This is a genomic window from Accumulibacter sp. (genome assembly GCF_023806635.1).
In the GTDB taxonomy this organism is placed as follows: domain Bacteria; phylum Pseudomonadota; class Gammaproteobacteria; order Burkholderiales; family Rhodocyclaceae; genus Accumulibacter.
In genome coordinates this window covers 1-55,663 of record NZ_JAMTDQ010000029.1, presented here as the reverse complement: position 1 = coordinate 55,663, position 55,663 = coordinate 1, and the positions used below count along the sequence as shown (strand labels likewise).

Annotated in this window: 58 protein-coding genes (1 of these 58 cut by a window edge); 24 read left to right on the top strand and 34 right to left on the bottom strand. The window is 64.9% G+C overall.

The features are described 5' to 3' along the window. The 6 genes in view from NFW30_RS05080 to NFW30_RS05055 are tightly spaced (at most 39 nt apart) and all read left to right on the top strand, a layout consistent with a single transcriptional unit that may run on beyond the window. Positions 1–420, top strand: the 3' portion of a protein-coding gene (locus NFW30_RS05080; RefSeq protein WP_295352662.1) for an RnfABCDGE type electron transport complex subunit B. Its footprint begins 126 nt before the window's first position; only the last 420 of its 546 coding nucleotides appear in the window; its start codon lies beyond the left edge, outside the window; its stop codon occupies positions 418–420. Positions 421–459: 39 nt separating this feature from the next. Beyond that, positions 460–1,989: an electron transport complex subunit RsxC gene (gene rsxC, locus NFW30_RS05075; protein ID WP_295352660.1), complete on the top strand. Its 1,530-nt coding sequence runs from the start codon at positions 460–462 to the stop codon at positions 1,987–1,989. Continuing rightward, entirely contained in the window at positions 1,986–3,068 is a 1,083-nt protein-coding gene (locus tag NFW30_RS05070) for an RnfABCDGE type electron transport complex subunit D (RefSeq protein ID WP_295352658.1), read from the top strand. Before rsxC ends, NFW30_RS05070 begins: the two co-directional genes overlap by 4 nt. Continuing rightward, positions 3,065–3,694 carry an electron transport complex subunit RsxG gene (gene rsxG, locus NFW30_RS05065; protein ID WP_295352656.1) on the top strand — a complete coding sequence of 210 codons (630 nt, stop codon included), beginning with the start codon at positions 3,065–3,067 and terminating at the stop codon, positions 3,692–3,694. Before NFW30_RS05070 ends, rsxG begins: the two co-directional genes overlap by 4 nt. Beyond that, the gene (locus NFW30_RS05060; RefSeq protein WP_295352653.1) at positions 3,691–4,365 is read left to right on the top strand and encodes an electron transport complex subunit E; all 675 of its coding nucleotides are present in this window, start codon (positions 3,691–3,693) and stop codon (positions 4,363–4,365) included. Before rsxG ends, NFW30_RS05060 begins: the two co-directional genes overlap by 4 nt. Positions 4,366–4,396: 31 nt before the next feature. Further along, the gene (locus NFW30_RS05055; RefSeq protein WP_295352651.1) at positions 4,397–4,675 is read left to right on the top strand and encodes an RnfH family protein; all 279 of its coding nucleotides are present in this window, start codon (positions 4,397–4,399) and stop codon (positions 4,673–4,675) included. An 83-nt stretch (positions 4,676–4,758) separates the two neighbouring features. Here NFW30_RS05055 and NFW30_RS05050 read toward each other — a convergent pair whose 3' ends face one another. The 15 genes from NFW30_RS05050 to NFW30_RS04980 form a co-directional block, all read right to left on the bottom strand. Next, entirely contained in the window at positions 4,759–7,443 is a 2,685-nt protein-coding gene (locus NFW30_RS05050) for a DEAD/DEAH box helicase family protein (protein ID WP_295352648.1), read from the bottom strand. Continuing rightward, positions 7,440–8,645, bottom strand: coding sequence for a PDDEXK nuclease domain-containing protein (locus NFW30_RS05045; protein ID WP_295352645.1), 1,206 nt, complete (start codon positions 8,643–8,645; stop codon positions 7,440–7,442). Before NFW30_RS05045 ends, NFW30_RS05050 begins: the two co-directional genes overlap by 4 nt. Before the next feature lie 3 nt (positions 8,646–8,648). After that, positions 8,649–10,277, bottom strand: a complete 1,629-nt coding sequence (locus NFW30_RS05040) for a site-specific DNA-methyltransferase (protein WP_295352642.1) — start codon at positions 10,275–10,277, stop codon at positions 8,649–8,651. Beyond that, on the bottom strand, positions 10,278–12,092 hold the full coding sequence (locus NFW30_RS05035) for an AIPR family protein (protein ID WP_295352639.1): 1,815 nt from the start codon (positions 12,090–12,092) through the stop codon (positions 10,278–10,280). Positions 12,093–12,096: 4 nt separating this feature from the next. Further along, positions 12,097–14,958 carry an SNF2-related protein gene (locus tag NFW30_RS05030; RefSeq protein WP_295352636.1) on the bottom strand — a complete coding sequence of 954 codons (2,862 nt, stop codon included), beginning with the start codon at positions 14,956–14,958 and terminating at the stop codon, positions 12,097–12,099. Positions 14,959–15,001: 43 nt separating this feature from the next. Continuing rightward, a complete protein-coding gene (locus NFW30_RS05025) occupies positions 15,002–15,181 on the bottom strand; it encodes a hypothetical protein (protein ID WP_295352884.1) in 180 nt (59 codons plus the stop codon). Between the two features lie 188 nt (positions 15,182–15,369). Further along, positions 15,370–16,239, bottom strand: coding sequence for a nitrogen fixation protein NifM (gene nifM / locus NFW30_RS05020; protein WP_295352634.1), 870 nt, complete (start codon positions 16,237–16,239; stop codon positions 15,370–15,372). Then, positions 16,232–16,693: a nitrogen fixation protein NifZ gene (locus NFW30_RS05015; RefSeq protein ID WP_295352632.1), complete on the bottom strand. Its 462-nt coding sequence runs from the start codon at positions 16,691–16,693 to the stop codon at positions 16,232–16,234. The genes nifM and NFW30_RS05015 overlap by 8 nt, the downstream gene beginning before the upstream one ends. A gap of 4 nt (positions 16,694–16,697) precedes the next feature. Then, a complete protein-coding gene (locus tag NFW30_RS05010; RefSeq protein WP_295352629.1) occupies positions 16,698–17,012 on the bottom strand; it encodes a nitrogenase-stabilizing/protective protein NifW in 315 nt (104 codons plus the stop codon). A gap of 14 nt (positions 17,013–17,026) precedes the next feature. Beyond that, positions 17,027–17,554: a hypothetical protein gene (locus NFW30_RS05005; protein ID WP_295352627.1), complete on the bottom strand. Its 528-nt coding sequence runs from the start codon at positions 17,552–17,554 to the stop codon at positions 17,027–17,029. Positions 17,555–17,577: 23 nt separating this feature from the next. Beyond that, a complete protein-coding gene (gene nifV, locus NFW30_RS05000; RefSeq protein ID WP_295352624.1) occupies positions 17,578–18,702 on the bottom strand; it encodes a homocitrate synthase in 1,125 nt (374 codons plus the stop codon). 143 nt (positions 18,703–18,845) lie between these two features. Beyond that, positions 18,846–19,916, bottom strand: a complete 1,071-nt coding sequence (modC, locus tag NFW30_RS04995) for a molybdenum ABC transporter ATP-binding protein (RefSeq protein ID WP_295352621.1) — start codon at positions 19,914–19,916, stop codon at positions 18,846–18,848. Beyond that, a complete protein-coding gene (gene modB, locus NFW30_RS04990) occupies positions 19,913–20,584 on the bottom strand; it encodes a molybdate ABC transporter permease subunit (protein WP_295371815.1) in 672 nt (223 codons plus the stop codon). The genes modC and modB overlap by 4 nt, the downstream gene beginning before the upstream one ends. A 91-nt stretch (positions 20,585–20,675) precedes the next feature. Then, positions 20,676–21,419, bottom strand: coding sequence for a molybdate ABC transporter substrate-binding protein (gene modA / locus NFW30_RS04985; RefSeq protein ID WP_295352615.1), 744 nt, complete (start codon positions 21,417–21,419; stop codon positions 20,676–20,678). Positions 21,420–21,495: 76 nt separating this feature from the next. After that, positions 21,496–22,044 (bottom strand): nitrogen fixation protein NifQ, encoded by a 549-nt coding sequence (locus NFW30_RS04980; protein ID WP_295352613.1) that lies wholly within the window; start codon positions 22,042–22,044, stop codon positions 21,496–21,498. A gap of 260 nt (positions 22,045–22,304) precedes the next feature. Here NFW30_RS04980 and nifE point away from each other — a divergent pair, with 260 nt between their 5' ends. From nifE to nifS, 10 genes are all read left to right on the top strand, one after another. Beyond that, positions 22,305–23,729, top strand: coding sequence for a nitrogenase iron-molybdenum cofactor biosynthesis protein NifE (gene nifE / locus NFW30_RS04975; protein WP_295352611.1), 1,425 nt, complete (start codon positions 22,305–22,307; stop codon positions 23,727–23,729). Beyond that, entirely contained in the window at positions 23,722–25,125 is a 1,404-nt protein-coding gene (gene nifN, locus NFW30_RS04970) for a nitrogenase iron-molybdenum cofactor biosynthesis protein NifN (RefSeq protein WP_295352608.1), read from the top strand. The genes nifE and nifN overlap by 8 nt, the downstream gene beginning before the upstream one ends. 13 nt (positions 25,126–25,138) lie before the next feature. Continuing rightward, a complete protein-coding gene (locus NFW30_RS04965) occupies positions 25,139–25,558 on the top strand; it encodes a NifB/NifX family molybdenum-iron cluster-binding protein (RefSeq protein ID WP_295352605.1) in 420 nt (139 codons plus the stop codon). After that, a complete protein-coding gene (locus tag NFW30_RS04960; RefSeq protein ID WP_295352603.1) occupies positions 25,558–25,992 on the top strand; it encodes a SoxR reducing system RseC family protein in 435 nt (144 codons plus the stop codon). The genes NFW30_RS04965 and NFW30_RS04960 overlap by 1 nt, the downstream gene beginning before the upstream one ends. Next, positions 25,989–26,474 carry a NifX-associated nitrogen fixation protein gene (locus NFW30_RS04955; protein WP_295352600.1) on the top strand — a complete coding sequence of 162 codons (486 nt, stop codon included), beginning with the start codon at positions 25,989–25,991 and terminating at the stop codon, positions 26,472–26,474. The genes NFW30_RS04960 and NFW30_RS04955 overlap by 4 nt, the downstream gene beginning before the upstream one ends. Positions 26,475–26,484: 10 nt before the next feature. Then, positions 26,485–26,694, top strand: a complete 210-nt coding sequence (locus tag NFW30_RS04950) for a CCE_0567 family metalloprotein (RefSeq protein WP_295352597.1) — start codon at positions 26,485–26,487, stop codon at positions 26,692–26,694. A gap of 4 nt (positions 26,695–26,698) precedes the next feature. After that, positions 26,699–26,995, top strand: coding sequence for a ferredoxin III, nif-specific (gene fdxB, locus NFW30_RS04945; RefSeq protein WP_295352594.1), 297 nt, complete (start codon positions 26,699–26,701; stop codon positions 26,993–26,995). Between the two features lie 195 nt (positions 26,996–27,190). Continuing rightward, complete coding sequence (locus NFW30_RS04940) at positions 27,191–27,517, top strand: iron-sulfur cluster assembly accessory protein (protein ID WP_295352591.1); 327 nt, start codon at positions 27,191–27,193, stop codon at positions 27,515–27,517. Positions 27,518–27,527: 10 nt separating this feature from the next. Then, complete coding sequence (gene nifU, locus NFW30_RS04935) at positions 27,528–28,412, top strand: Fe-S cluster assembly protein NifU (protein WP_295352588.1); 885 nt, start codon at positions 27,528–27,530, stop codon at positions 28,410–28,412. 24 nt (positions 28,413–28,436) lie between these two features. After that, a complete protein-coding gene (gene nifS, locus NFW30_RS04930) occupies positions 28,437–29,645 on the top strand; it encodes a cysteine desulfurase NifS (protein ID WP_295352585.1) in 1,209 nt (402 codons plus the stop codon). A 102-nt stretch (positions 29,646–29,747) separates the two neighbouring features. Here the strand turns inward: nifS and NFW30_RS04925 are convergent, their stop codons facing one another. The 16 genes from NFW30_RS04925 to rpsB all read right to left on the bottom strand — a co-directional run bounded on the left by NFW30_RS04925 (position 29,748) and on the right by rpsB (position 44,737). Continuing rightward, complete coding sequence (locus NFW30_RS04925; protein WP_295352582.1) at positions 29,748–30,548, bottom strand: RNA methyltransferase; 801 nt, start codon at positions 30,546–30,548, stop codon at positions 29,748–29,750. Continuing rightward, positions 30,545–31,144 carry a ribonuclease HII gene (gene rnhB, locus NFW30_RS04920; RefSeq protein WP_295352578.1) on the bottom strand — a complete coding sequence of 200 codons (600 nt, stop codon included), beginning with the start codon at positions 31,142–31,144 and terminating at the stop codon, positions 30,545–30,547. Before rnhB ends, NFW30_RS04925 begins: the two co-directional genes overlap by 4 nt. Continuing rightward, on the bottom strand, positions 31,122–32,309 hold the full coding sequence (lpxB, locus tag NFW30_RS04915; RefSeq protein WP_295352576.1) for a lipid-A-disaccharide synthase: 1,188 nt from the start codon (positions 32,307–32,309) through the stop codon (positions 31,122–31,124). Before lpxB ends, rnhB begins: the two co-directional genes overlap by 23 nt. Beyond that, the gene (gene lpxA, locus NFW30_RS04910) at positions 32,306–33,076 is read right to left on the bottom strand and encodes an acyl-ACP--UDP-N-acetylglucosamine O-acyltransferase (protein ID WP_295352573.1); all 771 of its coding nucleotides are present in this window, start codon (positions 33,074–33,076) and stop codon (positions 32,306–32,308) included. The genes lpxB and lpxA overlap by 4 nt, the downstream gene beginning before the upstream one ends. Before the next feature lie 19 nt (positions 33,077–33,095). Continuing rightward, positions 33,096–33,533, bottom strand: a complete 438-nt coding sequence (fabZ, locus tag NFW30_RS04905) for a 3-hydroxyacyl-ACP dehydratase FabZ (RefSeq protein WP_295352874.1) — start codon at positions 33,531–33,533, stop codon at positions 33,096–33,098. A 5-nt stretch (positions 33,534–33,538) separates the two neighbouring features. After that, positions 33,539–34,570: a UDP-3-O-(3-hydroxymyristoyl)glucosamine N-acyltransferase gene (gene lpxD, locus NFW30_RS04900; protein WP_295352570.1), complete on the bottom strand. Its 1,032-nt coding sequence runs from the start codon at positions 34,568–34,570 to the stop codon at positions 33,539–33,541. Between the two features lie 18 nt (positions 34,571–34,588). Beyond that, positions 34,589–35,056: an OmpH family outer membrane protein gene (locus tag NFW30_RS04895; RefSeq protein ID WP_295352871.1), complete on the bottom strand. Its 468-nt coding sequence runs from the start codon at positions 35,054–35,056 to the stop codon at positions 34,589–34,591. Positions 35,057–35,122: 66 nt separating this feature from the next. Then, positions 35,123–37,408 (bottom strand): outer membrane protein assembly factor BamA, encoded by a 2,286-nt coding sequence (gene bamA, locus NFW30_RS04890; protein WP_295352567.1) that lies wholly within the window; start codon positions 37,406–37,408, stop codon positions 35,123–35,125. 4 nt (positions 37,409–37,412) lie between these two features. Beyond that, complete coding sequence (gene rseP, locus NFW30_RS04885) at positions 37,413–38,780, bottom strand: RIP metalloprotease RseP (RefSeq protein ID WP_295352564.1); 1,368 nt, start codon at positions 38,778–38,780, stop codon at positions 37,413–37,415. Further along, positions 38,777–39,964, bottom strand: coding sequence for a 1-deoxy-D-xylulose-5-phosphate reductoisomerase (gene ispC / locus NFW30_RS04880; RefSeq protein WP_295352869.1), 1,188 nt, complete (start codon positions 39,962–39,964; stop codon positions 38,777–38,779). Before ispC ends, rseP begins: the two co-directional genes overlap by 4 nt. A 17-nt stretch (positions 39,965–39,981) precedes the next feature. Continuing rightward, on the bottom strand, positions 39,982–40,818 hold the full coding sequence (locus NFW30_RS04875) for a phosphatidate cytidylyltransferase (protein ID WP_295352561.1): 837 nt from the start codon (positions 40,816–40,818) through the stop codon (positions 39,982–39,984). Next, the gene (gene uppS / locus NFW30_RS04870; RefSeq protein ID WP_295352558.1) at positions 40,811–41,605 is read right to left on the bottom strand and encodes a polyprenyl diphosphate synthase; all 795 of its coding nucleotides are present in this window, start codon (positions 41,603–41,605) and stop codon (positions 40,811–40,813) included. The genes NFW30_RS04875 and uppS overlap by 8 nt, the downstream gene beginning before the upstream one ends. A gap of 23 nt (positions 41,606–41,628) precedes the next feature. Next, positions 41,629–42,189: a ribosome recycling factor gene (gene frr / locus NFW30_RS04865; protein WP_295352555.1), complete on the bottom strand. Its 561-nt coding sequence runs from the start codon at positions 42,187–42,189 to the stop codon at positions 41,629–41,631. Positions 42,190–42,201: 12 nt separating this feature from the next. Continuing rightward, on the bottom strand, positions 42,202–42,924 hold the full coding sequence (gene pyrH, locus NFW30_RS04860; RefSeq protein WP_295352552.1) for a UMP kinase: 723 nt from the start codon (positions 42,922–42,924) through the stop codon (positions 42,202–42,204). 27 nt (positions 42,925–42,951) lie between these two features. Further along, positions 42,952–43,848 (bottom strand): translation elongation factor Ts, encoded by an 897-nt coding sequence (tsf, locus tag NFW30_RS04855; RefSeq protein ID WP_295352549.1) that lies wholly within the window; start codon positions 43,846–43,848, stop codon positions 42,952–42,954. Between the two features lie 145 nt (positions 43,849–43,993). Continuing rightward, on the bottom strand, positions 43,994–44,737 hold the full coding sequence (gene rpsB / locus NFW30_RS04850) for a 30S ribosomal protein S2 (protein WP_295352546.1): 744 nt from the start codon (positions 44,735–44,737) through the stop codon (positions 43,994–43,996). Positions 44,738–45,085: 348 nt separating this feature from the next. On the opposite strand from rpsB, the gene map reads away from it, so the two are divergent. The 8 genes from map (at position 45,086) to NFW30_RS04810 (ending at position 53,463) form a co-directional block, all read left to right on the top strand. Continuing rightward, entirely contained in the window at positions 45,086–45,895 is an 810-nt protein-coding gene (gene map / locus NFW30_RS04845; RefSeq protein WP_295352543.1) for a type I methionyl aminopeptidase, read from the top strand. Next, positions 45,892–48,474 carry a [protein-PII] uridylyltransferase gene (locus NFW30_RS04840; RefSeq protein ID WP_295352541.1) on the top strand — a complete coding sequence of 861 codons (2,583 nt, stop codon included), beginning with the start codon at positions 45,892–45,894 and terminating at the stop codon, positions 48,472–48,474. The genes map and NFW30_RS04840 overlap by 4 nt, the downstream gene beginning before the upstream one ends. Before the next feature lie 402 nt (positions 48,475–48,876). Continuing rightward, on the top strand, positions 48,877–49,260 hold the full coding sequence (locus NFW30_RS04835; RefSeq protein ID WP_295352538.1) for a hypothetical protein: 384 nt from the start codon (positions 48,877–48,879) through the stop codon (positions 49,258–49,260). A gap of 49 nt (positions 49,261–49,309) precedes the next feature. Continuing rightward, complete coding sequence (locus tag NFW30_RS04830) at positions 49,310–49,561, top strand: HPr-rel-A system PqqD family peptide chaperone (protein WP_295352534.1); 252 nt, start codon at positions 49,310–49,312, stop codon at positions 49,559–49,561. Then, the gene (locus tag NFW30_RS04825) at positions 49,558–50,502 is read left to right on the top strand and encodes an HprK-related kinase A (RefSeq protein ID WP_295352531.1); all 945 of its coding nucleotides are present in this window, start codon (positions 49,558–49,560) and stop codon (positions 50,500–50,502) included. The genes NFW30_RS04830 and NFW30_RS04825 overlap by 4 nt, the downstream gene beginning before the upstream one ends. Further along, positions 50,499–51,605, top strand: coding sequence for a nucleotidyltransferase family protein (locus tag NFW30_RS04820; RefSeq protein WP_295352528.1), 1,107 nt, complete (start codon positions 50,499–50,501; stop codon positions 51,603–51,605). The genes NFW30_RS04825 and NFW30_RS04820 overlap by 4 nt, the downstream gene beginning before the upstream one ends. Positions 51,606–52,037: 432 nt before the next feature. After that, positions 52,038–52,634, top strand: coding sequence for a hypothetical protein (locus tag NFW30_RS04815; RefSeq protein WP_295352526.1), 597 nt, complete (start codon positions 52,038–52,040; stop codon positions 52,632–52,634). A gap of 79 nt (positions 52,635–52,713) precedes the next feature. Next, positions 52,714–53,463, top strand: a complete 750-nt coding sequence (locus tag NFW30_RS04810) for an ankyrin repeat domain-containing protein (protein ID WP_295352523.1) — start codon at positions 52,714–52,716, stop codon at positions 53,461–53,463. Between the two features lie 759 nt (positions 53,464–54,222). On the opposite strand, the gene NFW30_RS04805 is transcribed toward NFW30_RS04810, so the two are convergent. The 3 genes from NFW30_RS04805 to NFW30_RS04795 all read right to left on the bottom strand — a co-directional run bounded on the left by NFW30_RS04805 (position 54,223) and on the right by NFW30_RS04795 (position 55,585). After that, complete coding sequence (locus tag NFW30_RS04805; RefSeq protein ID WP_295371812.1) at positions 54,223–54,471, bottom strand: hypothetical protein; 249 nt, start codon at positions 54,469–54,471, stop codon at positions 54,223–54,225. Next, on the bottom strand, positions 54,458–54,730 hold the full coding sequence (locus NFW30_RS04800) for a BrnT family toxin (RefSeq protein ID WP_295352517.1): 273 nt from the start codon (positions 54,728–54,730) through the stop codon (positions 54,458–54,460). The genes NFW30_RS04805 and NFW30_RS04800 overlap by 14 nt, the downstream gene beginning before the upstream one ends. A 159-nt stretch (positions 54,731–54,889) precedes the next feature. After that, positions 54,890–55,585, bottom strand: coding sequence for a hypothetical protein (locus NFW30_RS04795; protein ID WP_295352514.1), 696 nt, complete (start codon positions 55,583–55,585; stop codon positions 54,890–54,892). Positions 55,586–55,663: the final 78 nt, after the last annotated feature.

The window sequence follows — 55,663 nt, the reverse complement described above, 5'->3', positions numbered from 1 at the left end:
GGTTCGAACTGTGGTCAGTGCGGCTTTGCCGGCTGCCCGCGCGCGGCGGCCGCGATCGCCGAGGGAAGCGCACCAGTGACGCTCTGCCCACCCGGGGGCAGGGCGCTGGCACAGGCGCTGGCGGCGAAGCTCGGGATCCGCATCGACCTCGATGCCGTCGTCGACCACGGACCGCAGATTGCCAATGTCGCCGAAGACATCTGCATCGGCTGCTGCCGCTGCAGCAAGGTCTGTCCGACGGATGCCATCCTCGGCGCGGCGAAGCAGATCCACAACGTGATCCGCGAAGCCTGCACCGGCTGCGGCAACTGCATCGACCGCTGCCCGACCGAGGCGCTGCTGCTGCAGACGCTGCCGGTCACGGTGCAGCACTGGGTCTGGCCGAAGCCGGCAACGACGCCAGCGGCGTTCGCTGCGTAGCCGGCAATCGACTGTCACCGACCGACAACGAGGCTCGACGTGGGCATCCTGGAAAAGATTCTCGGCCGCCACCCGCATTGGGGTGTCCATCCGGACGACCACAAGCGGCCTGCGGCAGACGCGCCGCTGCGCTCGCTGCCGTTGCCGGAGGTGCTCCGCGTGCCGCTGCAGCAGCACGTGGGAAGTCCCGCGCGGCCGGTGGTGCTGGTCGGCGAGCGTGTCTTGAAGGGCGACCTGATTGCCGAACCGAACGGCAACATCTCGGCGCCGGTGCATGCGCCCACCTCGGGCCGGATCAGCGCGATCGGCGAGATCACCGCACCCCATCCTTCCGGCCTGCCGCAACTGGCGATCACGATCACCGCCGACGGCGCCGACACCTGGTGCGAACGCCAGCCGGTGGCCGACCCGCTCGCGCTGGCACCCGAGGAAATCTCCCGGCGAACGGCGGCAGCCGGTGTCGTCGGACTCGGTGGCGCCACCTTCCCGGCGGCGGTCAAGTTCAACCTCGGCCGCCGCCTGCGGGTCGGCACGCTGATCGTCAACGGCGGCGAATGCGAGCCTTACCTGTCAGCGGACGATCGCATCATGCGCGACCGTGCCACCGAAGTGGTCGACGGTCTGCGCATCGTCATGCACGCCATCGGCGCCCGCGAAGCGCTGGTTGGCATCGAGGACAACAAGCCGCAGGCGATCACCGCCATGCGGGCGGCGGCCGCCGCTTTCGGCCACGTGCAGGTGCGGGTGGTGCCAGCGCGCTATCCGATGGGATCGGACAAGCAATTGATCCAGACCCTGACCGGCAAGGAGGTCCCGGCCGATGCGCGTGCCGCCGAGGTGGGCGTGCTGGTGCACAACGTGTCGACCTGTGCCGCGGTGCACCGCGCGCTGCGCCACGGCGAGCCGCTCGTCGAGCGCATCGTCACGCTGAACGGCGGCGCCCTGACGCGACCCGGCAATGTGCTGGCACCGATCGGCACGCCGGTGGTCGATCTCCTGCGCTTTGCCGGCATCCGCGAGCGGCCGGCGCGGCTGATACTGGGCGGACCGATGATGGGCATCGTCCTGCCGCACGCCCGGGTACCCATCGTCAAGGGGGCGTCGGGCGTCCTCGCCTTCGACGCCGCCGAAGCGCGGACGCCGGCTGCCGGACCCTGCATCCGTTGCGGCAGTTGCACGCGGGCGTGCCCGATGGGCCTCCTGCCGCTGGAGATGGCCAGTCGCATCGACGCCGACGATCTCGACGGCGCAGCGGGCCTCGCTCTGTCCGACTGCATCGGCTGCGGCTGCTGTACCTACGTCTGTCCCTCGCACATTCCACTGGTGCAGTATTTCAGCTACGCCAAGGGCGAATTGTCGACGCGCGAGCGGAACAGGCTGCGCGAGGCCGCGACGCGCCGTCTTGCCGAAGAGCGTGCCGCGCGGCTGCAGCGCGAGGCGCGCGAGAAGGCAGTTGCCGCCGCCAGACGCAAGGCGGAGCGAGCCGCCACCAAGGCCGCCGCCGGTGCCGGAGTGCCGCCGCTGCGGGAACGCGTCGTCGTCACGCCCACCAGCGAGACAGCGACATGATCACGCCGCGCCACGTCGCTCCGGTCGCGGCGCCGCATGCCGCTGGCGCCAACAGCGTCGCCCGGGTCATGTTGTGGGTCGCTGCCGCCCTGCTCCCGGCGACGCTCTTCGGTTTCTGGCTGTACGGCTGGCCTGCCCTGCACCTGTGGTGGATCACCACCGCTTCGGCGATCCTCGGTGAGGCGTTATGCCTGCGCCTGCGACGGCAACCGGTCCGGGCGTCACTGCGTGATGCTTCGGCCCTGCTCACCGGCTGGTTGCTGGCGCTCTCGCTGCCACCCTGGGCGCCATGGTGGATCGGCGTCGTCGGCGGGCTGTTCGCCACCGTGATCGGCAAGCAGGTCTTTGGCGGCCTCGGGCAGAACCTCTTCAATCCGGCGATGGTGGCGCGGGTGATGCTCCTGATCTCCTTCCCGGTGCCGATGACCCTGTGGACGGCGCCGATCCCGCTGCTCTCGGCGAACGCCCCGGGATTCGTCGATGGCCTGCGGATCACCTTCGGCACCCTGCCGGCAGCGCTCGACGCGATGAGCAGCGCGACCCTCTTTGGCTACGCCCGCAGCGAACTGTCGCGTGGCGTCGATCTGTTGCAGTCGCTGGCGGCGACGCAGGCACCGCCGCTCAGCCTCGTCGGCGAGCGCGCCGGCAGCATGGGCGAGACGGCGTCGCTGCTGCTTGCTGCCGGCGGCCTGCTGTTGCTCGGCTTGCGCCTCATCACCTGGCACATCCCGTTCGCCATGCTGGCGACGCTTGCCCTGCTCGCCTCGCTGATGCACGGCAGCGACCCGGCTCGCTACCTGTCGGCCGGCACCCACCTGCTGTCCGGCGGAGCCATGCTGGGCGCCTTCTTCATTGCCACCGACTACGTGACATCGCCCAACACGTCACTTGGCCAGTTCATCTTCGGTGCCGGCGTCGGCTTCCTGACCTACGTCATTCGTACCTGGGGCGGCTACCCGGAAGGCGTCGCCTTCGCCGTGCTGCTGATGAACGCGCTGACACCGGTGATCGACCGCTATGTCAAGCCGCGTATCTATGGTCGCGACCGCCACGGCAGACCGCTGGAGATCGAGTCGTGAAGCTTGCCATAGCCGCGCTGCGCGACCGCCTGGCCTATCAGGGGATTTCGCTCGGGGTGATCGCGCTGCTCGCCAGCGCAGCCCTGGCCTTCGCCGTCAGCGCGACGCAGGAGCGGATCGTCGCCGCCGAGGCGAGAGATCTACAGGCGTCCCTGGCGCAGGTTCTGCCGGAGCGATTCGCCGACAATGACCTGCTGGCAGACACGCTGGAGATCGGCAACGGCGACGGGACCAGCAAGCGGGTTTACCTCGCACGCCGCCAGGGCGAGGTCGCCGCGGCCATCTTCCAGACCTCGGCGCGCGGCTACGCCGGCGATGTGCTGGTGCTGGTCGGCATCGACCGCACTGGCATGCTGCTCGGCGCACGTGTCCTCAAGCACAACGAAACCCCCGGTCTGGGCGACAAGATCGATCTCGCGAAGTCACCGTGGATCCTGTCGTTCAACGGCCTGTCGCTGGCGACGCTGCCGGCAGCGCAGTGGGCGGTGAAGAAGGATGGCGGCGTCTTCGACCAGATGGCCGGCGCCACCATCACGCCGCGCGCCGTCGTCAAGGCGGTCAAGGAAGGACTGGATTTCTTCGCCGCGCACCGCGCGGAAATCCTGCGTGGAGGCAGGACCCCATGAAGCGACTCGTTCAGACCCTGAAGGAGGGCCTCTGGTGGCAGAACGTCGTCTTCGCCCAGATGCTCGCCCTCTGCCCGGCGATGGCCGTCACCACCAGCGGCACCAACGGCCTCGGCATGGGGCTGGCGACGACCGCGGTGCTGATCACGTCCAATGTTCTGGTGGCATCGATCCGCTCGCTGGTGAGCCCACAGGTACGCATCCCGATCTTCGTCGTCCTGATCGCGACGCTGGTGACCCTCGTCGATCTCGGGCTCAATGCCTGGCTGCACGACCTGTACAAGGTGCTTGGCCTGTTCATCGCGCTGATCGTGGTGAACTGCGCCATCCTCGGCCGCGCCGAAGCCTATGCCTCGAAGAACGGCGTCGCCGCATCGGCCGCCGACGGTCTGGCCATGGGTCTCGGCTTCACGGCCGCCCTGACGTTGATCGGCCTGATCCGCGAGTTGCTCGGAAACGGCACACTGTTCGCACAGGCGAGCCTGCTGCTGGGACCCACGTTCCGCGCCATCGAACTGACGGTGATCCCCGGCTATGGCGGCTTCCTGCTGATGATCCTGCCGCCGGGCGGCTTTCTCGTCCTCGGCCTGTTGCTTGCCGGCAAGCGGGCGTTCGAGTTGCGCGCGCGAGCGGAGAAGGGTGCCGTGGTGCCGGCTTCGGCGCTCACCTGAGCCTGTTGCCGGCAGCGAAAGGAGTGTTCTCATGCAGGTAGGCGTCGCTTACTCCGCGGTTGGGCAGCAGATCTGGATGACGATCGAGGTGCCTGACGAATCTACCGTTCGTCAGGCGATCGACCGCTCCGGGATCCTCCGGTCCTTTCCCACGATTGACCTGCAAACCCAGAAGGTGGGCATTTTCGGCCGCCTGGTGAAGCTCGACACGACCCTTCGGCCGGGCGACCGGGTCGAGATCTACCGCGCCATCACCTGCGACCCCCAAACGGTCCCGCGCCGCGATGGCGATGGCGATGACGACGAGTAGGCTGGCTCGCCCCGCTGCGCAATCTTGCGCCCTTGCGCGGCCGTATCTCGCGCGGCGACCATTGCAGGAACACCGGGACAGACTCAACCAAACCGTGCCGCAAACCCCTCAAGCGTCATGTTCTCAGCGATCGCATCGTGCGGGATCAGCACGTAACGCCAAGGCTTGCCACCGCAACTTCCCGCATGGTCTGAGGCATTCGCGCACCACTTGGCGGCGGCTTCCTTCTTGGCAATGACAATCAGGTCTTCAAGCTCCGTGCGCTTCTTAGCTTCCAGCATGTAGATCGTTGCAGCCGCTTCAGCAACGAAGTCTGGCTGATACTCCAGATGATCTGCGCCATTCTGGTAATAAATGTGAAACTGGCCCTTGGCAGGCTTGAACCACTTGCTGGACTCGCGCTCCAGAATCACCGCCAGCTTACGCTCCGCGTCTGAATCAAACTTCTGCACTGGATAAAGACAACGGTGGAAGCCGCCGAATAGGTACTTCGCCATCTTGCTCTTGTCCGCCGGCTCCACGCGGTAGTTGGCGGGCGGTTCATGCACGGAATGGGTGTAGGCGCTCTGCTTCAACTCCGAAAAGCCCTTGCTGATTCTTACCTCGTAGCCGGCCACGTCCTCCCAGTAATGCGCCTGCATCTGGATATGAATGAACCGCGCGATGTCGCGCTGGTAACAGCGCAGTACCTTGCGGGTGTCCTCATCGGACAGGTAGCCCTTGAAATGCTGCACTGTCTGGGCAGCCAGGTCGTAGAGCAGATCGGCGTTTTCGTCGTAGGAAACGTCGTCGAAATCGACCAAGCCGCTGACCACGTAGTCTTCCAGCCGTGCTTCCTCGATGCCACCGTGGCCCAGCGACACCACTTCCAGTTGATTGGTGCGCAGGTGCTGAATCCAAAGCTCGTCGGATACGGCCGGGTACTTGAGCGTGGAGAGATCGAGTGTGAACGGTTTGAAGCCGGATTTCACTTCGCCCTTGGGCACCACCAGAATACGCGGAATGTCGATGGTCTGTTGCGTGACCAACTCGATGGTTTTCGCCACCACAGCGACGAAGTCCGGCTTCTTCGTCACCCCGTCCAGTTCCAGTTGGGTTGGCCGGTGCTGCTCCTCGACCGCCCTGACGATGGCAGCCTGGATCTCCGGTTTCTTCAGGTACTCGATAGTGGGCAGCGTCTGGGGCTGATTTTCCAGCTTGCGGATGACCTCGTAAGTGATCTGCGCGACGTTCTGCTCTTCCACTTTGGTAAAGACAGGCGCCTGATCCTGCCCAGCTACCGTCGTGCTACTTGTTGCGTGGGCAGGCGTCAAACCCAGCTTGGTGGCCAGTTGCGACTGCGACACCACCGTAGTCGTCTTCTGCCCGAGGGCATCCGCATCCAGCACGAGGGTCTGCAAGTGGATCGCCGACTCCGGCTTGTTGGCCTCGGCGATGATTTCCTGAAACCTGTCATGGGCAACGATGTTCAGCCGATCCACGGCCGTGACGCCAGTGCGCTTGCCGTAGGGCAGGCGCAGCCCGCGCCCGATGGATTGCTCAATGAGGATGCGGGCATTCGCGGTCCGCAGCGGCACAATGGTGTAGAGATTGGTTACGTCCCAACCTTCCTTGAGCATGTTGACGTGAATCACGATCTCCGTCGGCTCGTCGGCGTGTTCCACCTTGAGCAGGCGGTCGATCATCTCTTCTTCTTCCCCGCCAGTCTTGCTCGAATCCACTTGGATGACCTTGTCGCGGTAACGCCCCTCGAAGAAGCTGCCGGACTTGATCAGCTCGGAAAGTTGCCCAGCATGGGTGGTGTCGCGGGCAATCACCAGCAGGAAAGGCTTGACGATCGGCTTGTCGCTTGCGCGTGCGTAGGTCTCCAACTCCACCTTCACGCTTTCGTGCAGGCGGACGCCGTCTTCCAGCTTGAGGCGCTCGACCTCCTCCGCAGACATGCCGGCCGGGTTGAAGTTCTTGCGCGTCACGACGGCCGGTTCCTTGACGAAGCCGTCCTTCATCGCCTGCCCAAGCGGGTAGTCGACGATCACATTCTTGAAGGGCGTCGCGCCCCGCGCAGTCTCCACAAACGGCGTGGCGGTCAGCTCCAAACCCAGGATCGGCCTCAGTTCGTTGATGGCGCGAATCCCGGCGCTGGCGCGGTAGCGATGCGATTCGTCCATCAGCATCACCAGGTCCGGCAGGCCGGCCAGATAGTCGAAGTAGCTCTCGCCAATGTATTCCGACAGCCGTTTGATGCGCGGCGACTTGCCACCGCGCACTTCGGAATTGATCTTGGCGATGTTGAAGATGTTGATCCGCACACCGCCGAAAAGCGTGCCGCTGCGCGGGTCGTGCTGGTCGTAGTTGTCGCCGGTGATGATCGAGGGCGCATCGATGGCGAATTCCGCGATGCCGCGGAACACGTACTTGGGATGGTTGCGGTCGCTGAAGTCGGCGATCAGCTTGTTGTAGATGGTCAGGTTCGGCGCCAGCACGAAGAAGTTGTCGATGCGGTGCGCCAGGTGCAGGTAGCTGATGAAAGCGCCCATCAGCCGCGTCTTGCCCACGCCGGTGGCGAGGGCGAAGCACAAGGAGGGAAAGTCACGCTCGAAATCCGTCACCGAGGGGAACTCGCAGCGGATCGCTTCCAGCATTGCCGGGACATCCGTCCCCTTGCGGGGCGGGGCAATCTCGGTGATGCGGTCGAGGATTTCCAGCGAGCGACGCTGCGGATGACGCAGACTGAGGCGTCCGGCGATGGCGTTGACGTGGCGGGTCATGACTGCGCGCTCCCGGAATCGAGTTCTTCCATCTCGCGTTTGATTTCAGCGCGCAATACGTCTTCGCTGGGCAATTGGAACTGGTAGCGGCTGGCAAAGATCTGCTTTGCCTTTTCGTCCAGCACGTAACGCACCATCGCCTCGTTCTTGTCCGCGCAGAGAATCAATCCGATGGTCGGCTGATCCCCTGGCTCGGCAATCTCGCGGTCGTAATAGTTGACGTACATCTGCATTTGACCCAAGTCGCCGTGGGTCAGCTTTTCGACCTTGAGGTCGATCACCACGTAGCACTTCAGTTTCGCGTGATAGAAGACCAGGTCGGGATAGAAATGGTCGCCCTCCAGCGTCAGCCGCACCTGCCGGCCAATAAAGGCGAAGCCGCTGCCCAGCTCCAGCAGGAAGTCCTGCAAGCGTGAAATCAACGCTTCCTCGACGCGGGATTCGACGAGACGATGCGACTCGGGCAAGTCGAGAAACTCCAGCACATAGGGGTCCTTTATGGCGTCCGTTGGGCGCGTTGTTACCAGCCCCTCGTTGGCCAGTGCCAGGACGCCAGCCTTGTCACGACTCTTGAGCAGGCGATCGAAGAGGAAGGTGTTGATCTGCCGTTCAAGTTGCCGTGCCGACCAACCGTTACGGATTGCCTCGATTTCGTAGAAGTCGCGCGCTTCCTGGCGCCGTACCTTCAGCAGGGTCCGGTAATGGGTCCACGATAGCCCGGCATGCAGGCGGCCCGGCTGCCAGTCAGCCTCAGTGGCCGACACGGGAAGGTCACACAGTGCGTGACTTTTCGCCTCAGGGCTTCCTCCTGCCGATTCAACACGCACCGCGTGTTGTATTTCCGATCCAACACCCGCCGCGTGTTGAATACCCAGCAATGCCGGATAGCCAAGGTAAAAGGCCCGCATATATTGCAACGAACTGACGGAAAAACCATTACCATAGTCCTTCTCCAAGGTTTCGGACAATGTTTTCAGCAGGCGGCTGCTGTAGGCCGCGCGCGATTTTCCCTTCTGTTCGGCCTCGACGACCTGCCGGCCGATCAGCCAGTTGGCCTGCACCAACGCCGAATTGACGGATCGTGCTGCCTGCAAGCGCGCCGATTCCCAAATGTCGCGAATAGCCGCGAGCAGCTCAGCCGTGCTCGTATCGTTCCTCGCCACGGCGCTGGGCGTGTCCTTGGTTCGCTTCGGGGTAGCCACGAGTCAACCCTCCTCGCCAAAAAGCATCTGTTGTCCCGGCTTGGGCGGCTCCTTGGGGAGGTTCTCCACCTGCAAGGAATAATCGTCATGGCCCCATTCGCAGCGCGACAGCACCTGCTTGGGAATCTTCTTCACCGTCAAGTTGGGATACGCATCCGCCTTGGCGCGGAAGGCAGTGCAGAGGACCAACAGCGAGCGATCCGGCCCCACTTCGTCGGAGATCTGCTGCAATTGCTCGTGGGTCAGGCTGGCCGTGGTCACGTACACGAAGTCGCGCTCGGTGGAACGGCCGTGCTGCCAATACACCGCATCGGAGGGCGCATAGGTGAAGCCCTCGAGCTTGCACAGCGCCTCGGCCAGCATGGCGGCGTTGTAGTCGTGATTGATGACCCAGTTGCCCCACTTGTCCTTTTCCAGCAGTGAGGGCGCCAGGCGGTAGTAGCGGAAGCCGCCGCCGCCCTTCCAGGTCACCGCCTTGCTGATCCCGGCCTGGTCTTCGCCGTCGATGACCTTTTGCAGACGCGGGATGATGTGGGTGTGGCAGTGCTCGCCCAGTTCGACCATGATCCAGCGCCGGCCCATCTTGTGAGCGACGGCGCCGGTGGTGCCGGAACCGGCGAAAGAGTCGAGGACAAGATCGCCGGGGTTGGTGGCTATTTCAAGTATGCGTTGCAGCAATCGCTCTGGCTTGGGCGTATCGAAAACATCGCGCGCACCATACAAGCCAATCATTTCCTTCTTCGCCTCGTCGGTGTGTCCAACCTCCTCGTGGGGCCACCAGTTGTGCGGTGTCATCCCGTCCCGTACCTCGGAGAGAAACAGCTTTAGCGCTGGCACCGTATTACGTCCATCACGCCCCCACCAGATGCGGTTCTCATCGACATGACGACTATGCGTCTCCGGGTCGTACTTCCAAGCTTTCTTGGTGTTTTTCACAACATCACCCGTATTGGGATTGACGATGTCGTAGCAAAGATTTCGACGCTTTTCCGGCGTTACTTGGTTCAAGTAGTCAACAGCTTTCCATGGCCCACGCGGATCTTTATCTGGATTGCTGTACCGCGCGGCAGACTCTTCGCTTCGAGGAAGCAGATTATTTTGAAACTTCTCACTTTTGGAATAGACGAGAACAAAGTCGCAGATTGTTGCGATACCTTGGAAGTTATTGCTGACGCTGTACTTGCGCTGCCACGTGACAGTCGTTTTGTAGTTTGCCCGCCCAAACATCTCATCGCACAGCACCTTGAGATAGTGCGCCTCGTTGTCGTCGATGGTGATCCACAGCGAACCATCGTCGGACAGCAGCCGTCGGATGATCTCCAGCCGGTCGCGCATCAGCGACAGCCAGATGGAATGCTCCACGCCATCGTCGTAATGGGTGAAGGCGCTGCCGGTGTTGTAGGGCGGGTCGATGAAGACGCATTTCACCTTGCCGGAAAACTCCCCCTCCAGCGCCTTCAGCGCCAGCAGGTTGTCGCCGAAGATCAGCCGATTGTCGAACAAGTCGGCGCTGGCGCCACGGTGCCTGGCGTGGTAACTCTTCGTCGGGTCTTCCAGCAGGATGCGCGGCTCCAGCTTCGGTCGGTTTTCTTTACCGATCCAGGTGAGTTCGAGTTTTTGCTTCGAGGTCATTCAGTTTCTCTTTTCAGTATCCGCTGCCTGGACGCCTTGAGGGGCACCTTGTAGCTGCTGTGTGGCCAGTCGCCGCGCGTCGTCCTCCGCCAATCGTTGTAGCACGCTAGCTGCCAGTGGCTGAGCGTCAGTGAGATTTCGGAAGATGGCCAAGTATCCCTTGAGCGTCTGTAGCGGTTCTGTCGCCGAGTAGATCAGCTCGGAAAGCTCGTTGGTGCGCTGCGAAAGGAGTGTCTCATCCGCCGCTGTAATCTCAAGCTGAGATTTGCTCATGACATCCCCAGATCGTAGCGCGACGAACGCCATGATGAAGTAGCGGCCATGCCGAAAGAACATGCGGCGGTAGTAACTATTTTCTGAGCGCTCGGTGTCCGCCAGGATGCGGTCAATGAAGCGGTAGATGCGTACCAGCCGGCAGGCGCGCACTCCCGACAAGGTCGCCGGGAACAACTGGCCGTAAAGCGTCCCGTCCTGCTCCCAGAGTCTGCCGATCTCCTTCTTGGCCGTAACCACGAAATCAACGGCGTTAATCGGCCTGGGGTGCTGAAGCAACTCGGCGGCGCTCCTGACCTTGAAGGCCAGGCAGGCCATGGCGACGGCTGCCTCCTCCAGCGTGAAGGCATCTTCCCGCCTGGCACGCGCTTCCGCCGACGGCCGGTAGAAATAAGTGATGCCGGCCGCCGCCAACTCCTGACGAAGGCGCTCCTGGTTCGGATCGAGAGCGGCAAAATCGACGCCGCGCACCACGTTCTGGTGATTGCGCGCGCGGGTGATCTTCAGGCCGATGTCGTCGGCACCGTTGCCGATCTCGATGAGGGTCACCAGCAACTTGGCATCGGGGGAAACGTTTCCGGCCAATGTCGCGTTGAAGATCGCGCCTGCGGTCTGCGCACCATTGACGATGGAAAGTTTCTTGAAGCCGAAGGCGCACCTCTGGCTGGTCCCCGCCGCCGGCGTAATGGTCTCGGCCACGGCGGTGATGCCGTTGTTGAGATAGAAGAAATCACCGGGGCGGGTGCGCACCGTCTTTTCGATCGCTGTATTGACGCCGACCGATCCCAGATAGTGGCGGATATTGCGCTCGAACAATGCCTTGCCGTTGTCTTCGACAAGTTTGGCCAGCGCCGCCGCGCTGATCTGGCCATAGAACGCCTTGCGCGGAGTGGTGATGCCGGACCAGTTTTCAAGCGTGATCTGGTCATCGACCGCCGCCGGCGCTTGTTCCGCAATCAGCCATCCGAAGACCGGCTCAAGCCCAGTTGCCTGCCAGTCCATCACCTGCGTGAACTGGTTCAGCTCATCCCGATAGGCATTCAGGTCGTCCGTGGCATGCGGTCCGATCGCATCCCCCAGAAAAACCAGGAGCACTTCGAGCCTTACGCCTGGCGTATCGAATGCTTCCTCGATCTCGTCCAGCCGGTTGCGGATGGCCAGGTTGAAGTTGTTGAATTGCCTCGCCCGGAGCGCCTTGACGCCGTTGATGGTCTTGAGAACTTCCTCCTGTGCCGGCGCAGTGCCTGTGCGCTTGAACTTGGACTGGACCAGGACCAGGCGGTTGCCTGTGCGGTCGAAATACAAGGCGTCGATTCCACCGTCGTCGCTGCCATCCGTGATGGCTCCCGCCGCCGTCGTATCGTCAATCTCGCATCGACCTACCAGCGCGTAGGCAGCCAATGCGCGCGAAAGTCGGTCAAGATCATGCTGATCTTCAGTCCAGCCCTCACGCCCTGCCTTAACAACCTTCGGAACGTTGGCGAAGAAGCGGCCTCGCAGTGCGGCTTCGATCTGGGCGACTTTCTCGTCCCGCGTCGGCATGGTGTCAGTTCAGTATCCAGCGCAGCATGAACAACTGTTGCAGAGTGGCGGTCTGATTGAGCTTTCCTTCGATGACCGCAATCAAATCTTCACGCTGCTTGTCCACCTGATCCTGCGCATCGAACAGGGAACGACGTTTCTGGTTGCGTTGGGCTTCGAGGGCCTTGATCTGCTTTTGCCCGGCTAGCTTTTCCTCCAGCGTCAGGGCGGTCGTGGCAGCGCGACGGGCGTCCTTGATCTGGCGGTCGATTTCTCTGATTTCGCGTTCCAATCCCACCTTCAGGTCATCGGCCCAGGCGTCCAGCTTGTCGGCTTCGGCCACGAAGAAGCTGGCGTTGCGTTCTGCAATGACGGTTTGAATGGTTGCCTGACGATGTTGGGTAACGGTATCAAGTGCGCCCTGAACCTTGTTCTCTACCGCAAGAGAACGAGGAGCGGACGCGCAAGGCAGCGTTAGCAGGCGCTGCGCGACTTCTTCATCCAATGTTTGGCCGTCGTCGGTGACGGCCGAGAAAATCAGATGATCTTCCGCCTGGTCGAGCGCTTCCACGCTAAAGGATGAAAGCTCCAGCCAGCCCGTCTTGCCGACCAAAGGCTCTAGGGACGAGACCTTGCCGTCATGCTGGCCGTAGTCGAAATGAATCTCCGCAGTCGGCAAGTCGCGGCTCCTGGCATTTGCAATCAGAGCTTCGGCTAGCGGATGGTTGAGACGGTAGAGATGGGCTTCGCCGGAACGGCGCGGCAGTTCATACAGGCCCAGCGGGATGGCGGCGCCGTGCTGCGGGACAGGACTAGCCGCCAGGCGAAACGAGGCATCACCCAGGAATTCGGCCTGGCCTTCCAGTTCATGCCGCGTGAGCTGCATCAGCAGGCGTTCGTAGCGGTTGAGATAGGTCCGCGAGGCTTCGTCGCGCACCTTGAGTTTTTCGCGTACCTCGTCGTCGAAGTCTTCCAGCAGTTGCTGGCGCGTGCGCGTCATCGACTCGTTGATCTCCAGGCTCAGTTCGAGCTGGAGCTGGTTGAAGGCGGTCGCGATCTCCTCGGGCTTGCGGCAGTTCTGGTAGATCGCCGCGATGCGTTTCTCGAAATCGACGCCAGATTCGATGGCGCCGAGCACTTCGTCGCTGGCACCGAAGACGCCTTCGAAAAGTTGGAACTTTTCCGACAGCAACTCGAAGACGCGCTGATCGGCGGCATTCTTGCGGTTAAGGAAATTCACCACCACCACATCGTGCTTCTGCCCGTAGCGATGGCAGCGGCCGATGCGCTGCTCGATGCGCTGCGGGTTCCAGGGCAGGTCGTAATTCACCACCAACGAACAGAACTGGAGGTTGATGCCTTCGGCTCCCGCCTCGGTGGCGATCATGATGCGGCCCTGCTCGCGGAAGTAATCAACCAGGGCCGAGCGCATGTCGGCACTGCGCGAGCCGGTAACGCGGTCGCTGCCGTGGTGGCGCTCCAGCCACCGGCTATAGATCAGTCTGGAGCCGTCGTCGGTATTCGAACCGTTGAAGAGAACGATGCCGTCACGAAACGGACTGTCCGCCAACACGCGCAGCAAGTAGCTCTGAGTGCGGCGCGATTCGGTGAAGATGATGGCCTTCGCCTCGGCACCGATCTCCTGCGCCTTGGCGAAAGCAATGTTGAGCGCCTTGAGAAGCGCCTTGCCCTTGGCGTTGTGCTCGATGGATGAGGCCAGTCGGGCAAAGGTGTCGAGGTCGGCGATTTCCCGCTCAACGGCCCGGCGGTCGGCTGCGGTAAGCAGTTCAACGGGCTCGTCGTCGGTCCATTCCTCGGCAGTTTCGTCGAGCGCTTCGTAATCCTGATCCAGCTCGTCTTCCAGCGATTCGGCGGGCTCCTGCTTGCGCAGCTTGGTCTTGAGGCGATTGGAAATCGCGGTCAGCGCGCCCGCGATGGCGAAGGTCGAAGAAGCCAGCAGCTTGCGCAGCACCAGCGTCATCAGGCTGCGCTGACTGGCCGGCAGCGCCTCGAGGTTGTCCCGTTGCAGGTACTCGGAGACCAGATGGTAGAGCTGGTCTTCGCTGTCCTCGGGCGTGAACTCCTCGAGCAGCGGCAGGCGCTCGGTGTAGGGGATGTAAGCCGTGACCTGCCGGCGCAGGGTGCGGTGGCAGACAGGCTTGAGGCGAGCCTTGAGCGTCTGGAACATCTGTTCCTGATTCCGGTTGGCGAACTGTTCGCGGAAGCTCTTCAAGTCGCCGAAGGCATGTTCGTCGATGAAGCTCACCAGAGCGAACAATTCCAGCAAGGAATTCTGCAAGGGCGTTGCCGTGAGCAGCAGCTTGTGCTTGCCGGCCAAAGCCAGCTTGAGCGTGTTCGCGATGACGTTCGACGGTTTGTAGACGTTACGCAGCCGGTGGGCCTCGTCGATCACCACCAGGTCCCACGGCACGGCCTGCACGTCACCGGCCTTGTTCCTGGCGAACTGATAGGAGCAGATGACGATTTCGGGCACCTCGAAGGGGCGGAACTGTCCTTGCCGAATTGCGGCGTTGTAGAGCTTGGCTTCGAGGATGCGGCAGGGCAGGAAGAATTTATCGGCCAGTTCCTGAAACCACTGCTTGCGCAGGTTGGACGGGGTAATGACCAGGATGCGCCGCTTGCGCTCCGCCCACTTCTGGGAAAGCACCAAACCCGCCTCGATGGTCTTGCCCAGGCCCACTTCGTCGGCGAGGAGAGCCCCCCTCGAAAGCGGCGAGTTGAAGGCAAACAGGGCTGCATCGACCTGATGCGGATTCAGGTCTACCTGCGCATCCACGAGCGCCCCAGCCAGCTTCTCGACGCTCCCCACCGGGCAACGGCGGGTCAACTCGTAGGCGAAGTACTTAGTGTGGTAGGCAGAGAGCACTGGCGGGTTAACCTCAACGGGCAGGACCACCCGGTGCCACCCCTCAGCCCGGTTTGCCCGTGTCGTCGTCCGCGGTCGATGCGGGCGGAGCGGCTGCGTCCAGCCCGGGAGAGCCGTCCGGCAGAGTCCTGGCAGAGAGGTCGCGCAGCCGCTTCTCCTCCTGTTTACGCTTTTTCTCCAGCTCTCGCTGACGCTTCTCGAACTGATAGTTTGGTTTCACCACGGCAGGAAATCCAACGACGGCATCAGAGTATATGGGCCGCGGCGCATGGCGGTCAAGCTGCGATCCGGTTGCGAGAAGATCCGGAAGAGCAGCGGCAGGCCGGCTCGGACCCGTGCCGTTGGTTGGCAGTCGAATTCGAACGGATGCCAGCCTGTGTTGCCAGGCGCCCGTGACGCCGGCGTCGATGTTCACCGACGATGGGCAACAGGTGAGCGTACGCACGCCTGCCGGCGCAGCGCCTCGATCCACTCGCTCTGGCAGCAGGCCCGCTGTCGGCTTTCGAGATGTTCCCGGATCGTCTGGCGCGCGTCGGCGAAGTTCAGCCGTCGTTCATTGTCGATGGCGTCGCAGCGGACCAAATGGTAGCCGAGTTCGCTTTCGATTACTTCGGAGAGCCCCCCCTCGGGGAGGGCAAAGGCTGCCGCATCGAGTTGTGGATAGAGGTGGCCACGCAGGACACTGCCAAGCAGGCCACCATGAAGCGCGCTCGGGCATTCGGAATGCTTCAGTGCCTGCTCGGCGAAGCGCTGCGGCTCGCTGAGGAGGCGCGCGCGAATGGCGTCGATGCGCGCGCGCGCGGCCTGCCGCCCGCTGCCCGGCAGGTCCTCGTTGATGGTGACCAGCAGATGTCGCAGCAGGCGCGTCTCACCCTGGCGAAAGCGATGCTGGTTGAGGTGCCAGTAGATCTCGACATCGGTATCGCTGATCGGTACCGACCTCGCCGCAACGTTCTCCAGCACCGCCTCGACCACCAGGTCACGCACCACCGCCTGGCGCAACGACGGCACATCGAGGCCGAACCGCGCGAGTTCGGCTCGATATTCGCCGTCGTCAGCGTATCGACGACGGATCGCCATCAGGTTGACGTCGATCGAGGCTGCCGGCAGCATCACGCGAGCCGCTTCCGGGGTCTCCAGGATCAGCGCCTCGATCTCCTCCTGCCGGGCAGAGACATGGGCAACCCGGCGCAGCTCATGGGCCGTGAGAGACTCCAGCGGCCTGCCGAACAACTGCACGGCGAGTTTGATCGAGCGGTAGATGCCAACCGCCTCAGGCATGGTCCGACCTCCGCCACTCGCCGAGCGCCGCCTCGGGTACCCATAGCGGGATGCCCGCGAAGCAGTCGAAGTGGGTCCGATAGACAACGCCCAGGGTGGCGCATCTCTCGAGCGCCAGAATCTCGCCGCGACTGCCGGCCGGCACGCGGATCTGCCGGTCGACGGCCAGCGGGCGCAGCGCGCGCACCCGCTCGCGAACCTCGAAACGACTCTCGATCCATGCCTCGTCGACGCCGACCAACTCGTCCTCGCGACAGCCGACCAGGCGCCCCTCGGCGAGGAAATGCACGCAGTAGATGATCTGCTCCTGGAGAAAGCTGCCGACGCCGCGTACATGTCCGATGCGACCGCGTCGCACCAGCAGTTCGCCAGTCGGCACGCCCGGGAACGTGCCATCGTTGCGCACGTTGCGCGTCAGTCGTACGGCATCGCCATGGTCCCAGCGCGGCAACACCGGTTCAGTCCGTCAGCGAGGAGAGGGGAACGAAGGACGACCCTGCCGCCTTCTCGAAGACGGCGAATACCTTTTCGGCCTGCGCGCTGGAGCCGACGAAGTCGGTGTAGGCGCGCGCCAGCCAGTGACGGTAGGCGAGATAGCCCGGCGCCTTGCCGGCCTCCTGCGTGGCCAGATAGTCGTGAAAGCGCTGCAGGATGTGCAGGCGATTGACCTGCACGACCGGCACGGAAAAGTCGATGCCGAAGTACTCGAGGAATTCCTCCGCCGAACTCAACTCGGCGAGTTCGTCTTCAAAGGTGTCGTTGAGGCAAGCCATGCCTTTCTCCTCTGTCAGTCCAGGGTTTCGGTGAGTGGTGCGTAGGGGCGATCGATGACCTCGAGCAGCGGCCGAGCGCCGAGTGCATCGCGCTGGTCGACCCCGGCAATCGTCCGCAGGCGCGCGCAAGCCTCGCCGATTTCCCCAAGGCGCAGCAGGATCACCGCCGATCCCTTGAGCGCCAGCAGATGGAAACGCAGCATGCCCATCGAGCGCATTGCCACCTCGCCGAGCGTGTGTGGTCCGAGGTTGCGCCAGCCTCCGGCCAGTTGCAGGCGGCGTGCACTGACTTCCAGCGCCCGCTCGGCGACGAGCAGCGCATCGTCGAGGCGATGCTGATAGAAATAGTAGCGGTACAGCGCGACCAGAACCGACAACTGCTCGGGCGCCAGAAGATAGGCAAAGAGCAGCCGGTGCTCGGCCACCGGCTGGCCGTAGTCCCGCGCCGCGGCGTCGATCTGGGCCGCGACGCGCGGCGGACAGGGCTCGTCGAAATAGAGCACGTCGTCGCCAGGTTCCAGCAGTTCGAGTCGGTCAGCCATCGTCATCGTCCTTGGCCATTGCCTCAGGAGTGCAGCAGGGCCAGGAGGTCAGCCGCCGACGGCGCTTGCTTCCGCTCGGCGACGAAGCTTCGCAGCCGCTGCAGGAGAGCGCGTGCCGAGGTGTCCGACAGGTCATGGCCGAGGCCCGCCATCACCTGTTGCACGGCGCGGGCTCCGGAATGCTTGCCGAGAACCACACGATGGCGCCGGCCCACCAGGCGCGGATCGAAGCCCTGATAGTTGGCCGGATCCTTGAGCAGGCCGTCGACGTGAATTCCTGCTTCGTGGGTGAAGGCGCCTTCGCCGACGACGCTCTTCTGCCAGCAGAGGGGGCGCCCTGAAGCGTCGGCGACGCACTGCGAGATCGCTGGCAAGCCGGCGAGATCGATGCCCGTCTCGATTCCCTGGCACAGATACAGACCCAGTACGACTTCCTCGAGCGGCGCATTGCCACAGCGTTCACCAAGCCCGTTGACGGTCGTGTTGAGATGCGTCGCGCCAGCGCGGACGGCCGCCAGTGTGTTGGCCGTCGCCATCCCGAGGTCGTCGTGGGCGTGCATCTCGATTTCGAGGTCGCATCGCGAACGCAGGTGACGAATGCGCTCGCAGGTGGCGAATGGATCGAGCACGCCCAGCGTATCGGCAAAACGGATTCGCTCCGCGCCGGCGACCTGTGCGGCTTCGGCAATCGCCACCAGCAGATCCGGGTCACCGCGCGATGCATCCTCGGCGCCGACGCAGACGCCGAAGCCGAGATCACGCGCCAGCCGCACGTGCTCGTCGATCTGCGTCAGCAGCCAATGGCGATGCCGTCGGAACTTCGCGCGCAGATGCTGATCCGAGGCGGGTACGGAGATGTCGATCGAGTGCGCACCGAGATTCGCCGCCAGCACGATGTCGGCACGATCCAGCCGCGACCACACCATCAGGCGCGCCTTCAGTCGCAGTGCGGCGACCGCCCGGATGCTCGCGCGTTCGGCCTCGCCCATCGCCGGAATGCCGATTTCCAGCTCGGGAACGCCGACAGCGTCAAGGCGGCGCGCGATGTCGATCTTCTCGCCGGGACGGAAGGCGACACCTGCCGACTGCTCCCCGTCACGCAGGGTGGTGTCGTTGATGACGATATCGATCGACGCGTTGTGGTTCATGGCCCTCATCAACCTGCAATTCCAGTGCCAGCAATTATTCCGCACCAAATCAGCGTGTTAAGGATTCTGCTCGGAGAATTGTCGGGTTTGCGACGCAATTGTCGGCTTGCGCCGCGGCGATGCGGACGGCGGCTGCCGAGCGCTCAGCCGACCAGCACCACCGCCTTGATCTGAGCCCATACCTGCTGCCCCGGTGCGAGTTCGAGGCGCGAAGCGGAGTGCCGGGTCAGGCGTGCCAGCATGGGCGTGTCGCCGACGCGCAACTGCAGCAGGGCGACCGCTGGATGGTCTTCGGCAACATGGCTGACCACCGTCGCCGGCAGCAGGTTCATGATGCTGGCGTCGTCATGACGGCTGCGCGCGATGCTCACATCGCGCGCCAGGATGCGCAGGCGCACGCGACGTCCGACGGCGGCACCACCGTCGCGCACCCAGACCTCGCCGCCAGCGAAGACAATCCGGGCGAGATGCCACTCCGCGTCCCGTTCGACCACCGTGCCGGAGAAGACGACACCAGCGTCGTCGCCGAGGCGCAACGGCGGGTCGACGCGTGCCAGGACCTCGGCCAGTGGCCCCTGCGTGACGGCGCGACCGTCGTCGATGACCACGATATGATCGGCGAGTCGCGCCACCTCGTCGGGGGCGTGACTCACGTAGAGGACGGGAATCTCCATCTCGTCGCGCAATTGCTCGAGGTAGGGCAGGATTTCCTGCTTGCGCGCATGGTCGAGCGCCGCCAACGGTTCGTCCATCAGCAGCAGGCGTGGGCTGGTAGCGAGCGCGCGTGCAATCGCCACGCGCTGACGCTCGCCACCCGACAGGCGTTCGCACCGCCTTTCGAGCAGGTGGCCGATGCCGAGCAGTTCGACAGCCCGCGCGAGGGACACGCAACACTGATGCGTGGCGATGCGGCGGCGCCCGAAGTCGAGATTGGCGGCGACGTCGAGATGCGGGAACAATCGCGCGTCCTGGAAGACGTAGCCGAGCGGGCGGCGATGCACGGGCAGCCGGCGCGCGCCCTCCTGCCAGATTTCGCCGTTGACCGAAAGGAAGCCGGCGGCGGCTTTTTCGAGTCCAGCGATGCAGCGCAACAGTGTCGTCTTGCCCGATCCGGAACGTCCGAAGAAGGCGGTGATGCCTTGTCCCGGCAGATCGAGATCGACGTCCAGCGTGAAAGCCGGGTAAGGCAGGTGGAAGCGAGCCCGGATGCTCAACGGATCCGCTCCGGCTTCAGCGCGTTGAGCAGCAGCAGGACGGTGAACGAGAAAGCCAGCATGCCGGCAGCCAGCCGATGCGCGGCTTCGTACTCGAGCGCTTCGACATGGTTGTAGATGGCCATCGACAGCACCTGTGTCTTGCCCGGAATGTTGCCGCCGATCATCAGGACCACACCGAACTCACCCACCGTGTGCGCGAAGCCGAGGACTCCCGCGGTCATGAAACCCGGTCGGGCGAGCGGCAGCACGACTGCGAAGAAGGTATCCCAGGGATCGGCACGCAGTGTCGCCGCCGCCTCCAGCGGCTGCTCGCCGATGGCTTCGAAAGCCTGCTGCAACGGCTGCACGACGAAAGGCATGGAGTAGATCACCGAGGCGACGACGAGGCCAGCGAAGGTGAAGGGCAGCGCTTGCAGCCCGCCCGCCGCGAGCAGGCGGCCGAGCATTCCATCCGGCCCCATCAGCACCAGCAGGTAGAAGCCGAGAACGGTTGGCGGCAACACCAGCGGCAGCGTGACCAGGGCGCCGATCATGCCTTTCGCCCAGTGCCGGGTGCGCGCCAGCCACCAGGCCAGCGGCGTGCCGAGCAGGAGCAGGACGGCCGTGGCCGTCCCGGCCAGCTTGAGCGTCAGCCAGACCGCAGCGAGGTCGGACGGGCTCAGCATGGCTCTCGAACCACCGCGACCTCGCGCCGCGGCAGGTCAGGCGGCACGGTGCTCACCGGAAGATGGGCTTCGGTCGCGGCTCCCCTGATGCTCACAGTTCGTAACCGAAGGACCTGATGATCGACCGGGCCTTGTCGCCACGCAGGTACGTCAGTAGCGCTGCGGGACCCGGGCTGCCTTTGCCTCTGGCGAGCAGAAGCGCGTCCTGGCGGATCGGGTCGTGGAGCTGCGGCGGCACGATCCACCCCGACCCTGCAGCGATGCGACCCTGCCGATATACCTGCGACAGTGCGACAAAGCCGAGTTCGGCGTTGCCGGAGGCAACGAACTGGTAGGCCTGGCTGATGTTCTCGGCAGTGACGAACTTCAACTGAAGCCTGTCGAGCAAAGCAAGCGCCTGCAGCGTCTGGATGCCGGCTGCGCCGTAGGGCGCGAGCCTGGGGTTGGGCAGTGCGAGGTGCTGGAAGTCGTTGCGTCGGAGTACTTCCCCCCTGTCGTCCACGAAGCCCTCCCTCCGGCTCCAGAGCACGAGTCTGCCGACGGCGTAGGTGAAGCGGCTGCCGACAACGCCGTCGCCTTCCTTCTCCAGGCGTGCCGGGGTTTCGTCGTCGGCGGCGAGCAGAACTTCGAAGGGCGCGCCGGCCTTGATCTGCGCGTAGAGCTTGCCGGTTGAAGCGAACGATGCAACGATGGTGTGGCCGCTCTCCTTTTCGAACTCGGCGGCGATCTTCTGCATCGGCGAGGCGAAGTTTGCCGCAACGGCGATATGGATCTCGTCCGAATGGACCGACGCCGCAGTCAGCAGGGCGACGGCGAGGAAGGGCCGACGGAGCATCGGAAGTCCTCGTGTCAAGGTCGAAGCGGCCAGGTACTGTGCCCGCTACAGAACGGGGTTGAGAAGAAAGCCCGCATCACCCTTGGCCTTCCTCCGGCCCGAAGCAGAGTGCGCGGTCGCAGCACTCGGCGCAGTGGGGCGCCTTGCAGATCGGCACGCCGGCGCGCTCGCAGAGCTGCCGGTAGAAGAACTTCTTCCACTTCATGTCGCCGACGTTCTTCGCCGCCAGGACGGGGAAGTTGTCGCACAGCAGTTGCGAAAGCGCCCGGCGGTCGGGCAGGCCCATGTCCTGCCAGAGGTGGTTCTCGCCCATCGCCGCCGTCGCGATGGCATGACACAGGCAGGTGCCCGCTTCGTCGGGCAGCGCCAGGTGTTCGAGCAACAAGTCGAGGAGATCGGCAAACTCGTCGCCACCAGCGTCGGGAGTCCTCACCGCGGGAGCCGCCGCGAACCGCTTGCCGGGGAAAAGGTCCGTCAGGACCGCTTGCAGACGCTCTTGCGGGAGGCCGCGGATCAACGGCTGGCGGCCGGCCTTCAGCGATTCACCGACGACGCCACGCACGGCGAGTGTGCGCAGTTCGTCGCCGCGACGCACGCTTGGCGGCTTGTCGGTCGGGATCGGCATGCAGGACTCCCTGGTGGCGGACGATGAAGTTCTAGCAGGATCCACGCCAGGCTTCCGGGCAGTCGCACCTGATCCCGCCCGTTCAATGGGCGCGGGCCTGCCGGTCCCGTGCCCTGACCGGCCGGTGGCGGCCCGCCGCTTCGTTCGACGCGACAATGTCGCAAACCCGACAGAGCCGCGCCCAGGGGCAAGCATGCGGAATCAGGCGGTTGGCGATGGCACGGCATTTGCGTCATGAGCCGGGACAGAGGAACGACGCCATGAAGACAGCCGAAATTGCCCAACTGCTGAACGAGCCGGCCTGTGCGCACAACAGGAGCGAGAAATCCGGCTGCGCGCGCACCAAACCGGGCGCGACCGCAGGCGGCTGCTCGTTCGACGGCGCGCAGATCGCGCTGCTGCCGATTGCCGACGTCGCCCACATCGTGCACGGGCCGATCGGCTGCTCTGGCGCCTCCTGGGACAACCGCGGCGCGCGCTCGTCGGGCCCGACGCTCTACCGTATCGGCATGACCACCGACCTCACCGAGCAGGACGTGATCATGGGCCGTGGCGAGAAGCGCCTGTTCCTGGCCATCAAGCAGGCGATCGACGACTACGCGCCAAAGGCCGTCTTCGTCTACTCCACCTGCGTTCCGGCGCTGATCGGTGACGATCTCGAGGCAGTGGCCAGGGCGGCGAGCGCGCGCTGGGGTGTGCCGGTGGTACCGGTCGACTGCGCCGGCTTCTACGGCACCAAGAATCTCGGCAATCGCATTGCCGGCGAAGCCATGTTCAAGTACGTGATCGGCACTCGCGAGCCGGCACCGGTCGCGGCGTCGGCGCACCGGCCCGGCATTCGGGTGCACGATGTGAATCTCATCGGCGAATACAACATCGCCGGCGAGTTCTGGCATGTCGCGCCGCTGTTCGACGAACTGGGCCTGCGCATTCTGTGCACGCTCTCGGGCGACGCACGCTTCCATGAGGTGCAGACCATGCATCGCGCAGAGGCGTCGATGGTGGTCTGCGCCAAGGCGCTGCTCAACGTCGCGCGCAAACTCGAAAGCGACTTCGGCGTGCCCTTCTTCGAGGGCAGCTTCTATGGCATCAGCGACACCTCACAGGCCTTCCGCGACTTCGCCCACGTGCTCGGCGACGGCGATCTCACGGCCCGCACCGAGGCGATGATCGTCCGCGAGGAGCGCTCCGCTCGCGCCGCCCTCGAACCCTGGCAAGCGCGGCTCGCCGGCAAGCGAGTGCTGCTCTACACCGGCGGCGTCAAGAGCTGGTCGGTGGTGTCCGCGTTGCAGGAGCTCGGCATGACCGTGGTCGCCACCGGCACCAAGAAATCGACCGAGGAGGACAAGGCGCGCATCCGCGAGATCATGGGCGAAGCGACGCAGATGATCACCGACGGCAGCCCGAAGGCACTGCTGCAGGCCTACAGGGACCATCAGGCGGACATCCTGATCGCCGGCGGGCGCAACCTGTACACCGCCATGAAGGCCCGCATCCCCTTCCTCGACATCAATCAGGAAAGGGAATTCGGCTACGCTGGCTATGGCGGCATGCTGGAACTGGTGCGCCAGCTCGCGCTGACGCTGGGGTCGCCGGTGTGGCAAAAGGTGCGGGCGCCGGCGCCATGGCACGCCGCGGCGGCCGTGGGCGACGCGCTGCCGGCTGCCGGAGCGGCCGATGCCTGAAATCCTCAAGCGCGCCAGGCCACTGGCGGTGAATCCGCTCAAGGCCGGGCAGCCGATTGGCGCCGCCCTGGCTTTCCTCGGGCTGCGGCAGGCGATTCCGATGCTGCACGGCTCGCAGGGCTGTACCGCCTTCGGCAAGGTGTTCCTGGTACGCCATTTCCGCGAGCCGATCCCGCTGCAGACGACGGCGATGGATCAGGTGTCGACCATCATGAGCGCCGACGAGAACGTCATCGAGGGCCTGCGCGTGCTCTGCGAGAAAAGTCGGCCGGAGATCATCGGCCTGCCGACGACCGGTCTCTCGGAGACGCAGGGCTGCGACGTGGCACGCCTGGTGCGCGAGTTCCGCCGCCGGCATCCGGAGTTTGCGAGCACCGCCGTGGTACCGGTGAACACGCCGGACTACCGTGGCTGCCTCGAGTCCGGCTTTGCCCTCGCCGTCGAGGCGATCATCGACACGCTGCTTCCCGCCGGCCCCGGGACAGCACTGGCTGCGAGCGACAGCAGGCAGGTCAACGTCCTCGCGTCGTCGATGCTGACGCCGGGCGACGTCGAAGCGATCAAGGAATGGATCGAAGCCTTCGGTCTGCAGCCGGTGTTCCTGCCCGACCTCGGCGATTCACTCGACGGTCATCTGATCGATCAGGACAGTACCCCGCTGACGCTGGGCGGGACGCCGAAAGCCGCCGTCGCGACGCTCGGTGGCGCTGCCGCCACCGTCGTCATCGGTCGTTCGCTGCACAAGGCGGCCGACCTGCTGCGCGCCCGCAGTGGCGTACCGGATTGCCGTTTCGATCATCTGCTCGGCCTCGACGCCTGCGATGCCTTCACCCTGGCACTTGCTGAAATCTCGGGCCAGCCAGTCCCTCCGGTGATCGAGCGCCAACGCGCGCAACTGCAGGACGCGATGGTCGACACCCATTTCATGACCGGCTTCCTGCGTGTCGGCATCGCCGCTGACCCCGATCTGCTGCTGGCGCTGGCGCAGCTTCTCGCTGGCGTCGGCGGTGAGATCGTCGCCGCCGTCGCGTCGACGCATGCCGACGTACTCGCCGATCTGCCGGCAGCCTGCGTGCGCATCGGCGATCTCGAGGACCTGGAACATGCCGCACGGGCGCAGCGCGCCCAGCTCCTCGTCGCCAACTCGCACGCCGCACCCGGCGCGCAACGCCTGCAGGTACCTCTCTTGCGCGCCGGCTTCCCCCAGTATGACTGGGTCGGTGGCCATGCACGGGCGTGGGTCGGCTATCGCGGCGCCCGGCAGGCCTTGTTCGACATCGCCAACCTCGTTCGCGAGAACCACCATGAGCTTCCGGTCCACCGATCGATCTACCGTGTCGGCGACGTCGACGCGCTGGCGCGGGCGCCGTCTGGCGCTGGCCTCGCCCACCACTAGCGAGACGCCGGACATGCTCAGGGTAGCCTTCGCCAGCAGCGACCGCAGCACGGTGAACCAGCACTTCGGCGCCGCCGCGGGCTTCGCCGTCTATGCGGTGGACGGTGAGCGGGCGCGACTGGTCGAGATTGTCGAGTTTCCGCCGGCTGCCCTGGATGCCAACGAAGCCAGACTGCCGGCACGGGTTGCTGCCCTGGCAGGTTGCGGTGCCGTCTACTGCCTGGCCGCCGGCGCTTCGGCGGTGAAGCAGCTGCTCGCCGCTGGCGTGCAACCCGTACGGCTCGACGACGAGACCGGAATCGACCTCCTCCTGCGGCAACTCAGCCGGGCGATCCGCGCCGGCGGCATCGACTGGGTCGACAAGGCGAGTCGCCGCCGCGACGGCGACGACACCCGCTTCGGTCGCATGCTCGACGAGGGCTGGGAGGAATGATGGCGGACATTCTGGAAGCCCGCGGCCGGCTGGTCGCGCTGCACGGCGACTCAGCCGACGTACGCATGGCCGTTGCTTCGAGCTGTCAGGGCTGCAGGGCACGCGCCGTCTGCGCTGACGGTGGCGGGCGCATCATCCGCATCGTCGCACCGCCGAACGCCTCGGTCGGCGACCCGGTGCTCCTCGAACTGGATCAGGCGAATTTCGCGCTCGGGGTGGCGATCGGCTATCTCCTCCCGGCCCTGCTGCTGCTGCTCGGCGCGGCCGTGTCGTCCTTCGCGGGCGACGCCGCCGCCGCCCTCGGTGCCGCCATCGGCCTGGTCAGCGGCCTGTTGCTGGTCCGACTGCTGCACCGCCGGCTGCTTGCCAAGCGCCTGCAGCCATCCGCTTCCGTCACCTGTCCAAGCCAGCCCTTTCCCGGAGAATGCCCATGAGTACCGGTGTTGCCCTCGTATCCGGCATCGAGTCCGCTGATTCGCCAATCTATGCCACCGAATTCATCCGGGAGATGCTGCGCCAGACCCGGGCGCTCGACAGCTATGGCCTGTGGGACGGCAAGCCGGCGTCGTCGATCCTCGCCGGCTACGTCGTGAGCAAGGCGCAGAAGCGCGCGCTGCCGACCGTCGGCGACCCCGACGAGCCGACGCTGGCCCGCGTCAGGGTCTTCCACAACGCCCTCGCCGTGTTGATCGAAAAGGAATGTGGACAGATGGCGGTGCCATTCCTGCACGTCACCCATGAAGGCTTCGGACGCGCGCTGATCACGGTCGGCAAGCTGGTGGCCATGGATCGGACGCTGCGCGACGTGCATCGCTTCGGTTTCGAGTCGCTGCGGCAAATGAAGAGTGAGGCCGACAAGCATCTCGCCGCGGCGCTCGGCGTCATTGGCCGATTCCCCGAAGTGGCCGGTCTGTGAGGGTGGGACGATGAGCGAAGACGAAATCAGGGAACTCGATCGGCAGGTGAAGAAGCTCAAGCGCCTCGCCGCAGAGCAGGCGGCGAGGCTTCACGATCTGGTCGAGGACGGCTTGCCTGCGGCCTGGCAGGAGCTTCCGGAAACCTCACAGGCAACGATCCTCGCGTGCCAGTCTTGGGCGGAAGCCAATGCCCGGCTGCAGGCGGCGCTGAAAGGATAGGCGCATGGGCATCATCACCGGACGCACCCGCGGCGGGGACGAGTGGATCCCGCAATTCGTGAGTTTTCTCGATCCGAAGAAGTGCATTGGCTGCGGCCGCTGCTACAAGGTCTGTCCACGGAACGTTCTCGATCTGGTCGAGCGCAGCGAGCAGTTGCTGGCCGAGGCGGACGATGATGCCGATGACGATGACGAAATGATGGTGATGACCATCGCCAACGCCGGCGACTGCATCGGCTGTGGTGCCTGCGGCCGCGTCTGTCCGAAGGACTGCTACACCTACGAGGCAGCAGGCGGCTGAACTCGGAACGGCCGCCGGCGTGGTCGCCGGCGATCGTGTGGCAATCCGGCGTGTCGGGTTTACGACATCCTCAAGGCCCCGATCGAGATCGGAGTAGTCGTTCAAATTCATGGTGTTGCGTGCACTCTACCAGCCTGGTACGAAGCTTGCGGTATCCGCCTCAGGGAACCCACCCTTTCTCAAGGAGAGCACCTCATGATCCACCTGACCCCTGCGGCGCTGAAGGCCATCATCCGCTTCGTCAAGGCCACCGAGGCGCCGGTTGCCGGCCTGCGCATTTTTGTCTCCGGCGGCGGTTGCGCCGGCCTGCAGTACGGTCTTCGCCTCGAGCAGGACAAGGCCGCTGATGACCTGGCACTCGACGTTGGTGCCGCGGCCCCCCTGCTGGTTGATCCGCTGAGCCACTCGCTGCTCGACGGCCTGAGTGTCGATTTCGTCGACAGCCTCACCCGCACCGGCTTCCGGTTCACCAATCCGAACGTTGCCGGCGCCTGCGCCTGCGGGCAGTCGTTCACCGCCTGAGGAGACCGCCATGTGGGACTACTCCGACAAGGTGCGGGAGCATTTCTTCAACCCGAGAAACTCGGGGCCCCTCGACGGCGCGAATGGCACAGGTGACTTCGGTTCGATCAAGTGCGGTGACGCGCTCCGCCTGATGCTGCGGGTCAATCCGGAGACCGAGGTCATCGACGACGCGCGCTTCCAGACTTTCGGCTGCGGCTCGGCAATCGCCTCGTCGTCGGCACTGACCGAGATCATCAAGGGAAAGACGCTGGATGAAGCGCTGCGGGTCAGCAATCAGGACATCGCCGATTATCTCGATGGACTGCCGCCGGAAAAGATGCACTGCTCGGTGATGGGGCGTGAGGCGCTGCAGGCTGCGGTTGCCGACTATCGCGGTGAGAGCTGGAAGGATGATCACGAGGAGGGCGAACTGATCTGCAAGTGCTTCGCCATCGATACCGTGATGATCGAAGACACGGTCCGCGCCAACAGCTTGCGGACGATCGAGGAAGTGGCCAACTACACCAAGGCCGGTGGTGGCTGCTCGGCGTGTCACGAGAAGATCGAGGACATCCTGATTGCCGTCAATGGCCGGCTTTACGCCAGGGAGGTGAAGCCGACGCGGGCGCCTGTGGCGAGCAGCGGCACGCCCGACATGCCCAAACTGACCAATTACCAGCGAATCCGCAGGATCGAGGAGACCCTGGAGGAGATCCGACCTCTGCTGCAACGTGAGCACGGCGATGTCACCCTGGTCGAGATCGATGGCAGGAACATCTACGTCGAACTCAGCGGTGCCTGCCAGGGATGCGCGATGCAAGCCGCCACGCTCGGCGGCGTACAACAGAAGCTCAGCGAAACGCTGGGCGAACTGGTGCAGGTGCTGCCGATCGCCCCACTGGTCCGCGCGTAGCTGAGTCATTCCATGGGAGAAGCCATGCAACCGATCTACATGGACAACAATGCCACCACCGCCTGTGATCCAGCCGTCGTGGCAGCGATGCTGCCCTACTTTACCGAGCAGTTCGGCAATGCTTCCTCAATCCACAGCTTTGGATCGCGCGTCGGCAAGGCGCTCAAGGAGGCGCGCGGGCAGGTCCAGTCGCTGCTCGGCGCAGCGCACGACAGCGAGATCGTGTTCAATTCCTGTGGGACCGAGGCCGACGCGACCGCCATCCTCTCCGCGTTGAAAGCCAATCCGGAACGACGGACGGTGATCACCACGACGGTCGAGCACCCGGCGATCCTCAGCCTGTGCCAGTGGCTCGAGAAGGAGGACTGCGTCGTGCATCGCCTGCGCGTCGACGGCAAGGGGCGGCTCGATCTCGACGAGTATGCTTCGCTGCTCAACGATCGCGTGGCAATCGTTTCGGCGATGTGGGCGAACAATGAAACGGGTACGCTGTTTCCGGTCGAGGAGATGGCGGAGATGGCGCACGCGCAGGGCATTCCCTTTCACACCGACGCCGTACAGGCCGTCGGCAAGGTTGCCATCGACCTGAAGAAGACGAAGATCGACATGCTCTCGCTCTCCGGCCACAAGCTGCATGCACCGAAGGGTATCGGGGTGTTGTATGTCCGCCGCAACACCCGTTTCCGCCCACTCCTGCGCGGCGGTCACCAGGAGCGCGGGCGACGCGCCGGTACCGAGAACTCGGCGTCGATCGTCGGCCTGGGCGTTGCTTGCGGACTCGCCCAGCAGTACATGAGGGAAGAGAACACGACCGTCAAGCGCCTGCGTGACCGCCTCGAACGGGGCATTCTCGGCAGCGTCAGGAACGCCTTCGTCAATGGCGACACGCTCTACCGTCTGCCGAACACCACGAGCATCGCCTTTGAGTATGTCGAGGGCGAAGGCATCCTGCTGCTCCTGAACCAGCAGGGCATTGCAGCTTCCTCGGGATCGGCCTGCACCTCGGGCTCACTCGAGCCGTCGCATGTCCTGCGGGCGATGGCGATCCCCTATACAGCCGCGCACGGGACGATACGCTTTTCGCTCTCACGCTACAACACGGCACAGGAAGTGGAGCAAGTCATCGCCGCCGTCCCGCCGGTGATCGCGAAGTTGCGAAAGCTCTCTCCGTACTGGAGCGGTGACGCACCGCTGGCCCGTCCGGAGGAAGCCTTCCGGCCGGACTACGCATGAGCCCGCCGAACGATGGCACGCCCACCGACGCCGGCAAGGTCGACTCGGCGACCGCGGATATCGCGCGCGACCGATGCTGCTGGCCCACCGACGGCGTCGCAGTCAGCCGCCGCCGTCTGCCGCCGGATGCCTTCTCCTGACCGTCTCGAACAGGCAGACGGCGGCGGCAGCGGCGACGTTCAGCGACTCACAGTCGCCGGGCATCGGGATGCTCACCTGCAGTTGCGTCGCCGCCAGCACCGCCGCGCGCAAGCCCTGCCCTTCGCTGCCGAAGACCCAGGCGACCGCTGGCGCCAGTCCGGCCGAGTAGAGGTCGGCGGCCGCGCCGACGGCGGTCGCGATGCTCTGGCCATGGTAGGAGGTGAGAAACGCGGGCAGGTCGCCGCCCTCGTGGATGGCGAGCTGGAAATGGGCTCCCATGCCGGCACGCAGCGTCTTCGGCGACCAGGCCTGGGCGCAGTCCGCCGACAGCAGGATCTGCTGAAACCCGGCCGCCGCTGCGCTGCGCAGGATCGAGCCGACGTTGCCGGGATCCTGGACGCCATCGAGCACGACCGTATCGGCCGCCAGGTCGATCGTCGTGGCCGGCTGCGGCCAGGCGGCAACGGCCATGATGCCGCTCGGCGTATCGACCAGAGCCAGTTCGCCCCACAGTGCATCCGGCAACTGCGTGACCGGAATGGCGGGCGGGCAGTTCGCCAGATGGTCGACGACCTCCCTCCGCCCGGCAGCGCTGTCGCTGATGACGATCTCGAGGGGGCTGCCACAGCGCTGCTGGTAGGCAGTGATCAGATGCATGCCGTCGAGCAGCAGGCGGCCACTGCGACGCCTCTCGCGGGCGCTTGCGTGCAGGCGCTTCAGCTCGCGGTAGTGCGCATTGTCGCGCGAACTGATCCGCTTCATGGCGGCAGCAGGCGGGCAACCGGGGCAAAGCTGCGCCGGTGCGCGGGGCACGGCCCGTACGCCAGCAGGGCACGCAGGTGAGCTGGCGTCGGGTAGCCCTTGTGGCGGTCGAATCCATACTGCGGATGGGCGGCGTGCAACGCCTGCATGCCGGCATCGCGCACCGTCTTCGCCAGGATCGACGCGGCAGCGATCTGGCCGATGCGGCCATCGCCGCCGATCACCGCCTGCGCGGGAACGGCGAAACCCGGGCAATGCGCACCGTCGACGAGAATCTGCGCTGGCAGCACGCCGTAGCGATCGATCAGCCCGCTGACCGCACGCTGCATGGCGAGCAGGCTCGCCTGCAGGATGTTGAGGCGGTCGATCTCGTCGACCGACGCCTCGGCGACGGCCCAGGCGAGGGCCTGGCTGCGGATCTCGTCGGCGAGCCGCAGCCGCCGCGCAGCGCCGAGCTTCTTCGAATCATCGAGATCGGCAATCGGCCGCCGCGGATCGAGGATTACCGCTGCAGCCACAACCGGGCCGGCCAGCGGGCCACGCCCTGCCTCATCGACGCCGCAGGCGAGCCCCTCAGCCTGCAGCAGCGCCGGCATGCTCGCGGATCGCAGCCGGCAGGCAGCCGATGACGGCCTGGGCGGCTTTCTCGGCGGCGTTCTGCCGCAACTGCAGATGCAGTGAATGAAAGAGCGTCTGCAGACCGGCGCGCACGCCCCGGTCTGCGTACAGGTTGAGGACGGCCTGGGCGAGGTTCGCCGGCGTCGCGTCGTCCTGCAGGAACTCGGGGACGACGAACCTGCCGGCGAGAACGTTCGGCAGGCCAACATAGGGCAGGTAGCCGCCGATGCGGCGCATCAGCCAGGCGGAGAACGGCGCCATCCTGTATGCGATGACCATCGGTCGCTTGAGCAGAGCCGCTTCGAGCGTGGCCGTCCCGCTGGCGACGAGAACGACGTCGGCAGCCATCATCGCCTGGTGCGCGTGGCCGAACAGAAGACGCAGTGGCAGGTCGTCGGCGGCGCATCGCTGCCGCGCGGCCTCGAACATGCCGCGCGTCTCGCGCGTCGCCAGCGGCACGACGAAGGCCGCATCGGGGATCGCCCGGTGAATCCGGCGCGCGGTCTCGATGAAGGTATCGGCCATGTACTGCAACTCCGACTGCCGACTGCCCGGCAAAAGGGCAAAAACGGCCTGCTGTTCGGGAAAGCCCAGGAGCTCACGCGTCGCGTCACGCTCATCGTCGAGCGGCAGCATGTCGGCGAGCGGATGGCCGACGTAGCTGACGGGAATCCCCTGCCGCTCGTAGATCGCCGGTTCGAAGGGGAACAGTGCGAGGACACGCGAGACTGCCGCGCCGATCCTGTGAATGCGCTCGCCACGCCAGGCCCAGATCGACGGACTGACGTAATGGACGGTCGTCACGCCGTGCCGCTTCAGTGCCCGCTCCAGACCAAGGTTGAAGTCGGGCGCATCGACGCCGATGAAAACGTCCGGCGGGTCGGCCAGCAGGCGCCGTCGCAGACCGCGACGGATGGCAACGATCTCGCGAAAGTGGCGCAGGACCTCGGCGTAGCCGCGCACCGCCAGCTTCTCGAGCGGGTACCAGGAGTCGAAGCCCTTGCCCAGCATCCGCGGACCGCCGATGCCGAAGAACACCGCCTGCGGCAGCCGGCGGCGGATGGCCTCGATGAGCTGGCTGGCCAGGAGGTCGCCCGATGCCTCACCGGCCACCAGCGCGATCCGGACCACGCCAGCGGTCATCGGATGATGCCGCGCCTCGAAACGGCGAGGAAGTCGAGCAACGGCTGTATCTCGGGATGAGCCTTGACCTCATCCTGCAGCTTGGCGCGCGCTTCCTCGAGCATCAGGCCCGACTTGTAGATGGTGCGGTAGGCACGTTTCAGCGTCAGCAGCGCCTCCGGCGAGAAGCCTCGCCGTTTCAGGCCCTCGGCGTTGATGCCGTAGGGGCCGGCGCTGTTGCCGGCAGCCATGACATAGGGCGGAACGTCCTGGATGACGACCGATCCGGCAGCGATCATGCTGTGCGCGCCAACGCGGCAGAACTGGTGCACGCCGGCGAAACCGCCAAGGATCGCCCAGTCCCCGATATGGACGTGACCGGCGAGTTGCGCGTTGTTGGCAAAGATCGTGCGGCTGCCGACCTGGCAGTCATGCGCGATATGCACGTAGGCCATGATCCAGTTGTCGTCACCGACACGGGTGATGCCGACATCCTGCGCCGTGCCGATGTTGAAGGTGCAGAACTCGCGGATCGTGTTGCGGTCACCGATCTCGAGGCACGTCGGCTCGCCGCCGTACTTCTTGTCCTGCGGCACCTCGCCGAGTGACACGAACTGGTAGATGCGGTTGTCGCAACCGATGCGCGTCCGCCCGGTGACGACGACGTGCGGCCCGATGGTCGTGTTGTCGCCAATCTCGACGTCCTCGCCGATGATCGAATAGGCACCGACCGTCACGTTCGTCCCGAGTCGCGCACCGGCATGGATGATGGCTGTCTGGTGGATCATGGCGGCCGCTTCCGGAATCTCAGGCGATGTTGCTCTTGGCGCACATCAGCTCGGCTTCGGCGACCGTCTCGCCATCGACCACCGCCCGCGCCTCGAACTTCCAGATGTTGCGAAACTGGCGCTGGATGCTGACGTGCAGATGGAGCTGGTCGCCCGCGGTCACCGTCTTCTTGAAGCGCGCCTTGTCGATGCCGACGAAGAAGAAGAGCGAGTGCAGGTCAGGCTTCTCGCCGAGACTGCGGAACGACAGGATGCCGGCGGCCTGTGCCAGCGCCTCGGTGATCAGCACGCCCGGCATCACCGGGTGATGCGGGAAGTGCCCGGGAAAGAACGGTTCGTTGATCGTCACGTTCTTGTAGGCATGGATCGACCGGCCGGGCTGGCAATCGAGGACACGATCCACCAGCAGGAACGGATAGCGATGCGGCAGGTGCTCGAGGACTTCCTTGATATCCATAGCGTTCAAGACGTTGTCTCCATCAGTTTGATCTTCTTCTCAAGTTCGGCGACCCGTTCGACGAGCCTGGCCAGGCGTCTGAGCTGCGCCGCATTGTGCAACCAGTCGGCATGTTCATCGAGCGGGAAGACCCCGGTGTACTGCCCCGGGCGGCTCAGACTGCGGGCGACCAGGGTGCCGCCGGAAATGTGCACGTCGTCGCCGAGTTCCAGGTGGCCGCTGATCATGCCGGCGCCGCCAATGGTGCACCGCCGACCGATACGCGTGCTGCCGGCGATGCCGACGCAGCCGGCCATCGCGGCGTTCTCGCCGATGCTGCAGTTGTGACCGACCTGAATCTGGTTGTCGAGCTTGACTCCGTCGGCAATCAGCGTGTCGTCGAGCGCGCCACGGTCGATCGAGGTGTTGGCTCCGATCTCGACATCATCGCCGATCACCACCCGGCCGATCTGCGGAATCTTGATCCAGCGCTCGCCCTCCCTGGCAAAACCGAAGCCGTCGGAGCCGATCACCGCCCCCGAGTGGATGATCGCCCGCCTGCCGATCACGCAGCGATCATAGACGACGACGTTCGGATGCAGCAGCGAATCGTCGCCGATCGCCACCCCGTCGCCAATCACGCAACCGGGCTGCAGCGTCACGTTGTCGCCGAGCTGCACCCCCCTGCCGACGACGACATTCTCGCCGATGCAGGCCGATGCCGGCACCGGCGAGTGCACCACGGCACCGCGATGGACACCCGGCCGGCGGGCTGCCGGCGGATTCAGCAGGCCAACGACGCGCGCGTAGTAGGCGTACGAATTCTGGTGCACGATCCGCGGCAGTTCGGTCTCGGCGGCAAACTGCGGCGGCACGATGACCGCCGATGCCAGCGTCGTCTGCAGCTGCGCGCGGTACTTCGGATTGGCGAGGAAGGCAATCTCGCCCGCCCGCGCCGACTGCAGCGTGCCGACCTGCGACACGACGAGCGACCCGTCGCCCTGCAGCACACCGCCAAGACGGGCGACGATCTCGTCCAGTCGCAAACCGGCCGCCATCGGTGGCGCTGGTGTGGACTACTTCGCCGGGTCCCTGGATTCCGACAGTGCCTTGATGACCTTGTCCGTGATGTCGAGCCGCGGGCTGACCCAGACCACATCCTGCACGATCAGGTCGTACTTCTCGCTGTCGGCAAGCTGCTTGATCGCCTTGTTCGCCTTCTCGATGATGGCAGCGTTTTCCTCATTCTGCCGCAGGTTGAGATCCTCGCGGAACTCGCGCTGCTTGCGCTGGAACTCGCGTGACAATTCGGCGAGATCCTTCTCCTTGGCGCGTCTTTCCGGCTCGGACATGGTCAGGCCGCCCTTCTCCAGCGATTCCTGCAGGCCCTGAACCTGCTTCGCCAGACGCTGCAGGTCCTGGTCCCGCTTGGAGAATTCCTGTTCGATCTTCTTCGCCGCCTTGACGGCCGCCGGCGCATCGCGGAACAGCCGCTGCGTATTCACGTACCCAACCTTCAGATCGGCCGCCGCGGTTCCGGCCATGGGCAGCGTCGCAAGCAGGACTCCGAGCAGCGTGGCAATCGTTCTATTCAAGCTAATTCTCCCGCATCAAAAGGTCGTTCCCATCTGAAACTGAAACTTCTGGATCTTATCATTCTTCTCGATGCCGATAGGCTGCCCAAAACTGAATTTCAACGGTCCAAGCGGAGAAATCCACGCCGCCGTCAGTCCTACGGACCAGCGCAGTCCGCCTTCGGAGATCGTATAGCCGGTTTCGTTGAAGACGTTGCCGGCGTCGATGAAGGGTCCGAGACGCAGTGCCTTGTCGAAACCCGGGACAGGCATCAGCACTTCGGCGTTGAGAACGATCTTGCGCGTACCGCCCAGGCGGGTATCCGGATAGAGTGGGTCCACCGGCCCCAGACTCGCCGTCTCGAAGCCGCGCACCGAGCCGACACCGCCGGCGTAGAAGTTCTTGTAGAACGGCAGCGTCTGTCCCTCGAGCCCGTTCGCGTAGCCCACCTCGCCGTAGAGCATCAGGATCAGGTCCTTCGTCAGCGAGAAATACTGCTGATTGGAATAGGTCAGGCGGTAGAAGGAAAGGTCGACACCCGGGATGGCCACCTCGACCCCCGCCTTCTGCACGCCACCGCTGGTGGTGTTGATCGCGCTGTTGCGCGTGTCACGAACCCACGACACCGTCGCCGGCAGGGTGATGTTGGAATCCCCATGCTCCCTCTGGAACTGGATGTACTGAATCGGTGTCGCGATGGTGATCGGCGTGATGTCGATCGTCGTCTGGTCGATCGCCAAGCCGACGTTGAGCATGTCCTTCTCGTCCAGCGGAAAGCCGAAGCGGATGCCGCCGCCCCAGGATGTGGACTGGAAGGCATAGCCGAGCGAGGTCGGATTGAGCGTCCGGTAATACAGGTCGAAGCCTTGGCTGATGCCGTCAACGGTGAAATAGGGATTGGTGTAGTTGATCCCCAGTGTGCGGTTCAGCTTGCCGGTGTTCACCTGCAGGGCGAGGAACTTGCCGCTGCCAAAGATGTTCGACTGCGAGATCGAGCCCGAGAGGATCACCTTCTCGGCCGTCGAGTAGCCGGCACCGATCGAGATGTTGCCGGTCGACTTCTCGGCCACGTTGACGTTGACGTCGACCTGGTCGATGCTTCCCGGTACCGGCGGTGTCTCGACGGTGACTTCGTTGAAGTAGCCAGTACGGTCGATCCGCTCGCGTGACTTGTTGACGCGGTCGGCATCGTACCAGGCACCCTCCATCTGGCGCATCTCCTGCCGGATCACCTCGTCGCGGGTCTTGGTATTGCCGGTGACATTGATGCGGCGGACGTAGGTCCGCTTTCCTGGATCGACGAAGATGGTGAAAGCCACCTGCCGCTTCTCCTTGTCGAGTTCCGGCGCCGCATTGACGTTGGCAAAGGCGTAGCCCTGGTGGCCAAGCTTGTCGGTGATCGCCTTGGTGGTCTCGTTCAGCCGCTCGCGCGAGAACACCTCGCCCGCCCTGATCTTCACCAGCTTCCTGAACTCCTCTTCCGGCAACGTCAGGTCGCCCGCAAGCTTCACCGAGGAGACGAGGTAACGCTCGCCTTCGTTGATGCTGATCGTGATGTAGATCTCTTTCTTGTCCGGCGTGATCGACACCTGCGTCGACTCGACGCTGAACTCCAGATAGCCACGATCGAGATAGTACGAGCGCAGCGTCTCGAGGTCCGCCGACAGCTTCTGCCGCGAGTACTGGTCGTCCTTGGTGTACCAGCTGAGCCAGCCGCCCGTCTTCTGTTGCATCGCGGACAGAAGGTCCTTCTCGCGAATGGCATTGGCGCCGACGATGTTGATCTGCCGGATGGTTGCCGGCTCACCCTCGTCGATGGTGAAGTTGATCGCCACCCGGTTGCGCTCCAGCGGCGTGACGGTCGTCGTGATCGCCACAGCGTACCTGCCGCGTGTCAGGTACTGGCGTTTCAGTTCCTGCTCGGCCTTCTCCAGCGTTGCCCGGTCGAAGGTCCGCGCCACGGCGACGCCCACTTCCTTCAGACCCTTGGTCAACTGCTCCTTGTCGAACTCCTTGAGACCGATGAAATCGATCTGCGCGATCGCCGGCCGCTCCTCGACGACGACGACCACGACCCCGCCATCCATCTCGATGCGGACATCCTTGAAAAACCCGGTGGCGAACAGGGCCTTGATCGCCTGCGCCGCCATCTCGTCGGTCATCGTGTCACCGACCTTGACTGGCAGGTAGCTGAAGACCGTACCGGCCTCGACGCGCTGGATTCCTTCGAGGCGGATGTCACGCACGGTGAACGGCTCGATGGCCGCCGCGGCGGAGGCAAGGAGGGAGGCCACCAGACCTGCAAGCAGGCTCTTCTTCATAGGCTCAGCCGGAGAACAAGCGGTTGATATCGTTGTAGAAAGCGAAAGCCATGAGCATGATCAGGAAGGTCAGGCCGATCTGCTGACCTATCTCCATCGTGCGCTCGGAAACCGGCCCGCGCTTGATTATTTCCACCAGATAATACAGCAAATGCCCACCGTCCAGAATCGGGATGGGCAACAGGTTGAGGACGCCGAGGCTGATGCTCACCAGTGCCAGAAACTTCAGGTAGTAGTCGACACCCAGCTTTGCCGACTGGCCGGCATAGTCGGCAATGGTCACGGGCCCACTCAGGTTGCGCCACGAGACCTCGCCGGTGATCATGCGACCGATCATCACCAGGGTGAAGGTGGACTTGTCCCAGGTCTCGACAAGCGCCTTGCCCAACGCCGAGAGCGGATCGTAACGCACGGTGACCATCAGTTGCTCGCGTGCCTGTCCAGCGTCGCGCACCGAGGCACCGATGCGGCCGACCTCCTTTCCCTGTTCCTCGACCGCAGACGGTTGCACGCTCAACCTTTGCCGCAGCCCCTCGCGGAGCACGTCCAACTGCAGCGTCCGACCCGCCGACTGGCGAACCACACGGACCAGATCCGCCCAGCTCTCGATCGGCTCGCCATCGATCTCCAGAATCTCGTCGCCGGCCCGCAGCCCGGCAGCCTCGGCCGCGCTCCGGACGCTGACGCTGCCGATGATCGGCGGCAGACGCGGCCGGTAAAGCCGCAAGCCCAGCCTCTCTAGCGCATCACCCTCCCAGCCCGATTGCCGGACGACCGACAGATCGAGGCGGCGGACGACGACCTCCTGTCGCGGGTTGAGCAGTTCGAGGTCGACCGCGTCGTGATCGACCGCCTTTTGCAGCAGCAGCCAGCGCATCTCCTGCCAGGTCTGCACCTTTTCACCCGCCACCTGCAGAACCAGTTCGCCATTGTCGAACCCGGCCGCAGCGGCTGGACTCGACATCACGGGCGGACCGAGGATCGGCCTGAATTCCTCGCTGCCGTACCAGAACAGGCCCCAATAGAGCAGGATGGCGAGGACGAAATTTGCCGCCGGTCCGGCCGCGACGATCGCTATCCGGCGCGCAACCGGTTGCCGATTGAAGCTGCGGTGCAGTTCGTCGGCCGCTACTTCACCTTCGCGTTCGTCGAGCATCTTGACATAGCCACCGAGCGGGAAGGCGGCCAGGGCCCACTCGGTGCCATCACGCCCGCAGCGTCGCGTGACCAGAGGCCGCCCGAATCCGACCGAAAATCGCAGGACCTTGACCCCGGCCCAGCGCGCAGCAAGGTAGTGCCCGAACTCGTGCACGACGACCAGGATGCCGAGCACGACGGCGAACGCCACGAGATAGTAGAGGAACCCGCTCATGTGCAGACACCGGTGAGCAGACATTGCTCGGCGACCTCGCGCGCCGCCCGGTCGGCGGCCAGCACCTCGGCCAGGGAAACGGGCTCACCGCCTGGAGGCATGCGGTCCATCACTTCCTCGATCAGGCGGGGAATCGCCGTGAAGCCGATGCGCCCCTCCAGGAAGGCTTCCACCGCGACCTCGTTCGCCGCGTTGAGCGTCGCCGACGCCGTTCCTCCCGCGCACAGGGCGCGGTAGGCCAGCGCCAGACAGGGGAACAGCTCGACATCGGGACGCTCGAAATGCAGGCTGGCGATGGCGCCAAGGTCGAGCGGTGCGACCCCGGCGGTGGTGCGGCGCGGATAGGCCAGAGCATGCGCGATCGGCGTCCGCATGTCCGGATTGCCGAGTTCAGCAATCACCGACCCGTCGGCATACTGGACCAGAGAATGGACGATGCTCTGCGGATGGATGAGGACCTGGATTCGCTCCGGCGGCACGTTGAACAACCAGCGGGCCTCGATCACCTCCAGCCCCTTGTTCATCATCGTCGCCGAATCGACGGAAATCTTCCGACCCATGACCCAGTTCGGGTGCGAACAGGCTTCTTCCGGACCGACGGACTCGAGGTCGGCCAGAGACCGACCACGAAACGGCCCGCCCGAGGCGGTCAGGCACAGGCCGAGCACGCCGCTCGCCTGCGGATCGCCGGCATAATCGCTCGGCAGCGACTGGAAGATCGCATTGTGCTCGCTGTCGATCGGCAGCAGCGTGGCATGGTTGTCGCGAACCGCCCGCATGAAGACCGCACCGGCCATCACCAGCGCCTCCTTGTTGGCGAGCAGGACCTTCTTGCCGGCAACCGCAGCCGCCAGCGTCGGCGGCAACCCCGCGGCACCAACGATCGCCGCCATGACGGCATCGACCTCGGGCAACTGTGCCATGCGCAGCAGCGCGTCGGGCCCGTGGCTGACGGCGGTCGCACAGCCCGCATCATCGAGGCGGCCGGACAGTTCGACCGCCACGGCTTCGTCACCGACCACCGCGTACTGCGGCCTGAACTCGAGACACTGCTCGAAAAGGCGCTCGCTCTGCCGGTGCGCGCAGAGCGCGACGACGCGGTAGAGATCGGGATGACGTCGTACCACGTCAAGGGTGTTGACCCCGATCGAACCGGTCGAGCCGAGAATCGTCAGCCTCTGCATGCTGGTGGCGATGCTGCTCAAGCGCCGGTCACCAGCCACACGAGTGCCACCAGCGGCAGGGTCGAGGTCAGGCTGTCGATCCTGTCGAGCACCCCGCCGTGCCCCGGCAACACGTTGCTGCTGTCCTTGAGGCCCGCCTGCCGCTTGAGCAGCGACTCGAACAGGTCGCCGACGACGCTGATCGCCGTCAGCAGCAACAGGACGGGCAACAGGAGCAACGGATTGCCGGCGAGCGCCGCCGGCAGGCGCGACGAGAGCAGCAGGCCATAGGCGATCACCAGCAGGGAGCCGCCGATCGCCCCTTCCCAGGTCTTCCCGGGACTGATCGCCGGCGCCAGCTTGTGCTTGCCGAAGCGGCGGCCGCTGAAGTAGGCGCCGATGTCCGCCAGCCAGACCACGGCCATGATCGCCAGCACCGCCAGCGGGCCGGCCTGCCGCAACTGGACCAGCGCCAGCCAGAGCGGCAGCAGCAGGACGGCTCCGGTTGCCAGCGCCGGGACCATGCTGCCAAGGGGCCACCGCCGCCGCAGCCAGATCGGTGCCAGCAGCAACCAGAAGACCGCCGCCGGCAGGTAGATGCAGGCGCCCAGCCGCCACGCCGAATCGGCGAAACCCGCCGCCAGACCGACTGCCGCCGGCTCCGCGATCGCCAGCAGCAGGCAGATCGTCACCAGGGCGACGCCGAGCGCGATCCTCGACGCGCCGGCAAGACACATCAACGCGCCCCACTCCCAGGCCGCAACGGCAGCGACGGCGGTGACGAAAAGCAACCAGCCGAGCGGCGGCAGAAGGAACAGGGCCAGAAGGAAGACCGCAAGCAGGACGACCGCGGTGAGTACCCGCGTCCTAAGCATCGGCCCGTGGATCCGTCGCTGGCGCCGCTGTCGGCGGCGCGCCCAGCAACTGCTCGCTGGTCCGCCCGAAGCGGCGTTCGCGCTGCCGATACCACGCCAGAGCGAGGTCGAAAGCGTCCGCGTCGAACTCCGGCCACAGCACGTCGGTGAAATAAAGCTCCGAATAGGCCAGTTGCCAGAGCAGGAAGTTGCTGATCCGCTGTTCGCCGCCGGTACGAATGAAGAGATCGGGTTCCGGCGCGTAGCTCATCGCCAGGTGCGGCGTCAGGTCGCCCTCGTCCCACTCGTCGCCTCGCCCGGGATGTTCCTTCTGCATGCGCCTCACCGCCTGCAGGACGTCCCAACGCCCGCCGTAGTTGGCAGCGATCGTCAGGACGAGGCGACTGTTGGCAGCCGTCCGTTGCTCCGAAGCATCGATCAGTGCCTGCAGGTCGGGCTCGAAGCGTGTCAGGTCGCCGATCACCCGCAGGCGCACGCCATTGCGATCCAGCTTCCTGACCTCTTCCTTGAGGACGCGGACGAAAAGCTGCATCAACAGCGACACCTCGTCTTGCGGCCGGCGCCAGTTCTCCGAACTGAATGCGAACAGCGTCAGGTACTCGATGCCACGCTCAAGACAGCAGCGGACCATCGTCCGTACCGTCCGGACACCCTGCCGGTGACCGGCAAAGCGCGGCAGCAGGTGCTTCTTCGCCCAGCGGCCATTGCCGTCCATGATGATGGCCACATGCCGGGGAACGGCCAGTGGCGGCGGAACATCACGCGTCGAGCTGGCAAAACGCTGCATCCTGATCCCCTCGTAGACAGCGCTCAGATCGCCATCAGCTCGGTTTCCTTGTGGCTGAGGAGCTTCTCGATCTCCGCCACGTAACGGTCAGTCAGCTTCTGGATGTCGTCCTGAGCGCGATGCTCGTCGTCCTCGGAACACTCCTTGTGCTTCAGCATCTCCTTCAGCGTCGCGATCGCGTCCCGGCGAAGGTTGCGCACCGCCACCTTGGCTGCCTCGCCCTCGCCCTTGACGACCTTGATCAGTTCGCGACGACGCGCCTCGGTCAACGGCGGCATCGGCACGCGGATCAAATCCCCCTGTGCCGACGGATTGAGGCCGAGGTCGCTGTCGCGCACTGCCTTCTCCAGCTTGGCCAGCATGTTCTTCTCCCACGGCTGGACGCCGAGCGTCCGGGCATCGATCACGGTCACGTTGGCCACCGTATTGATCGGCACCGATGAGCCGTAATACTCGACATGCACGTGGTCGAGCAGGCCGGTATGGGCGCGCCCGGTACGGACCTTTGCCAGGTCCGTCTTGAGTGTCTCGACCGATCTCTGCATCTTGTGCTCAGCCGTCTTCTTGACTTCTGCTATCGCCATCTGTTGCTCCCGTCAGCAATGGACCAGGGTGCCTTCGTTGTCGCCCATCGTGACCCGCTGCAGCGCCCCCGGGTTGAATATCGAGAAGACATTGATCGGCAGTTTCTGGTCACGACAGAGGGCGAATGCCGTGGCATCCATCACCGCCAGATTGCGGGCGATCGCGTCATCGAAACTGATGCGGTCGTAACGGGTCGCCTGCGGATCCTTTTTCGGGTCGGCCGTGTAGATGCCGTCCACCTTGGTCGCCTTGAGGACGATCTCGGCACCGATCTCGGCACCGCGCAAAGCCGCCGCGGTGTCGGTGGTGAAGAAGGGATTGCCCGTTCCACCGGAAAAGATCACCGTCCGCCCCTGCTCGAGGTAGCGGATCGCCTTCGCCCGGATGTACGGCTCGACCACCTGTTCGATGTTCAGCGCCGACTGCACGCGCGATACCATCCCTGCCGCCCGCATCGCATCGTGCAGCGCGAGGCCGTTCATCACCGTCGCCAGCATGCCCATGTAGTCGGCCTGCGCGCGGTCCATGCCGCGCGCAGCCGGGGCGACCCCGCGAAAGATGTTGCCGCCGCCGATGACCACACCGACCTGCACACCGAGGTCGACGATCGCCTTGATCTCGGCAACGATGCCGGTGATCGTCTGCCGATTGATGCCGTAGGCGTCGCCGCCCATGAGTGCTTCGCCGGAGAGTTTGAGGAGGATGCGTCGGTATCTCGGTGACGGGGCGGACATCGGCTTCTGGCTCCCTCGATCAGGCGCTCATCTCTGGGCGGCAGCGGCAGCCTGCGCCGCCACCTCGGCGGCAAAGTCGTTCGAACGTTTGGCCAGGCCCTCGCCAACGACGAACAGCGTGAAGCCGGCGATCGACGCACCCTTGCTCTTCAGCAACTGGGCAATCGTCTGCTTGCCGTCCTCGGCCTTGACGAAGACCTGCCCGAGCAGGGTCACCTCGTTCAGGAACTTCTGCACCGAGCCCTCGACGATCTTCTCGATCATCGCTTCCGGCTTGTTCGCCTCGCGCGCCTTCTCCGCCGCGATGCGGCGCTCGCTGTCGATCAGTTCGGCGTCGATGCCCGATGCATCGAGGGCCTTCGGTTTCGACGCTGCGATGTGCATCGCCAGGTCCCTGCCGAGTTGATCGTCGCCACCGCTGTAATCGACCAGAACGCCGATTTTCGCGCCGCCATGGACGTACGACGCCAGCCGGCCGCTGGCGGCGGTGCGCACGAAGCGACGAAGCGACATGTTCTCGCCGATCTTGCCGACCAGCGCCGTGCGCGTCGATTCGACGGTGCCATCTCCCATGGGCAGCGACGAGAGGGCGGCGACGTCGGCCGGGTTCTCGCTCAGGACGAGGCCGGCACAATCGCTGGCCAGCTTGAGGAACTCGTCGTTCTTGGCGACGAAGTCGGTTTCGCAGTTGATCTCGACGATGGCCCCGAACAGGCCATCGGCGGTCCGCTGGATGGCCACGACACCTTCCGCAGTGATGCGGCTGGCTGCCTTGCTCGCCTTCGATCCGAGCTTGACACGGAGGATCTCCTCTGCCTTGCCAATGTCGCCCCCGGCTTCGGTCAGCGCCCTCTTGCACTCCATCATCGGCGCGTCGGTCCTCTCGCGCAACTCTTTCACCATGCTTGCGGTTATTTCCGCCATTTCATTCTCCACTTGCAGGCGCCGGCCCGTCGATCGGGGCGCCCGTCATCCAGTACATGCGCAGACCCTGGCGCCATGCGCGCCGGCCACCAGAGGCGGCCACGTCGCCGGCACGCTGCGCCCCGGCCGGGACGCAGCGCTCAGATCACTCGCCCGCCTCTTCCTCGAAGAACTCGTCACCGGCGACGACATCGAGGAGTTCCTCGACGAACTGGCTGCGACCTTCGAGGACCGCGTCCGCAACGCCACGCGCGTAGAGTCGGATGGCACGCGACGAGTCGTCGTTACCCGGAATGACGTAGTCCACGCCATCGGGAGAGTGGTTGGTGTCGACCACGGCGACCACCGGAATCCCCAGCTTGACGGCCTCGGTGATGGCGATCTTGTGGTAACCGACATCGATGACGAACAGCGCGTCGGGCAGCGAACCCATCTCCTTGATGCCGCCGATCGACTTGTGCATCTTGTCCAGCTCGCGCGTCAGCATCAGCGCTTCCTTCTTGCCGAGCCGGTCGAGGGAGCCGTCCTCGCACATCAGCTCGAGTTCCTTCAGGCGCTTGAGCGATTGCTTGATGGTCTTGAAGTTGGTCAGCATGCCGCCCAGCCAGCGCTGGTCGACGAACGGCGAAGCACAGCGGGTCGCCTCTTCGGCCATGATTTCGCGCGCCTGGCGCTTGGTGCCGACGAACAGGATCGTTCCCTTGTTTGCCGACAGCTTGCGCACGAAGCTCATCGCTTCGTTGTATTTCGCCAGTGTCTGCTCGAGGTTGACGATGTGAATCTTGTTGCGCGCGCCGAAAATGTACGGCGCCATCTTGGGGTTCCAGAAGCGTGTCTGATGACCGAAGTGAACACCGGCCTCCAGCATCTGGCGCATCGTTGTAGACATGGATCTTGGCTTTCTCCATCAGGGTTGGACCACCATCCGCCCAGCTACAGCCTGCCCTTGCACCAGCTGCGCGGCAGACACCCTTGAACAGGCGGATGTGCGTATTGGGACCGGCCACCTCGACCAGCCCGGCGTGGCCGGAACGGCACGCACTTCCTTCATTGCCGGCACCGGCCAGCAAAGGCCGAGGATGGTACCACCAAGACAAGGATGATTTCAATTCCGGGCGCAGCGAAAGCCGGTTTTTCTGCATCGCCGGCGTCGATCGCCGGCTGTGCGGGCAAATTGCCTAAGCCGGCCGCTTCCTTTATCCTTCGCTCCTCCCGATCCCGCCGCCGAGCGCCCAGCATGAGCATCAGCCGCAAGACCCCACAGGAAATAGCCAGGATGCGTGTCGCCGGGCGTCTCACGGCGGAAGTCCTCGACTACATCACGCCACACGTGCGGGCCGGCGTCACCACCAGCGAACTCGACCGGCTCTGTCACGACTACATCGTCGGCGTCCAGAAGTGCATTCCTGCGCCCCTCAACTACGCGCCGCCCGGCTACCGGCCCTATCCCAATTCGATCTGCGCCTCGATCAACCATCAGGTCTGCCACGGGGTGCCTGGCGACCGCCCGCTGCGCAACGGCGACATCGTCAATCTCGACATCACGGTGATCAGTGACGGCTACCACGGCGACAGCAGCCGCATGTTCCAGATCGGCGAAACCTCGCTGCAGGCCCGGCGCCTGTGCGAGGTCAGTTTCGAGTGCCTGTGGCTGGGCATCGTCCAGGTACGCGCCGGCGCCCATCTCGGTGACATCGGCCACGCGATCCAGAAGCATGCCGAGCAGTGCGGCTACTCGGTGGTGCGCGAGTTCTGCGGCCACGGCATCGGCGCCAGGTTTCACGAGGAACCACAGGTCCTGCACTACGGCCGGCCGCACACCGGCATCACCCTTGAAGCAGGCATGATCTTCACCATCGAGCCGATGATCAATGCCGGCAGGGCGGCCGTCAAGACGATGGCCGATGGCTGGACCATCGTCACCAAGGACCACAGCCTGTCCGCGCAGTGGGAGCACACCGTCCTGGTCACCGACGGCGGCTACGAGGTCCTCACCGTTTCCTCGGCCACACCGCCGCGACCCGGCTGGATCGGCGACGCCGGATGATCATGGGCGAGACCGGTCGCCAGTCTCTGGTCGAGCGTTCTCGCTCGCGGCTGCGGACAGGCCAGTCGGAATTGCGACAGCGCTTTCTCGACGACGACGACGCGCCGTACCTGCTGCAGGCGCGCTGCGCCCTGGTCGACGAAGTGCTGCGCGACCTCTGGCAGGCGCTGTCCCTGCCGCCGGAAATGGCACTGCTGGCCGTCGGCGGCTATGGCCGCGGTGAACTCTACCCCGCCTCCGACGTCGATGTCCTGCTCCTGCTGCCGGCGGTAGCGGGCCCGGAGCTGACCAGCCGCGTCGAGTTCGCCGTCGCGCTGTTCTACGACATCGGTCTCGAGATCGCACCCAGCGTGCGCACGGTCGCCGAGTGTTCGCAGGCCGCTGCCGACGATCTGACGATCTGCACCGCCCTGCTCGAAGCGCGGCCGCTCACCGGCGACGGCACGCTGTTCGCGGAAGCTTGCCGGCAGCTTCGTGACGGGCTCGATCGTGGGACCTTCTTCGACGCCAAGCGGATGGAGCAAGAGGAGCGCCACCGCCGCTACCAGGATTCGCCCTACGCCCTGGAACCCAACTGCAAGGAAGCCCCCGGCGGCTTGCGCGATCTGCAGACGATTCTCTGGATCACGCGCGCCGCCGGCCTCGGCGACTCCTGGGAGGATCTCGCCCGGCACGCCTTCATCACCCGCGACGAGGAGGAGCAACTGCTGCGCAGCCTGGCTTTCCTGCAGCGTCTGCGCTGCCACCTGCACCTGCACGTCGGCAGGCGCGAGGACCGGCTGCTCTTCGACCACCAGACGGCGCTCGCCGGCCGCATGGGTTGCGTCGCGACCGCGACCCGTCTCGCCAGCGAGCGGCTGATGCAGCAGTACTACCGGACGGCGAAGATGGTGACGCAGCTGAACACCATCCTGCTGCAGAACATCGGCGCAGCGATCTCGCCGCCGGCGGAGCAGGAGCCATCGCCGATCAATGAGCGCTTCCGGAAGACACACGAACTGCTCGACGTCGCCGCCGACGACGTCTTCCAGAAGACGCCGGCGGCGCTGCTGGAAGCCTTCCTGCTGATGCAGCAGCATGCCGATCTGCAGGGAATGACGGCACGCACGCTGCGCGCCCTGTGGCATGCGCGGACGCTGATCGATGACGCCTTCCGCCGCGACGCCGACAATCGCCGCTGCTTCCTCGCCATCCTGCAGCAACCGCGCGGCGTGCTGCACGAACTGCGGCGGATGAACCAGTTCGGCCTGCTCGGTCGCTACCTGCCGAACTTCGGCAAGATCGTCGGCCAGATGCAGCACGATCTGTTCCACGTCTACACGGTTGACCAGCACACCCTGCACGTGCTGCGCAACCTGCGCCGTTTCCTCTCCGATGAGTTCACCCACGAGTATCCGCTGTGCAGTGAGCTGATGAGTGATTTCCCCCGCCAGTGGGTGCTCTATGTCGCCGCCCTGTTCCACGACATCGCCAAGGGGCGCGGTGGCGACCACTCTGAGCTCGGCGCGGTCGACGCCGCCGAGTTCTGCGCGGCGCACGCCGTCGCTGCCGAGGACAGCGAGCTGGTCGTCTGGTTGGTACGGCACCACCTGCTGATGTCGAGCGTCGCCCAGAAGCAGGACATCGCCGACCCTGAGGTGGTCAGCTCCTTCGCCCGGACCGTCGGCGACGAAAGGAAACTGATCGCCCTCTATCTGTTTACGGTCGCCGACATCCGTGGCACCAGTCCGAAGGTCTGGAACACCTGGAAGGGCCAGTTGCTCGAGCAGCTATTCAGGAGTACCTGCCGCACCCTGCTCGATGGCGGCCAGGCACCGGTCCGGCAAGGCCTGATCGAAGAACGACAGCAGCACGCCGTGCGGCTGCTGCGCTACTTCGCCCTGCCCGACTCGGTTCACCAGCGGCTGTGGAAGCATCTCGACACGGTGTACTTCATGCGCCATTCGGCGGAAGAGATCGCCTGGCACGCGCGTGCCCTGCACTACCGCATCCGTCGCGACGAGCCTCTGGTCAGGGCACGCCTCAACCCGCAGGGTGAAGGTCTCGAAGTGCTGGTCTACACCCGCGACCAGCGCGACCTGTTTGCGCGACTGGTCGGCTTCTTCAGTCGCGCCGGCTACACCATCGTGGACGCCAAGATCCATACCACGCGCGACCACTACGCGCTGGACACCTTCATGCTGCTCGACCTCGGCGAGCGCGGCGACGACCGCGACATGATCGGCTACGTCGAACACGAACTGACTGACCGCCTGCGCCGCCAGGGGCCGCCCGAAGGGCCGGGCAGCGGACGGCTGTCGCGACAGGTGAGGAACTTTCCGGTACCGCCACTGGTGACCATCGAAGAAGACGAGAAGGGCGCCCATTACGTCCTCTCGGTCAGCGCGACGGATCGTCCCGGGCTGCTGTACACGATCGCCCTGACGCTGGCGGCACATGGCGCCAACCTGCACACGGCGAAGATCTCCACCCTTGGCGAGCGCGTCGAAGACACCTTCCTGATCAGCGGCGGCGATCTTGGCGAAACCGCCAATCGCATCAGGCTGGAAACCGAGCTGATCGAACGTCTGAAGCTGTGAAGCCGACACGGCGGTGGTCGGCTGATCTGCCCGCCGCTGCCCTCGCTTGCGGCTCCGATGCGCTCGAGGCCGCCCTCCCGGCCTGCTGGCGAAAGCCGCGTTCACAAGCCCCGCGACTGCGACAGGTGTCGATTTTTTTTACACTTCCCGCCACCGAATCCTCCTGCAGCCGTGGAATCACATGCTACGGCAATGATTTACTGAAGGATTGCATCCTCTCAATCCGTATGGCACATAACTTGCTTGAATGGGGAAAGCAAGGCACGAGGTCACCGGGTGGCAAGCCCCCGTGACTGTCATGGCAGGCTTTCTCGGCAGAGCGTGATGTAGTAGGCAAACATCCGCAGGCTGGAACGTCTAAAATGATTCTGCTCAGGCCGCAATCGATACCAAGGAAAGCACATGTCAGAGACCTCAAACGATAGAACCGAGCAGCGGCGCAAGCTGCTGAAGAAGGCCGCGGCCGTGCCGGCGATCTTCGTTCTGCCTTCCACCGGCAGGGCCGTGTCGTCGAGCAGCCTGCACGCATGTGTCGAGAGGGGTCTGCAGGCGAACGGCAGCAACCCGATCCCGTACATTATTCCCAAGGATCAGAATGACGATTGGGTGCGGGAGTACCAGCCGGCGGTCAACAACGGGGGCGGCCCCGACGATGTCATAGAGGGGAATGTCCTGGTTTACGAAAACACGGGCACGGCACCCCGGCCGGTGGCACACGCGTCGTGCTGGAACTCGATCAATTCGGGTGTACCGTACGCCAACCCGGATACCAACCTCATCTCGTGACCGATCGGCGGCAGTCCGTTCCGGGGCACGCACCCCCGCCCGCAGTCTGATGCGCCCCCTTTACCGCCGGCTGGGGGAAGGTGGCGTCGCATTCGATCAGAAAAACTGGCAGACGCACATCCTCACGCCGGCCGCCACGATCATCTTCGAAGCACTGAGCGAAATCGGCGACGGCCAGCAGCCGCTGCCTCTGGATCGGGCGCTGCGCTTTCTGCGCGACGAACTCGAACTCGATACCGACACCGACGAACTCCGTCAGGTGTTGCGTTCACTGCAGGAGATGGGCATGCTTGGCGGATGACTGCCGAGCCGCTCCGCCTGCGCAACCTCTCTCCCCTCATTCTCCGCCAGCGTCTTGCCAGTGCTTCGCTGACGCTCGACTATGGTGCTGCCGTCGTGCGCGTGGCCTCCGACCTCGCGGGCTTCGTTGCCGACCTGCAGCGCGTTTACGGCGCCTTTGCCGTGGTCGAACCGGCCTTCGCCGACTTCCATACGCAAATCCGCCGCGGCCGGGGATTGCGCGCCTGGCTGCGCCCGCAGTCCCGCTTCCTGATCGACGGCGTGCAGCCCTTCGACCCCTTTCCCCAGGAGCAGGCACTGGCGCACTTCGAATGGGGCGTCAACTGGTGCTTTGCGCAGCGCTTCAACCAGCACGTCCTGCTGCACGCCGGCGCCCTTGCGCTCGCCGACCACGGCGTCATCATGGCGGCGCCGCCTGGTTCCGGCAAGAGCACGCTGACGGCGGCGATGATGCTGCGTGGATTCCGCCTGCTGTCCGACGAGTTCGGCGTCCTCTGTCCGCGCAGCGGCCAGTTGTGGCCGATGCTCAAGCCGCTGGCACTGAAGAACCGTTCGATCGACGTCATTCGCGACTATGCCGACGACGTGATTCTCGGCCCGGTCTACAAGGGCACCCGCAAGGGCGACGTGGCACACCTCGCTCCCGGCGAGACCAGCGTCGACGCCCGCCGGCTGCCGGCACGCCCGCGGCTGGTCATCTTTCCCAGCTTTCGCCAGGGTGCGGCGTTGAGCACCCGCCGCCTGCCGGCCGAGGAGGCCTTCGCGCACCTCGCCTTCAACAGCTTCAACTACGAGGTCCTCGGCGCCATCTCGTTCAACGCTGTGGCGGACGTCATCGAGCATTGCCCCGCGTTCGCGCTCGAGTACAGCCATCTGGATGAAGCGATCGAGTCGGTCCGCGCGCTGCTCGCCGACTCGAGCGCTGCGAGCGACCGCGCATGATCGACCACCAGCCTGCCGCCGACCCGTTCCGGCTGCTGCAACTGCTGTGCGACCCCGGACGGGTGCGCGACCTGCACTTGCGCGACTGGGACACGCTGATCCGCCTCGCACGGCGCGCCCGGCTGCTGGGCGTGCTCGCCCACCGCATCCGCTCGCAGGCCGAGTACCTCGCTGCGATCCCGGACTGTGTCCGCGGCCATCTCGATTCGGCGACCACCTATTCGGCGCATCGCGTCCACCTCTTGCGCATGGAACTGGCAGCGCTGGCCAGCGTGCTGCCTGGCGAAGTGCGCGTCGCCGTTCTCAAGGGGGGCGCCTACATCATCCAGGACCTGGCGACGGCACGCGGCCGCCTGCCGAACGACGTCGACCTGCTGGTCAACCGCGAAGACCTGCGGCAGACCGAAGCTGCCCTGCTGGCCGCTGGCTGGGAGGCACAGGCCGTCGATGACTACGCCGACCGCTACTACCGGGAATGGAGTCATGAGCTGCCGCCCCTGCGCTTTCCCGGCCAGCCGATGGAAGTCGATGTCCATCACACCATCAGCCCGGTGACCGGTCGTCTGCAACCAGACCGGGCGCTGCTCTTCGCCGACCTGCAGGAGCTTGCCGGGCAGCGCTTCCTGGTGCTGCATCCGCTCGACCAGATCCTGCATGCCGTCATCCATCTCTTCCAGGACTCCGAGCTGGCCGACAACCTGCGCGACCTGGTCGACATCGACAGCCTCCTGCGCATCCATCTGCGGTCGCCAGAAGACTGGCGGACACTGAGCATGCGTGCCCGCCGTCATGGTGTCGAGCGTCCCCTGTGGTATGCCCTGCACTACTGCCGCCGCTGGCTGGCGACGCCCGTGCCCGACGGGCTGCCGCTGCCCCCGCCGCCAAAAACCATGGTGCGGGCGATGGACTGGCTCTATCCGCGCTGCACCCTGCCGCGACTTCCCGACGAGCCACCGCCGCTCGCACGCAGCATCGCCGTACGCCTCGGCGCCGCCCGCTACCAGTGGCTGCGCATGCCGCCCGGACTGCTGCTGCGCCACCTGGCCCACAAGAGCGCGCAGGCGGTGCGCCGGCGCCCGGCGCGGCAGGACGGCGCTGCCTGAGCCAGTCCCGACGCTGGTCCGGCGCCTCCGTCGCCGCGGCCCTCGTCAGCGTCGGCGAGCGTGGAGACGATCGTTCGCCGCGTCCGCTCGCCACAGCGCAGGAAAACGGCGCCTTGCCGGGCAAGCGAATGCCAGGACGGACGCCCTGCCGCCACGCAGTTCATTCATCGAGCCTCGCCGTTCCGTGTCGGCGCCGCCGAACGGCGGTTACGGCGAGGAGGTCGGCACGCCTTTCGCCACTGCCATCGAACGGCGGATAATGTCGCGGACCGTTCCGGCTTCGGCCGCCTGCGAACGGCCCGTCTCGACGGACAGTGCCCGCCGGCACCGCGCCAGGTGCCGGCAGTGGCTCCGCCGGCACGAGGCACGATCCGATCGCCCGCCGCCAGTGAACGATACGCGAACCACTCCTCTCGGACGATGGGAGACGCCATGCTGGACAAGAGCCTGTTGTTCCTCACCCTGCCCCTGATGCTCGTGGCAACGGTAGCGCTGCCGAAGGGGATCAGCCGCCTGCGCAGGAGGACCTTGCGGGTCGACGAACTGGCGAACCTGCCGCTCGCCAGGCCCGGCGGCACGCCGCTGGTCCTCGGCGTGCTGTGGGTGGTGGGCGCCGCGGTCGCGTTGCCCGCCAGCCTCGCCCTCTCGCCCCTGGCCGCCTTCGCCCAGCCGGCAGCGGCCGGCGCCTCGGTGCCGGCGGTGGGCAGCCCGGCGCGCAGCGCGATCCTCGACGCGCTGCGCGGCGAACTGGGGATCGCCGGCGGCGGCAGCCGCTTCAAGGTCTTCCACCTGAAGACCGCCGGCGCCTGGGCCTACTTCGAAGGCAACGAAATCGTGCACGTCGAGGGCCGGCAGTGGCAGGAAACCGATCTGACGGTGAAGGCGCTGCTGCACGAGAAAGACGGGCGCTGGCGGGTGCGCGCGCTGTGGACCCTGCCCGGCAACGAGCGCCTGCCCCTGCACGAGTTCGAGCGCCGGCTGGCCGGGCTGCGGGCGCGCTGGCAGCTGCCGGCAGGACTCTTTCCGTAGGCGATCATGCCAGCGGACGAGCGGGCGAGGGATGGAGGGCGAGGCGATGTGGGCAGCGGGGCTGCGGCATTGGCGAGACATGCGGAACGGCGATCGGCGACGCCGCTGGATGGCGGCGGTGGCGCTGTGGATGGCCGCGGTGGCGGCACTGGCGGCTGAGACGAGCATGCCGCAGCAGTCCCTCCTCGAGGCGATCGCCACGGGTGACCTCGAAGCGGCGCGTGCGGCGGTGGCGCGCGGCGCCGACCTCAACGCCGCCGGGCCGTTCCAGCGCACGCCGCTGCACGCGGCCGTCAAGGGTGTGGACACGCCCCTCCTCGAATGGCTGCTGGCGCACGGCGCCAACCCGGACGCGCGCGATGGCGACGGGCGAACGCCGCTGCATCTCGCCAACCAGACATCGGCGGCGATTCTCCTGCGCCACCGGGCAGACGCAAGTCTCACCGACCGCCAGGGCAACAGCGCGCTGCATGTCGCGGCTGAAGACAGCCGGCGAATGTGCCGACTGCTCGTCGAGGCCGGCGTGCCGGTGAACGCCCGCAACGCGTCCGGCCTCACCGCCCTGCATTTCGCCGTACTGGCCGGCAAGACGCAGGTCGCCGAAGAACTCGTCGCCCTGGGCGCCGACGTCAACGCGCGGACGGTCGCCGACTACTCGTACAAGCCGTCCTTCGTCGGCTGGGACGCGCAGGGAATGGAGAGCCGTGTGCCCGCCAGCGCGACACCCGTCTCGCTCGCCCGCCAGTTGCACCGGAAGAACCGCTGGGTGAGCGGCAACCGCTACGCCGAGCTGGCCGAATACCTCGGCAGCAAGGGCGCAGTGGAGTGAACTCCGCGCATCGCCCCGCAGCTCTCGATCGTGTCTCCCCCGCACCGCACGTCGCGGCGACGCACTTGCCCTTCTCCTTGCCTTCGGTTCCGCGAAACCTGGCCAGAGGACTTGCAGGCTGCAAGCGAGTAGCGCCAGATCAACCGGTGCGCTTCCAGATCGGCGGCACGACCAGTCCCCGCCGATGCGCCATGACCAGCATCACGATTCCGGTGGCGGTGCACAGCACGAGCGCCAGCACCGAGGACTCGACGCCGAAACTGCCGCCGGTCAGGTAGTCCGGTCCAGCACTTGGGCCAGCAACGCTTGGGAAGGAATCGACTCCGGTTTCCCTGACAAACCAGCGGCGAGTTCATCCTGCGGGGTTGCCGCAGCCTGCAGGGGCAGGTGGTCAGATGCGATCCCGTCTCTCTTCGTCACGGTCCTTCGTCTTTCATCGTTCGGGCCTTCGGTGGGAAGCGCCACCTACTATGCCCTCTGCTGACTTCTCCACGGTATTCAGCGCCAGTCACCCAACGCCCAGCCTCGTTGCTCTGAGGCACCGGGGAGACCTCCCGGGGTAAGACTCGTTACCTTCGCTGCATAGGCGCCGGATTTACAAAATGCACCCCAGCCGCAGATGGAGGGCTTCGCGGTCACGTGCCCGCTCGCCCCGGATGCATCACGCCTCATATCGGGTTCTCACCGCAGGTGCGGCAAAACCTGGCCATAGGACTTGCACCTATGAAGTAACGCACCATGCCCGGCGCACACGTGGACCTAGCCGGCGACCCGCTTGCGGGGCGTCCGTGTTGAGCGCCGGGTTAGGCCTGTGGCGGATTTGGCAATCCCTACAAGTGACTGAAGCGCTGTATTAACCGCTTCAGTGGTCGGAAATATCTTCGCAAGTTCGGGGGTCAGCAGAACCAGGTTGGAACCCTTTTGGTACTCTGCGTAGTGTTTTCCACGCACCCCTTTGCCAAGGTCTTCGCGCCGATATTCCTCTCGCATTTCATCAAGTTTCTTCATATATGCTCCGCTCTTGTTTCGTGGCTGCTCGCGCACTGATCAAGCGCAATTTTCCTCGACGCTCCGTATAGATAACCGCGAGAAACCGGCCCACTCCCGACATGCCGAAAGTGAGCCACCGATGTTCGCCAACCGAATGATCAGGATCACGAAAGGTATAAGCCATCGGGTCACCGAATACAGATGCGGCCTCCTCGAAGCTCACTTTGTGTTTCTTGAGGTTTTGCGCGGCCTTGACCGGATCAGCTTCGAATTCCATGCTGCATCATTTCACTTTGGGAAACAGTTCGCACTGGCGGGACGGCGAAAATTGTGGTCTGTCCCCTATTGCCGCTATTGCCACTACTCACCCGCGGCCACGCGGGAGCGAAACGGAGGCGTGGACGTCGGGTGCAGCGTGTTGTCAGGCCCCGGCGCATCAGGCCCTCAGAAACTCTTGGTTTCCAGTGACCCAAACCGCGAACAGCGGCACCCTGCATGCTGAGCCTAGAAGACGCAACACGTTGACCTCAGCCTCCACTCCGAAGAGCCGCGCGAAGGCCTGGAAGTCGCCCCATCCCGACTGCTTCGGGCAGAATGAGTGGACAAGTAGAACTGCGGCCGCGGCGCGATACTGTTCACCGACAATGATGGCGGACACGGCGCGATGCAAGAGTTGATATCGAATGTTGCCGGGCATCTCACCGGATAAACCCAGTTCTCTTCGCAGATAAGCGAGACGCTCTTCCTTTCCCGAGACTTCGGCCTTGGTTGCCTTTGACCTCCACACTTCTACGGTGTCGTCGAAGGTCTCCGTTACCTTGCCCTCTACCATTATAGCCACTGGTCCTTTCCTGGACCTCGATAGAACGAAGATATCGTTCTGTGAAGCCCGCGCTTCGCCCGGAAGACTGACCTTGCACTCTGGGATTGCGATCAGCGGTTCGGTTTTGGCAAGTAGTGGATGGTTGGCACTCTCGAACGCTGCGAAAACCTCTGGCGGAAATCCATCCGCGGCCTCCCAGCAGTGAGCCAAAGTTCGGGCTGAGCGCCCAACCTTCCAATGAAGATCAGGCTTCGCGAGCAGTTTTTGCCAAGACGGCGGCCCCTTTGTAAATACGAAGATTTCGTTCATATATTTCCGCTCACTTCTCCCGAAACTGCGGCGGTTCCGGTTTTTCGGACAGTCGGATAAGCTAAGGCCGACCGAACC

What these genes read in the sequence shown, in the direction of transcription:
- NFW30_RS05070 (WP_295352658.1), top strand. Translation starts at nt 1,986, where the DNA reads ATGATCACGCCGCGCCACGTCGCTCCGGTCGCGGCGCCGCATGCCGCT.
- NFW30_RS05060 (WP_295352653.1), top strand. Translation starts at nt 3,691, where the DNA reads ATGAAGCGACTCGTTCAGACCCTGAAGGAGGGCCTCTGGTGGCAGAAC.
- NFW30_RS05055 (WP_295352651.1), top strand. Translation starts at nt 4,397, where the DNA reads ATGCAGGTAGGCGTCGCTTACTCCGCGGTTGGGCAGCAGATCTGGATG.
- NFW30_RS05050 (WP_295352648.1), bottom strand. Translation starts at nt 7,443, where the DNA reads ATGACCCGCCACGTCAACGCCATCGCCGGACGCCTCAGTCTGCGTCAT.
- NFW30_RS05040 (WP_295352642.1), bottom strand. Translation starts at nt 10,277, where the DNA reads ATGACCTCGAAGCAAAAACTCGAACTCACCTGGATCGGTAAAGAAAAC.
- NFW30_RS05035 (WP_295352639.1), bottom strand. Translation starts at nt 12,092, where the DNA reads ATGCCGACGCGGGACGAGAAAGTCGCCCAGATCGAAGCCGCACTGCGA.
- nifM (WP_295352634.1), bottom strand. Translation starts at nt 16,239, where the DNA reads ATGCCTGAGGCGGTTGGCATCTACCGCTCGATCAAACTCGCCGTGCAG.
- NFW30_RS05010 (WP_295352629.1), bottom strand. Translation starts at nt 17,012, where the DNA reads ATGGCTTGCCTCAACGACACCTTTGAAGACGAACTCGCCGAGTTGAGT.
- NFW30_RS05005 (WP_295352627.1), bottom strand. Translation starts at nt 17,554, where the DNA reads ATGGCTGACCGACTCGAACTGCTGGAACCTGGCGACGACGTGCTCTAT.
- nifV (WP_295352624.1), bottom strand. Translation starts at nt 18,702, where the DNA reads ATGAACCACAACGCGTCGATCGATATCGTCATCAACGACACCACCCTG.
- modB (WP_295371815.1), bottom strand. Translation starts at nt 20,584, where the DNA reads ATGCTGAGCCCGTCCGACCTCGCTGCGGTCTGGCTGACGCTCAAGCTG.
- modA (WP_295352615.1), bottom strand. Translation starts at nt 21,419, where the DNA reads ATGCTCCGTCGGCCCTTCCTCGCCGTCGCCCTGCTGACTGCGGCGTCG.
- NFW30_RS04980 (WP_295352613.1), bottom strand. Translation starts at nt 22,044, where the DNA reads ATGCCGATCCCGACCGACAAGCCGCCAAGCGTGCGTCGCGGCGACGAA.
- nifE (WP_295352611.1), top strand. Translation starts at nt 22,305, where the DNA reads ATGAAGACAGCCGAAATTGCCCAACTGCTGAACGAGCCGGCCTGTGCG.
- nifN (WP_295352608.1), top strand. Translation starts at nt 23,722, where the DNA reads ATGCCTGAAATCCTCAAGCGCGCCAGGCCACTGGCGGTGAATCCGCTC.
- NFW30_RS04965 (WP_295352605.1), top strand. Translation starts at nt 25,139, where the DNA reads ATGCTCAGGGTAGCCTTCGCCAGCAGCGACCGCAGCACGGTGAACCAG.
- NFW30_RS04960 (WP_295352603.1), top strand. Translation starts at nt 25,558, where the DNA reads ATGGCGGACATTCTGGAAGCCCGCGGCCGGCTGGTCGCGCTGCACGGC.
- NFW30_RS04955 (WP_295352600.1), top strand. Translation starts at nt 25,989, where the DNA reads ATGAGTACCGGTGTTGCCCTCGTATCCGGCATCGAGTCCGCTGATTCG.
- NFW30_RS04950 (WP_295352597.1), top strand. Translation starts at nt 26,485, where the DNA reads ATGAGCGAAGACGAAATCAGGGAACTCGATCGGCAGGTGAAGAAGCTC.
- fdxB (WP_295352594.1), top strand. Translation starts at nt 26,699, where the DNA reads ATGGGCATCATCACCGGACGCACCCGCGGCGGGGACGAGTGGATCCCG.
- NFW30_RS04940 (WP_295352591.1), top strand. Translation starts at nt 27,191, where the DNA reads ATGATCCACCTGACCCCTGCGGCGCTGAAGGCCATCATCCGCTTCGTC.
- nifU (WP_295352588.1), top strand. Translation starts at nt 27,528, where the DNA reads ATGTGGGACTACTCCGACAAGGTGCGGGAGCATTTCTTCAACCCGAGA.
- nifS (WP_295352585.1), top strand. Translation starts at nt 28,437, where the DNA reads ATGCAACCGATCTACATGGACAACAATGCCACCACCGCCTGTGATCCA.
- NFW30_RS04925 (WP_295352582.1), bottom strand. Translation starts at nt 30,548, where the DNA reads ATGAAGCGGATCAGTTCGCGCGACAATGCGCACTACCGCGAGCTGAAG.
- rnhB (WP_295352578.1), bottom strand. Translation starts at nt 31,144, where the DNA reads ATGCCGGCGCTGCTGCAGGCTGAGGGGCTCGCCTGCGGCGTCGATGAG.
- lpxB (WP_295352576.1), bottom strand. Translation starts at nt 32,309, where the DNA reads ATGACCGCTGGCGTGGTCCGGATCGCGCTGGTGGCCGGTGAGGCATCG.
- lpxA (WP_295352573.1), bottom strand. Translation starts at nt 33,076, where the DNA reads ATGATCCACCAGACAGCCATCATCCATGCCGGTGCGCGACTCGGGACG.
- fabZ (WP_295352874.1), bottom strand. Translation starts at nt 33,533, where the DNA reads ATGGATATCAAGGAAGTCCTCGAGCACCTGCCGCATCGCTATCCGTTC.
- lpxD (WP_295352570.1), bottom strand. Translation starts at nt 34,570, where the DNA reads ATGGCGGCCGGTTTGCGACTGGACGAGATCGTCGCCCGTCTTGGCGGT.
- NFW30_RS04895 (WP_295352871.1), bottom strand. Translation starts at nt 35,056, where the DNA reads ATGGCCGGAACCGCGGCGGCCGATCTGAAGGTTGGGTACGTGAATACG.
- bamA (WP_295352567.1), bottom strand. Translation starts at nt 37,408, where the DNA reads ATGAAGAAGAGCCTGCTTGCAGGTCTGGTGGCCTCCCTCCTTGCCTCC.
- rseP (WP_295352564.1), bottom strand. Translation starts at nt 38,780, where the DNA reads ATGAGCGGGTTCCTCTACTATCTCGTGGCGTTCGCCGTCGTGCTCGGC.
- ispC (WP_295352869.1), bottom strand. Translation starts at nt 39,964, where the DNA reads ATGCAGAGGCTGACGATTCTCGGCTCGACCGGTTCGATCGGGGTCAAC.
- NFW30_RS04875 (WP_295352561.1), bottom strand. Translation starts at nt 40,818, where the DNA reads ATGCTTAGGACGCGGGTACTCACCGCGGTCGTCCTGCTTGCGGTCTTC.
- uppS (WP_295352558.1), bottom strand. Translation starts at nt 41,605, where the DNA reads ATGCAGCGTTTTGCCAGCTCGACGCGTGATGTTCCGCCGCCACTGGCC.
- frr (WP_295352555.1), bottom strand. Translation starts at nt 42,189, where the DNA reads ATGGCGATAGCAGAAGTCAAGAAGACGGCTGAGCACAAGATGCAGAGA.
- pyrH (WP_295352552.1), bottom strand. Translation starts at nt 42,924, where the DNA reads ATGTCCGCCCCGTCACCGAGATACCGACGCATCCTCCTCAAACTCTCC.
- tsf (WP_295352549.1), bottom strand. Translation starts at nt 43,848, where the DNA reads ATGGCGGAAATAACCGCAAGCATGGTGAAAGAGTTGCGCGAGAGGACC.
- rpsB (WP_295352546.1), bottom strand. Translation starts at nt 44,737, where the DNA reads ATGTCTACAACGATGCGCCAGATGCTGGAGGCCGGTGTTCACTTCGGT.
- map (WP_295352543.1), top strand. Translation starts at nt 45,086, where the DNA reads ATGAGCATCAGCCGCAAGACCCCACAGGAAATAGCCAGGATGCGTGTC.
- NFW30_RS04840 (WP_295352541.1), top strand. Translation starts at nt 45,892, where the DNA reads ATGATCATGGGCGAGACCGGTCGCCAGTCTCTGGTCGAGCGTTCTCGC.
- NFW30_RS04835 (WP_295352538.1), top strand. Translation starts at nt 48,877, where the DNA reads ATGTCAGAGACCTCAAACGATAGAACCGAGCAGCGGCGCAAGCTGCTG.
- NFW30_RS04830 (WP_295352534.1), top strand. Translation starts at nt 49,310, where the DNA reads ATGCGCCCCCTTTACCGCCGGCTGGGGGAAGGTGGCGTCGCATTCGAT.
- NFW30_RS04825 (WP_295352531.1), top strand. Translation starts at nt 49,558, where the DNA reads ATGACTGCCGAGCCGCTCCGCCTGCGCAACCTCTCTCCCCTCATTCTC.
- NFW30_RS04820 (WP_295352528.1), top strand. Translation starts at nt 50,499, where the DNA reads ATGATCGACCACCAGCCTGCCGCCGACCCGTTCCGGCTGCTGCAACTG.
- NFW30_RS04815 (WP_295352526.1), top strand. Translation starts at nt 52,038, where the DNA reads ATGCTGGACAAGAGCCTGTTGTTCCTCACCCTGCCCCTGATGCTCGTG.
- NFW30_RS04810 (WP_295352523.1), top strand. Translation starts at nt 52,714, where the DNA reads ATGCGGAACGGCGATCGGCGACGCCGCTGGATGGCGGCGGTGGCGCTG.
- NFW30_RS04805 (WP_295371812.1), bottom strand. Translation starts at nt 54,471, where the DNA reads ATGAAGAAACTTGATGAAATGCGAGAGGAATATCGGCGCGAAGACCTT.
- NFW30_RS04800 (WP_295352517.1), bottom strand. Translation starts at nt 54,730, where the DNA reads ATGGAATTCGAAGCTGATCCGGTCAAGGCCGCGCAAAACCTCAAGAAA.
- NFW30_RS04795 (WP_295352514.1), bottom strand. Translation starts at nt 55,585, where the DNA reads ATGAACGAAATCTTCGTATTTACAAAGGGGCCGCCGTCTTGGCAAAAA.